The following is a 57,671-nucleotide window of genomic DNA, read 5'->3' as shown; positions in this document are numbered from 1 at the left end:
TTTATTTGTTAAATTTTCTTATTTTTTTGGAAGGAGAGTTAAACAAAGAAAAAGAATTAATAAACCATAAACATTAAAGAGAAGATGTGTTTTTACTGGAGGGGAATGCATGTTAGCTCAAAAACATATAAACAGCAATGTCATACCTCAAAGTATTATTCCATATGATCACAAAATTGCTCCATTTTTGATTAGAAATATTTTATTTCAACATATCCCGAAAGCAACACAACATATTTATGTTGTGGGAATCGGGTCGAATCAAATAAACGGTGACAGTCTCGGTCCTTTTGTTGGTACTCTCCTGCAACATAAATTCCCAAGACATTTAACTGTGTTAGGAAATCTTCAGTCCCCATTAGATTCCTCAAACTTAGTGAGTGAATTTACCAAGATCTGTTTACCACAAAATAGTTTTGTCATAGCTATTGATAGTGTTTTAGGATCTAAAAACATAGTCCAATCAATTGTCATTAGAGATGGACCTATTCTGCCTGGTGAGGGTTTAGGAAAACAGCTTCCGGCAATTGGGGATTGTAGCATTATGGGAGTTGTCCTTGAGAAGGATTTTCAGGATCAGTCAACTCTATTTCATACAAATTTACATCTTATCTACACGATGACAACAAATATTAGCAAAGGAATTTCTCTTGCTGTTCGGCAATTTTTTCAATACCCTCCTAATTATCCGATATTTCTTTAGGAAGCATAAGTAGCCGAATGCAGAATCTAATTACAAAGTTCTCCATTCGGCACTAGTTCCTATCAATAATTTTTACTTTAGATTATTTTATCGAAGGACATTCTCTCTTTCATCAATTTTAGATACGATTGCTTCCGTTAGCTCTTCTGTTATTTCTACTAAATTTTTTTCTAACTTGGCGCTTACCATTTTTGCTAAGGCACCTTCAGGAGTAATATCAAGAAAACCTGACATTAACGTTTTATTTGATTCCAGAGGCTTTGCTTCAAAATATCCCTTTCCACTAATCTTCTCATTGATTCCTGTCAGATTAAACTCCACTTTTGATGGTTCTATCCATGTCAAAATATCTACTTTTAGATGTATTTTTCGTTTTATAACACCTAAGTCTGTTTTGAATTTCCATGTTGACTCTTTTTCACTAATTATTTCATGATTTATATACCCAGGTACAAGTGGTGCCCAATGATCCATTACACTTACAAAGCTCCATATAGAATGTATAGGATGATCAACTTCTACTTTGTATAAATGATTGGCCATTTATCAAACCTACCTTCTTGTTCGATTAATGATTCATAGATGAAAAACCATTTATACAGTACTTATTCTCTTTCATTGTCCAATATGTGTTTAAACTGTATTTTCATAAAAATTATACTGCCGTTACGAATTTCCTTTTCTCAGGGTTTTAAAATAATCTTCAAACAATTTTCCTTATGTGAATTAAAAATTTTATAGGCATGCTCTGCTTCTTCTAAAGGAAGATGGTGGGTGATCACATCCGACAAATTTACTTGTTTCGTTTTGAGGAGATCGTATAAAAAAGGAATTAGATGGATAACAGAAGCAAGTCCCATTTTTAATGTAATGTTTCTCGCAAATAAATCACCTAATGGAAACTGATTATATCTAGTACCATATATTCCTACCAATTGTATTATTCCACCCGAGCGTGCTACCTGACTAGCAAATTCAATGGCACCTAAAGCTCCCCCCTGCAGCCTAAGAGCTGTTTCCAATATTTCTGTCGGTCTCATTTTCCCGCTCATTCCGACACAGTCAATTACTACATCTGCCCCACCTTTTGTTATTTCTTTAAGATGTTGCTTTAATTCTTTATCTTCTTGGAAATTAAAAGCTTCTACACGATTCCACTTTTCTGCATGTTCAAGTCGATAAGGTACATGATCAACCGCTATTACTCTTTTTGCGCCTTTTAACCACGCAAGTTTCTGTGTGATCAATCCGATAGGACCACAACCCAAAACAATCACAGTGTCACCACTCTTTACCTCAGCTTGCTGTACTCCCCAATAGGCTGTTGAATAGGCATCAGTTAATAGTAATAATTCTTCATCTGCCACTTCATTATATTCCGGCACTTTAAAGGTCCCAAAATTAGCATATGGAACACGAACATATTCTGCTTGAGTACCACTATAATCTCCAAACAATCTGGAACAGCCATAACAACCGCCAATCTCACCATCGAGATTTGACCGTAAACATTGACATTCTAGTTTTCTTTTGCAGTTTACACATTCACCACAAGCTATATTATATGGTAATACAACTTTGTCTCCTTTTTTAACATGATGTACATCCGAGCCGATTTCATTAACGATCCCTATTGCTTCATGTCCGATAATATAATCCTTTTCCATACTTGGTATCATACCATGATAAAAATGTCGGTCTGAACCACAAATTGATGTATGAGTTACTTTTACAATGATATCATCCTTATTTTTAATTTGTGGATCAGGCATGTCTTTCACTTTTACATCCATAAACCCTTGATAAGTGACAGCCCTCATTTATTCTTACTCCCATCGTTTTGATCAGTTACTGTTAATAAATACATAATGAGAGCCTGCTGTTCTTCTTTTGTAAAACCAGTAGTATGATCCACCCAAAATTCATGACCTGTTCCACTTACATGTGCTGTATTTAATTTTTCGTTTTCCGCATTTTCTTTTACTACTTTTTGTCTCAATTCGGAATCAATTAACGCTAATAGACTGTTTATTGGATCTGCTTTCTTTCCTTTATATAAAGTTTCATTTACTCCAATTTCTTCATTTAGATTTTGACCTACTGCAACTCCTCCGTCATGCAAATATGGTGCACTCCAGTATAGTCCAACAAGACTTGGAACTTTGTATACTCCATCTGAACCATTATGCCCCCAACTTCTTTTTAATTGTTTTTCTTGTTCAGCTGTTAAAGTTAGTTCTTTGATAATCGGTTTTTCAGGTAGAGGAACAGGTGTTTCAGGGTCATATAGGCCACCCGGGTTAGAGAAAAATTTTTCCGTGTTATTAAGTGCTTTAGCTCTTGAACTTTCTGTTCCAATCTCCTTTGGAGACATTAATTGATTATTTGTTAAATACTGACCTGCATGACACGTGATGCAACCAGCTCGGTTAAAAACTGATTTCCCGTCAATTAGTATTTTATCATCTGTATTTATTGCTGTTTTCGGCGGTTTTAAAGAATTCATAAAGGCAGACATCGAATTTAATTGCTCCCACGCCCGATATCCATCAGAACTTGCAAATAAACCTACACTTGATAAAAATGATACTTTAGGATAAGAGGGAGACTCAATTAACTCTAATACTCCATCTGCATTCGGGGTAGGATCTGCATTTGCTAAAAAATCCGTCGGACTTTCTCCGCTTTCAGGGTCAAATCTATACCTTTTATCTGCAGCATTTTGAAGTAATATTGCCACATATAATTCTTTATCAATACCTAATACTTCTTTACTAATCGCCATTTGGGAAACTGCGTCCATATTTTGAGCATGTGCGTTATTAATAATTGCGCTTAGTCCCTTAAAAGGGCCTAATTGTCCTTGTCCACTCCATCCATACGGATGGTCACCTAATGTAAAGACGTCAGGAGTTTGTACCGGATTATTAATAAGATCAATTGTTGTGTCATTTCCACCTCGGGGCCATTTCATTACTTCTTGATCAACATATTTCTCAAGAATTTGAATGTCTGGTAAATCGAGTTCCTCCCCTTCTGTACTTTTAACAGTACGATCTGTTAAGGTTATAAAGTCTTGTATATTTTTCATTTCAGTATGTGTAAAATACGAAGCAGAATTTGTAGCTAATGCCACGAGTAATCCTATATTTAAATCTGTATTCGGTATTCCATGAACTACCTCTTTTTGATCATCTAATGAAGAGTGACAAACCGCACAACTAATACCCGCTCTTACCTTTCCCTCCTCATACCTAACCTTCACTCCTAGAGGGATTAATGCACCCTTAGGTACATCAAGACCTGTATCAATTAAATCACCTTTATTTATTTTTATATCACCGACTGTTACCGATTTAGCTGCTTTTACTTGAAGATTATCTGTACCCTGTCCGTTTAATTTAATGATTGCCGCCGCTACATTAGGAAGTGTCAACGCACCGTCAAACATTCCCATAACATCAGTAAAAAACACTTCATTTCCAAATGTCTCTTCATAAAAAAGCTTTCTGCCTGTTTGAATAAATTCATGATCAGGTTCTTCCTGTACATTACTTGACATCTGGCGAATTCCTTTAAATGAATTGCTCTCTTTCTTATTTACATTTGAGTCTGGAGGTACATATGCATATTCAATTCCTACCACTGTAAAATAAGCAATTGGCACAATCAAGCACATAAAAAGAATGGATAGTATGATGGATCGTTTTCTCAATTTTATTTCTCCTTTAGACTTGATGATAGTTATTATTTAACCATCCATTCACGTTATGCTTATTTTGTTTATTTTTTCACCCAAATACCTAAAGCCACCGCAATGAGACCGTCAATTGACAGCATTCTGCTCCTCCAATTGAAGATGTAAGGTTCAAATGTATTCCATCTGGATTAAAGGAGGTTTTTACTTTCGATTTAATTCCAGTTGATTTTATTAGTTTATTAACTTCGTTCATATTTGACTGTTGTGCCGCATACATCACCTTAGAAGCAAAATTTTTTGATTGAGCAAGTTTGTTTAACACTAAACTTGCCTCTTTCATTAACACTTGCATAGATTTAGCTGATTGTTCAAAAAGTGTCGGGTCTACTTCAGGAAATTGTCTGTTAGGAGGGAATGACATGCAATAGTCTTGTACTGTACCGACTATTCTTAAACCATTATCATGAGGTATAGGAAAACATATTGGACAATAGTATATTGGCAGCATAGTAACAGCTCCTTTTCAGGTTCTCTTTCCAATATACGGGAATTAGAAAAAGATGTGATGACAACTAGATAGTGAATAATAAACAATGTACTAAATGGCAGGTAAAAGAACAGCTACAACACGTTTTTTATATACCTTTTATCCTAAATAAAAACCCTAAGAAGAAGTCTTAGGGCATTGTGCTTTTATGAATAGGTAAAAGAAGTTCAACTTCAGTCCCTTTATTTCTAGAACTAATAAAAGATATTTTTCCTTTATGGAATTCAACTATACGATAACTTACAGTTAAACCAAGTCCTGTTCCTTTTTCCTTCATTGAATAAAATGGCTCACCTAAATGTTTTAGTCGGTCCTCATCAATTCCAATTCCGTCATCTTTAAACGTAACCTTTACAGTTTTTACATCCATCATCTCGAGTGAAACAAATACATTTTTTGACGAAGCTTCAATAGAGTTTTTCATAATATTAATAAAAAGTTGTTTTAATTGATTTGGTTCACAATCAATAATTGGAAGGTTTTTATTTATTTGAATATGCAATGTCACTCCATATAAATTTGCTTCTGATTCTAGTAAGGACTTTACATCCATTAACAAATTATTAATGTCCTTTTTTTGAAATTGAATTTTTTGAGGTTTTGCAAGTACTAATAATTCACTTGAGATAATATTCATTCTTTCAAGTTCATCAAGCATGATACGGTAGTAAAAATCATTCTCTTTATTACTACTCTGAAGCATCTGTACAAAACCTTTTAATGATGTTAAAGGATTTCGAATTTCGTGAGCTACGCTAGCTGCAAGCTCACCTACAACGGATAATTTCTCTGTTTTTCGAAGCAACCTTTCTGTTTCTTTTTCTTTTGAAATGTCTACTGCATATCCAATGATCCCGACTGTTCTTTCGTTAATAATCATTGGCACTGATGTGCATCTCAATATTTTTGTTGTATGATCTTTCATTACAATTTCAATCTCTTCATTTGTAAACGATTGATTATGGTGAATAATTTGTTTGTACGACTTGTAAATTTTCCAACGGTCTCTTTTGGATATTATCGGTAAAACCGTTTTATTCACAATTTCTTCTTTTGTAAATCCTGTAAAGCGGTAAAAATGTTCATTTACCTCTGTAAGCCTTCCTTCTAAGTCAATCATATACACTAACTCCGGATTAAAATCAAAAAGAGATTTATATCTTTGTTCACTTTCTGCTAACTTTTTCTCAGCTAAAACCTTTTCTGTTACATCTCTACCCATCACTACTAATTCTTTACGTGATCCATCTTCATGAAAGAGCGGGATTTTTATGGTATCAAAGGTCTTTATACTACCATCTGGCATTGGTATTTCTTCAATACATCTGCTTTTTGTTCCAATTAACCATGCCTGCTCATCAGATGTTTCACAATATTTTAATGCTTCAGCATAAAACTCAGTATATTCAGCTAGTTCTGAGTCTTTTTTCCCAACATAATCCACATCTTCTAATTGAAATAATTCAAGTGCAAAATCATTTGCTTTTGTCCATCGACCTTCTCCATCCTTAAAATTAACAAAATCAACCATCGAATTAATTAAAATACTTAATTTGTCTTTTTCTCGCTTCTCATTTTTATATGCTTCTCTTTTTAACACTAAATAAAAAATGAAGATGCTGGTTAAAAGGACAAACAAGAAACCTTTAATATTATGAAATATTAATAAGGTCCCTTTAGGAATATTGAACAGGACCAAAAGATTGTCTGTAGCAAGAATCCATACCGAACTGAAAAGCACATAATATACTAGAATTTTATATTTATTAACCATAAATTTCTCCTTAGTGATTGGTTAAACCTTAGTCACCTGCACTATTATTTCATTCCAAAAGTTAATTCTACTAAAAATGTACTATGTCGTCCAATAGGAATTATTGCTAAGACTTAGACGTTTTTTGAATCAAATGAAAAAGGATCAAAGCAACTAAATGCCTTGATCCTTGGAAAAATATTATGCTAAAACAGTGCTTCCCATTAAATAACGATCTACTTCACGCGCAGCTTCTCTACCTTCATTGATCGCCCAGACAATCAAACTTTGACCACGACGAGCATCGCCTGCTGCGAAAACACCATCAATGTTTGTACGGAAATCTCCGTATTTAGCAGCAACAACATTGCGTGCAGTTTGGTCAACATTAAACTGCTTTAATACTGGTTGTTCTGAACCTTCAAATCCAATCGCTATAAATACTAGTTGAGCAGGCCATACTTTTTCAGAACCCGGGACTTCTTTGAAGTAATATAAGCCTTGTTCATCTTTTAGTTTTTCCATTTGAATTGTGTGAAGTTCTTTTAGGTTTCCTTTTTCATCCGAAATGAGCTTTGTTGTTTGGATACAGTATTGACGCGGATCCTCACCAAACTTAGCTTCTGCTTCCTCATACGCGTATTCCATTGTAAAGACATGTGGAGCCTCCGGCCACATATTTTCAACTGTTCGGGACATTGGCAATTTAGGGTGTTTACCAAATTGAACAACACTATTACAATTTTGGCGAAGTGCGGTTGCTACACAGTCAGCACCTGTATCTCCACCACCGATAACAATCACATCTTTGCCTTCTGCATTAATAAATTGATTATCTTCAAAATTTGTATTTAGATAGCTTTTTGTTACATCTGTTAGATAATCCATTGCAAAGTGAACTCCGTTTGCTTCGCGTCCTTCTATACGTAAATCACGCTGCTTCTGAGCACCTACACATAGGATCACAGCATCGTGTTTAGCACGCAATTCATCTGCTGTAATGTCTTTTCCAACTTCTGTATTTGTAATAAATGTTATACCTTCTTGAGTCAGCAGGTTTACTCGACGTTCTACAATGCCTTTATCAAGCTTCATATTAGGAATACCATATGTTAATAATCCGCCTGCACGGTCTGCACGTTCATAAACAGTCACTGTATGACCTGCTTGGTTAAGTTGATCTGCTGCAGCTAAACCAGCAGGACCAGAGCCAACAATTGCAACCTTTTTACCCGTGCGTTTCTCGGGAATGCGCGGTGTAATCCAACCATTTTCAAAGCCTTTGTCAATAATGGCTTTTTCAATATTTTTAATTGTAACAGCCGGGTCAGAAATGGCTACATTACAAGAACCCTCACAAGGTGCCGGGCAAACCCTTCCAGTGAATTCCGGAAAGTTATTCGTTTTTAGTAAGCGTTCAAGTGCTTCCTTCCATCTACCACGATAGACTAAGTCATTCCACTCAGGAATCAAGTTATGAATTGGACATCCTGACGTGAAACCATTAATCTCAGTTCCAATATGACAGAAAGGAGTCGCGCAATCCATACAGCGCGCTCCTTGTCTGCTTAACTTTTCCTCAGAGAAAGGAGCTGAATACTCTTTCCAGTCATCTAAACGCTTGAGAGGATCACGTTCTGCTGCCTCTTCACGTTTAAACTCCAAAAATCCTGTTGCTTTCCCCATCTTCCTCTCCCCTTTCTACTGTACTACTGCTTTGGAACGTGACAGCTTTGCCACTGAACCTTTTTTTTCAGATTTTGCATTTGCTTCAAACGCACTCATGATCGCTTCTTCATTCGTTAAACCAGCTTCCATTTGCTCAGCAATACGATTCATCATACGCTTGTAGTCCTTTGGAATTACTTTAACAAACTTCGGAAGTATTTCGTTCCAGTTGTCTAATACAAATCGAGCTTTTGGACTGTTAGTATAATGGAAATGATTTTGAACCATTTCGTTTAGGAATTCTATTTCCTTTTCATCTGCTAAACTTTCAAACTCAATCATTTCATCATTACTAATTGCTTTAAATTCTTCCTTATTATCAGCAAGTACGTATGCAATACCGCCTGACATACCTGCACCAAAGTTTTTGCCGACTTCACCGAGGATCACAACACGGCCACCTGTCATATACTCACACCCGTGATCTCCCACACCTTCAACGACTACATTTACTCCACTGTTACGAACACCGAAACGTTCCCCCGCACGACCATTGATATATGCTTCACCACTTGTCGCACCATAGAATGGAACATTTCCGATAATTACATTGTCAGCAGCAACAATGCTTGAATCAACTGAAGGTTTAACGATAATTTTACCGCCTGAAAGTCCTTTACCGATGTAGTCATTTGCATCACCAGTTAAGTGCATAGTGACACCTTTTGGAACGAATGCTCCGAAACTTTGACCTGCCGATCCTGTAAAGCGTAATGTGATTGTATCTTCCGGTAATCCCTCTTCACCGTATCGTTTAGAAATCTCACTACCAACGATTGTTCCAGCCACACGGTTGATGTTCTTAATGTTAAATGAAGCATCAATAGGTGTACCTGCTTCAATTGCTTTTTCAACTTTTGGTAGGATTTCAACCATATCTAAAGACTGATCAATTTTATGATTTTGTTTGATTCTGGCTGTACGTGCACCTTCCGGTTGGAATAGAAGTGTTGATAAATCCAAATTTTTAGCTTTCCAGTGAGCTTTTGCACGTTCACTAACTTCAAGTACATCTGTGCTGCCGACCATTTCTTCCATCGTTCTGAAGCCAAGTTCTGCCATGATTTCGCGAACCTCTTGAGCAACAAAACGCATGTAGTTAACAATATGATCCGGATCCCCAGTAAATTTGTCACGAAGCTCTGGATTTTGTGTAGCTACTCCAACAGGACATGTATCCAGATGACATACACGCATCATAATACAACCCATTACAACTAGAGGAGCTGTTGCAAAGCCATATTCTTCAGCCCCAAGGATAGCAGCTAATGCTACATCACGGCCTGTCATTAATTTACCGTCTGTTTCTAATACAACACGATCACGAAGACCGTTTAGCATCAAGGTTTGATGTGCTTCGGCCAAGCCAAGCTCCCAAGGTAACCCTGTGTGCTTAATACTCGTTTTCGGTGAAGCACCTGTACCGCCATCATAACCGCTAATAACAATGACATCCGCTGCCCCTTTTGCAACACCTGCAGCAATTGTCCCAACTCCAGCTTTGGCAACTAACTTAACACTAATACGTGCATCACGGTTAGAGTTTTTCAAATCGTGGATAAGTTGTGCTAAATCCTCAATAGAATAAATATCATGATGAGGAGGAGGTGAAATTAATCCTACACCAGGTGTTGAACCACGAACATCTGCAACCCATGGATAGACTTTATTTCCAGGTAACTGACCACCTTCACCAGGCTTAGCACCTTGAGCCATTTTTATTTGAAGCTCATCTGCATTTACTAGATAGTGACTTTTTACACCGAAACGACCAGATGCGATTTGTTTTACTGCACTTCGACGTAAATCGCCATTTTCATCAGCAATGAATCTGTTTGAATCTTCTCCACCTTCACCACTGTTGCTTTTACCACCAAGACGATTCATCGCAATTGCTAATGTTTCATGTGCTTCCTTGCTTAATGAACCAAATGACATTGCACCAGTTTTAAAACGTTTTACGATTGAATCTACTGATTCAACTTCATCAATTGAAATGGATGGTCTTTTACCATTGAATGAGAATAGATTACGTAAGAATCCAATTCTTTCTTCATTCGCAGCATCTGAATATTTTTTAAATAGACTATAATCATTTTTACGACAAGCCCATTGTAATGTGTGAATTGTTGAAGGATTGAATGCATGGTGCTCTCCATTTTTTCTCCATTGGAAATCACTTCCTGAATCCAAAACCTTGTCAACTTTCTCAGAATACGCATCTTGATGACGTAATACTGCTTCTTTTGCAATTATGTCAAGATTAATACCGCCAAGTTGTGATGCTGTTCCAGTAAAGAAACGGTCAATCACATCTTGACCAATACCAACAGCCTCAAAAATTTGTGCTCCTCGATAACTTTGAACAGTTGAGATTCCCATCTTAGACATTACTTTAACGACACCTTCAGTAACACCTTTGATATACTTCGCAACAACCTCTTCATAGCTATAAGATAAGCTGCCATCTAAAACTGCCTCTTTGTAAGTTGCAAACGCAAGGTAAGGGTTAATTGCATCTACCCCATATCCAATTAAAGCTGCAAAGTGATGTACTTCTCTTACTTCACCAGATTCAATAACAAGGCTTGCTTTAGTGCGCGTACCTTGACGAATTAAGTGTTGATGAAGTGCGCCAACAGCTAATAAAGCAGGGATTGCAATATTATCTGAATTCATTCCGCGATCGGAAATAATCAGGATGTTCATACCGTTGTCGATTGCTTCATCTGCCTCAGCACATAATTTTTGGATTGACTCGTCTAAATTTTCACTAAACAACGATTGAATCGTTTTGCTCTTAAATCCAGGATTTAGATTTAAGCGTAATTGTGCTAATTGGACATTAGAAAGTACAGGCGAATCTAACTGGATTCTACGTGCATTTTCTTTAGTTGGATGCAGAATATTTCCTTCAGTTCCTAGCAGTGTCATTGTAGATGTTACAATTTGCTCGCGAATTGCATCAATTGGCGGGTTTGTAACTTGTGCAAATAATTGCTTAAAATAATTAAATAATGATTGAGGTCGATCTGATAATACTGCAAGTGGTGTATCATTCCCCATTGATCCTAATGGATCTTTTCCTTCTGTAATAATAGGAAGTAAATATTTTTGAATATCTTCATACGTGTAACCAAAAGCACGGTGACGCTCTGCAATATCAGTTACGACTTCTTCTAAAACATCTGATTGATCATCAAGCTTAATAAGTTGCTCGTTTAACCATTCTTGATATGGCTCTTCTTTAGCCATTTCGTCTTTAATCTCTTCGTCTGAAATAATACGCCCTTCTTCTAAATCAATTAGAAGCATTTTACCTGGGCTTAAACGATCTTTGTATAGAACATCTTTTTCATCTACTTCAATAACGCCTACTTCAGAAGAGAAAATGATGTAATCATCTTTTGTAACATAATAACGAGCTGGACGAAGACCGTTACGGTCAAGAATCGCACCTATTTGTTTACCGTTTGTAAATGAAATAGCAGTTGGTCCATCCCATGGCTCCATTAAGCAGCTATGATATTCATAGAAAGCTCTTTTTTCAGGACTCATATGTGGATTCTCAGTCCAAGGTTCCGGAATCATCATCATCGCAGCGTGTGCCGGCTTCCGACCTGCTAAAACGAAAAACTCAAACGCGTTATCTAGGATAGAAGAGTCACTACCGTCTGCATCAAGGATAGGAAGTACTTTCTCAAGATCTTCACCGAATGCTTCTGATACAAACTGTTGCTCTCTTGCTTTCATCCAGTTCATATTACCGCGGAGAGTATTAATTTCACCGTTATGAATTAAATAGCGGTTTGGATGTGCTCTTTCCCAGCTCGGGAATGTATTTGTACTAAAACGTGAATGTACAAGAGAAAATGCAGAAACAAAATCCTCATCCTGTAAATCCAAGTAGAACGCATCAACTTGTTCAGGTGTTAAAAGTCCTTTATATACAATTGTGCTGCTTGAAAGACTAGTAAAGTAGAAACGCAATTCACGTTCTCTAGCCCAATTTTCTGCTTGTTTACGGATAACATACAATTTACGTTCAAACGTAATATTGTCTTGGATTGATTCATTTGCTCCAATAAATACTTGGCGAACAACCGGACAGCTCATTTTAGCAACTGGTCCAATTTCCTCTGCATTAACTGGTACATCTCTCCAACCTAAAAGTGTTTGACCTTCAGCTTCTATAAAATTGTTTAATTGCTCTTCAATTTGCTGGCGTTCAGAATCGTCATTTGAGAAAAACATCATTCCTACACCATAGCGGCCCTTTTCAGGAAGAGTCATTTCCTTGCAAGCCTTTTTGAAGAACGCATCAGGAATTTGCACCATTAAACCAGCGCCATCTCCTGTCAATGGGTCACTGCCTTGTCCACCCCTGTGATCTAGTTGACAAAGCATATTTAGTCCTTTTTTTACAATATCATGTGTAGCGTGGCCTTTAATATGAGCGTATAAACCGATACCGCATGCATCATGTTCAAATTCAGGACGGTAGAGACCTTGTGCTTTAGGTATTTGATTGTAAGTCATGTATATCTCCCCCCGTTAGATAATCTTACACCCGATAATTTTCAGATAATTACATTATATCTTCCATAATTGATGTTAACAATATATAATTTAGATATAATCAATCTAATATTGATATATATGAACGGAGGCCTATGATGGAGTTAAGACAATTACGATATTTTATGGAGGTAGCAGAGCGTGAACATGTTTCAGAAGCTGCACAATATTTACATGTTGCTCAGTCTGCAATAAGCAGACAGATCGCGAACCTTGAAGCAGAATTAGGTGTTACATTATTTGAAAGAGAAGGGCGAAACGTTAAGCTAACACCAATCGGAAAGGTATTTCTTACACATACAAAAACTGCTATGAAGGCAATTGATTATGCAAAAAAACAAATTGATGAGTATTTAGATCCTGAAAGAGGAACAATCAAAATCGGGTTTCCTACAAGTCTTGCAAGTCACTTATTGCCAACCGTGATTTCAGCATTTAAGGAAAAACACCCGAATGTTGCCTTCCATTTGCGACAGGGTTCGTATAATTTCTTAATTGATTCAGTAATAAACCGTGAAATAGATTTAGCATTTTTAGGGCCTGTACCACAGAACATCCCAGATATAGAAGGGTCTATTTTGTTTACTGAAAGTATTCTGGCCTTGTTGCCATCATCTCATCCGCTCGCATCTAAGAGAAGCATTCTTTTAAATGAATTGAGGAACGATTCATTCGTTTTATTTCCAAAGGGTTATATCTTGCAACATATTGTTGTAGATGCATGCAAGCAAGCTGGTTTTGTACCGAATATCTCCTCAGTTGGTGAGGATTTAGATGCAATAAAAGGGCTAGTATCTGCAGGAATGGGTGTCACACTTTTACCGGAAAGTACTTTTCACGAATCCATCCCTCGCTTTACGGTAAAAGTACCGATAGAACTTCCATTAGTTAGAAGATCTGTTGGTATCATTGTTTCGAAAAAAAGAGATCTTGCACCTTCGGAGAAGGTTTTCTATAAATTTGTAAAAGACTTCTTCTCGATGCTTGAACAATATAAATAAAAAAACATAAGGCTGACAAGGTTATTATTCATTTGTCAGTCCTCTTGTATTATATCATTTATCAATCTTCTGAAATTTTGTAAATTATGGAGATGAAATCTTTATAGACGAGTTTCTACTATTATATAAGGTTTTATAGCGCTTCCATTTCAACCTCTTTATTGTATGAGAAATCATTCTTTGGAAAAGGATATGTATGATAAGAAAAACATAATCTGTGTCTTTTAAGAAGGAGGATTTTTTTATGGAAAACAAAGAAAAGTACTTAACGAACGCTCCAAAAGATGAAAACATTACAATTCAAACAGATAGCACATTTCCAAATCTTAAAAATAGTAATGGTGATTCAGTAAACAAACATAAACAGCAAGAAGTAGCAAATTCAATCATTGCTGAGAAGGAAATTGGCCAACAACAAGAAAATCTTTGACATTCAGGGGTTCCCCTGAATGCCACCTTTATCTAAGTAAAATAATCCGGGAAATCCGTTATGATTCCATCCACATTTGCATCTAATAGGTTTTTAATTGACTTTTTATCTCTCACTGTATATGGCATAACTTTCATATCGTATGAATGAATTCGTTTAACCAAATTCTTTGTAATTAATGCTTTATTTGGATTAATGTATTGTACCAAAGAAGACCAATCTCTTAATTGAACCTTTGATATTCCATGAACTCTATATTTCACTAATAGTCCAAGTGGTATATTCGGCAAGGATTTATGAAATGTCTCCAGCCATTCAAAGTCAAATGACTGTATGATTATTTCATTATTTATCGGACGGTCTACATTACACTTTTTCATTACTTCTCCCAACTTTAAGATTAAGTTCGGATACATGACCGGATTCTTAATTTCGACCAGTAAACCCATTTTATTTTTGTATGTTTCTATTACTTCCTCCAGGGTTGGAATGTATTGACCGGTAAATTTTTTATGAAACCAGCCTCCTGCATCTAAGTGACGGAGCTCTTCATATGTATATTGATGTACCTCACCTGTTCCATTCGTTGTTCGATCTACAGTTGGATCATGAATAACAACCAATTTTTCATCTTTGGTCATTTGTATATCTATTTCAAGATAATCGGATTTCATTTGTAATGCTTTTTCAAAAGCAGCCATCGTGTTCTCTGGAGCATAGCCTGAGGCCCCTCGATGAGCTACAACTAGCTTGTTTCCATTCTCCTTCTTTTCACCTATTGGAAAAGTTTTCATTTTACTGAAATGATTCAGAATAAAGATTTTTTTGCTCATACTTTTCACACCTTTAAAGGATTGTAATTATTATTAACTTAAATCTTTGAAACTCACTTATATTTCAAGTAAAGTTAATAGTAAGATCATTCTCTAGGAGGTATCTTTAGTGAACGAAGTACTGAATACTTTAACAAGTCATCGATCTTTTCGTCAATACCAGGATAAACCTGTAGAAGAAGAACATTTAAAAGACATTCTCAAAGCGGCACAAGCTGCTCCTACTTGGATACATGGACAGCAAGTATCTGTTATTGTGATCAAAAATCAGGATAAGAAAAAACAATTAGCTTCTTATTGTGGAAATCAGGAGCATATCAGGCATGCACCTGTTTTTTTAGTATTTTGTGCTGACTTTTATCGTGCAAAACTGGCAAGTGAACTGGAAGGTATGTCATTTGAAGTAGTAAATGATACTGATGCATTACTTGTTGGGGCAACTGATGTCGGGATTTCCATGAGCAATGCTATAGCTGCTGCAGAATCAATTGGGCTGGGTACAGTTCCAATTGGTGGCATACGAAGAAATCCATTAGGTGTCATTGAGCTGTTGGAAATCCCCAAATATGTTATTCCAATTTCAGGTTTATGTGTTGGTTATCCATCCGAAGGCCCTGGACTAAACCCACGACTTCCAAAAGAAGCATTTCGACATGACGAAAATTACAATTCTAATCAGACTCAATATATTAAATCATATAATGAGATATTCAAACAACATCAACTAAAAAGGACAAATGGAAAACAAGATAATAATTGGACATATAGAATATCTAAATTTTATCAAGAAAAACATTATAACAATCAATATCCAGACGTTCCCAAAATGCTGCATCAACAAGGTTTTACTTGTAAGGATATGAAATGAGTTAGAGACTGCCGGAAAGCTGGCAGTTTTTAATTTATAAACGCCTTGATAGTAACAATAAAATATAAAATTATGTTTTACCTTATATACTTGTGGGTAAAGTATAAAGATTCTTTACTTATTATTACGGGGGTGGAATCACTTGACTGAACAGAAAAAAATGAATAACGATAATAAAATAATTCTCCTTATTAACGAAGCGATGAAATCCGGTGTTAGTAAAGAAGAATTCTCACTATTTATTAAGAGAAAAGCATTGGAGAAAATGTACAGCTAACCATAAACGGGACAATTTCATAAAGAATTTGTCCCGTTTTTTTTCCATTCCTTTACTTCTTTAAATTTTTTCATAAACATTTGGGGATTTATTCTTACAGTATAGGAATACATACCCTTTGTTGTATGAAGATATAAAAGACCAAGTTGCTGTGAAAAATCACGGAACGAAATATCTAATACTTCTGTAAGGGAAAATGTATCACAAGAGGTTTCAATTCCATTTGTTGTTAACGTGATAACATGTTCCTCTTCCTTATGGTTTTGAACATTGTTTTCAATAACCCTTGTTACCTTCATATATCGGATATTTGCAAGAATTTCCATATTCTCTTCATTCAATACTACGACTCCTTTGTGTAAAGATGATTTGGAACATTTTCCACTAATGAAGAAATGTTGCCCCGTGAGAATATAACCAGTTCATGCATAGCTCTTGTACAAGCAGTATAAAAAAGATTTTTCACTTGTTCACTCCCGTAAATCTCATTTGAACCATCATAAATAATAACCACATCAAACTCGATACCTTTTGCCAAATAAGCAGGAATGATTACATTACCTTCATTGTATTCATTACTACGTTTATCTACTAATTGTATCTCTAACTGTGATTGTAATTTCTTATGAACAACCTCTGCTTCCTGAGCCGATTGGCATATAATCGCAACTGTCTTGTATTGTTGAAAAGATTTCACTTTATCAATGATTCCTCTAAGTAAATCTTCCTGATTATCTTTTTCGATCACTATCGGCTTTTTTCCATCGCGGTTAAAGGGAATAATGGATTTTGCACTTTCTAAAAGTTCACGAGTAAATTCAATAATTGGTTTTGTTGAGCGATAGCTTTTCGTTAGGATAATGGTTTCAGCCCGTACATCTGGAAAAAGTTCTTTTAATGCATCTATACCCGAATGAGAGTTATGGGCATAAATTGCCTGATTCATATCCCCTAAAATTGTTAGTCGTGCGTTTGGGAATAAGTGATTAATAAAAGCATATTGAAATGTGGAATAGTCCTGTGCCTCGTCAATAAACACATATTTTACACTCGTATTCACTTGAAATCCAATGATCTTCTCCTTTAAATATAAAAAGGGTGTTGCATCTTCATAAAGCAGTCTATCACGTTTTAATTCTTTTAAAGTAAATGAACTTACTCTCTCCCATATATCCATTGAAAGACTTAAGGTTTCTCCTCCAAGTAAAATCTTTGGGTCAAGTACGAAAATTTGCTCATATATTTTTTTCATATTTAGAAACGCTTGAGACCTGATTTGTTTTCTTACCGGACTTAAATGACGTTTGACAACATATTTTCGAAGCATTTCTTGCTCCCTATTATAATCATCAAAGGTGTCTTGTGTAAAACGCTTTTGTTTACTTAACTTCTCATAGTAAAATTGATATTCTTCTTTACTTAAATACTGTATTTCTTCGTCTACCCAAGCCTTTTTCCGCTCTCTTTTTTCAATCGCCTTTAATTCATCTAGAAGCCAATCCGTCACAAGTTTTATGCGATTTGGTGTGGAAATTGTCTTACTTATTGAATAAAAATGTGATTTGATTTGCTCTGAGGATATTAACAGTTCTTCTCTAAAAATAATGTCATGAAAAACTAGCCCTTCTTCACTTAAATGCTCAAGGTAATGATTAATTAATGTCATATATTGAAAGGATGATTTAAACTTTGCTGAGTGCCGTCTTACATGATAGTTATCATCACTATTAGCTGTCAGCATGTATTCCATTTGTGTAAACGGATCTTCTACCTCGAAGTCCTTTGACAAAAAATGCTCAAGATATTGTTGAAATGTTGTTTGTTGCATATTTTCTTCCCCAAGTTCAGGCAACACATTTCGAATATAACTGTTAAACATAAGGTTTGGGGAAAATAAAAGGATTTCTTCTGCCTCTAGGGATTCACGATATTTATACAATAAATACGCTACTCGTTGCAAAGCTGCAGATGTTTTTCCACTACCTGCAGCACCTTGAACAATAAGTAACTTACCCTTTTCATTACGAATCACTTGATTTTGCTCCTGTTGAATTGTTGCTACAATACTTTTCATTTGAGTATTTGATTGATTCCCTAATACCTCCTGTAGCAATTCATCCCCTATCGTAATACCTGTATCAAACATCCCTTCAATAACAGCGTTTTTTATGATAAATTGTCGTTTCAAAGTAAGCTCACCTTTAACGGTGCCACCTGGTGCTTTAAACTCTGCTTGACCAAGAGAATAGTCGTAATAAAGGCTGGAAATCGGAGCTCGCCAATCATAGATAAGGAATTCATCGGTTTTTCGATCTATATAAGAGGCAATTCCAAGATAAATGCTTTCAATCACTTGCTCACCCTTTTCGAGAAAATCAATTCTTGCAAAATAAGGGGTGTCCATTAATCTCTGCAGGTTTTTTAGATCTCGGTGAAGATGTTTATGACGATGTTCCCGTTCAGATAAAAATTCTGCTTGCTGTTTGATGCTTGCTGCTGTTTCGCTTGCTTCAACTGCATCATCAAGATTTACCGTAACATCTTCCCAAAAGTTTTTGCGCATTGACACTATATCTGTTTTAACAGTAGACGTTTTTTCTGTTAAAGAGATTAAATCAGCTTTTATTTTATGAAATATAAAATCAATTCTTTCTTGTTCCATGTTTTTAGCTTCTTCAAAAGAATCCATATAACCCCGCCCTTCATCACATACCTATTATTAGTTCGATATGTCCTTTAAAAACTCCTACATTCTCTAATGTTTCTATTAACATTATCTTATTGAAACCCAACAATATCCACTATAGGACCAGATAAAACGAAAAAAGATGCTAAAAATGAATAGATTCATTTAAAACATCTTATATTGTTCAACATATTCATTACAGTTCAAATTCAGACAAAGAATCCATATGACTCGCAATCATAGCAATAATTGTGCTTGCCTCTTCTTTACTGAAAATAAAATTCGTTTCATCTTTGATAAGATCATCCTCTTCTGTTTTGATGCGGTTCACGCGTCGAAGCACCCCATCACCGGTTTCTTGAACAATGCCAAACTGATAAGTGACTTCTACCTCATCTTCATAAATAAATGCTGTCACTTCAGGCGTTTCCCACTCTACATCAATTTCTTCAAAAATATCTGTTTCATCCTCATCTATAACATCATCATCAAATTCTTCTTCTACCTCATCATTTATGTACTCATGAAAGCTTTCATGGACTGCTTCAATAATTTCTTCAATATCGGCTAAAATTGTCCTTGTTGTTTGCTCATACTCAAAATCAAATGTTTCAAAATAGAATTCCTCATTATAAGGGTCGAAGAACAAAGTGCAAAAATATTCTCGATCATCATCCTCAGTTTCAATAAAAAATTCAATCCGAGGGTGCTTTGCACCACGATCTATGGACATATTTCCTTCTTGATCGTACTTTTCACATATCGATTCTAAATGATCTTGAAGTTCACTACTAACACGATCAAACCACTCCATACTCATTCTTCATACCACCTTCTACTTAATTTCCTTTGTAGTATGTCCTTCTTTTTGCAATCTCTTTACATTTTTTTGTTCGTTAAAAAAAAACTTATCAAACAGCCCTGCTCACACATATGATATTAACATCATTTTAAAAGAAGTGTGAAAGGAGTGAGTTTCATTGGTCTATATAAAAAATCAACAAAATCCACTTCTATATAAACAACCAACGAAGGTGGAAGCAACATCCAATCAACCGACCTTTAGGAAGAATTATTTACAAGAGTTTATTAAAAATCAACAAACAATGAACGGAGAACTAAAAAATGCTTCTAATTCTTTAGATTCTTTACTTCATCAAACAAAACATGAACAACAAAAGCATTTTCACCAATTAACAAAACAACTTGTTGATCAGGAAAATCGAACAATTCCATTGCTCGAAAACATAAATAAGCAAGAGGAAGCTAACGAATTGTTCTTCCGAAAATTTACAGCGATTGACTCATTTAACAAGGATATATTAAAGAAATATGAAGAGGAAGGATTAATAAATCAAGCAATAATTGATCAACTTACGCTTCAGGATACTGCTATGAATCAGCTCGCAAACAAAATTGATCAATTCAAAGAACAACATTCTAATGTAAATAAACAATTAGTTAGTCAAAAAGAAATTAATGATCAAATTTTAAAGACAATTGAAATTCAAGAAACGTTTCATAAAACAATATTAGATCGAATCGATCAGCAGGAGGCCATCAATTTAAAAACATCTCGTGAACTGGATAGCTTAAGATCTACAATTTTTGAAAGGATTAGTTTTGTTGTAGAAAAGATTGAAGAAAACTACCGGCAAATTACAGGTTATTTTGCCCAGTTCTTTAATAGATCTGTTTCAACAAGAAATAATGACAACCAATCATCTGATAAAAAAGAAAAAGAAACAACAATTAGCAGGTAAATAACCTTTTTTGACATACCGGTTTAGAAATCATTCATCTCCTTCAAAATTTTACAGCTTGAAAATTTGAGTTTATCCATCCAATTAGGTAAAAGCTAAACCTAATGAAGATAAATGGAGGGATTCTCATAACTATTAAAAAACCTGATTTTATGACTAGTAAATTTTTCGTTGATGAGCCCGGAAATTGGCATTTAAAAGAAGGAGCCCCGGCAGATGTACAAAAAGAGTTTGAGGAATATATGGAGTCATTAAACACGATACAGGATGAACCAGGTACAATTGACAGTATTCGTGTTTCATACCCGTATGGGGATTAACTAAAAGACCCCTCGTTTTTTGAGGGGCTTAATTTTTTATGTTAAAACATTAAATTTATACGTTGTGGATGTTTTGTACTCTTCCCCAGTATCTAAAATACATGGTGAGAATTGTGGGTGATTTATTGAATCAGGAAGACCTTGAGTTTCCAAACAAACACCCATGTACCTTCTAGTTTTTGTTCCTCTAATATCAAATGGCTCCTCGAGCATATTGCTTGTGTAGATGACCACACTTTGTTGATCTGTTTCCACGATTAGCTGTCTTCCACTCTTTTCGTCGATTAACACGATTTCTTCATTTTGATGGTCATCTAAAAGAAATGGATGGTCCACACCTTGACCTACGAGTTGAATTTGCTCATGAGTTGAAGATATTGCTTCCTCAATCTTCTTCCCAGTATTGAAGTCAAAAGGTGTATTTGTAACATTTATAAATTTTCCAGTTGGTACCACATTGGCATTTAACTCAAGTATTTCATTACTCTTTACTTGTAATTTATGTGATAAAATATCATCTTTTAGATTTCCACTTAAGTTAAAATAGCTATGATTTGTTAAATTAACTATTGTCTTTTTATCAGTTGTTGCATGATATGTAATAGAAAGCTCATTTTGCTCATTTAAAATGTATGTAATTCTAACGGATAAGTTTCCAGGATACCCGTTCTCACCATCCTTGCTAACATAAGAGAACTCCACACCTACCGCGTCGGTCTCATTTATTTCCTGAGCATCCCAAAGCTTTTTATCAAAGGCTTCTGGCCCGCCATGTAAATGATTATTAGCATCATTTTTTGGCAATTCATATATTTGGCCATCTAATTCAAATTGTCCGTTACTTATTCTTCCTGCTACACGTCCACAAACAGCTCCAAAATAAGGAGAATCTTTTATGTATCTTTCTACATTGTCAAACCCTAGTACTACATTCTCAAATTTACCATTCTTATCTGGTACGATAACGTCTGTGATAATGCATCCGAGCGTGATACATGATACTTTCATTCCATTACGATTTTCTAACGTAAAAGAGTAGACTTTTTCCCCTTTTAACTCTCCAAAAACCTCTTTAAAAACCTCCACAATATCTCTCCTCTTTCTTATCAGTCTTGTCTTTATATCAGATGATATCTAAACCATTATACCACATTATTTGACAGCGTTTTCCTCCAATGAATTCAAAGATGCACTAGCCTATATAATTAAGCATTCATTCTGCTTTCCCTGCATTATTTGTGATTTTCCCACAAAATAATTCGATTTCTTTGTTTGCTATCTTCCATCTTTTTGTGGGAACTTGATGATTTGTTTTGTTAATAATGACAACACGGAGGTGTTTTATCCTTTTTTTATAATAAGTATGATAGGTATTAGTTAATTCTGATTTTGATCCATCAATGATTAAAACCGGGACAGAGATATTCTTAAGTTCATTCATAAGATTACAATTTAAGACATCGAGATAATAGTTATACCATGCTTCCTTTTGAGCTTTCCGCATATGCTCTACAAGCAAATTTCTCACATACTTATTTTTTGTATGACTTCTGGCTAACAATTTACATAGAAAATCACGATGATGTTTAACAAGAAACATTCCCGTTTTATGCTCTAATTGAAATAGCGGATCTACGACAACTGGATATCCTCCAAATAAAATTAGTCCTTTCAATCGTTCCTTGTAATGAATACCCATAAACTGCGCAATCATCCCTCCTGCAGAATATCCACAAACAATTGCACAATCAATTCCTAATCTATCTAAGAGTAAGATTATTTCTTCTGCATAGTACTTCACCAAATGATCAACTGGTTCTACACGTGAACTATCACCATGTCCTGATAAATCAGGTATGATCAATCTCATACGTTGACTTAGTTTTCTTTGAAAATAAAAAACATGTCTCCCCATACCTGGAGGGTGAATAAAAACAACCGGTACTCCCTCTCCAATTTCATCATAGGCTATGCTTTGTCCGTTTTCTAATTCTACGGTAGGCATGAACTTTTCCTCCTAAATATTTTTTACTTGTAGTGTTCCTAGAACAACTACGGATTACCCGTTTTTAATGGAAAAACTTTCATTCATAAACATTGAATAAATAATTTGTAACCGAGTTATATTAAATATCAACAAAAGCAAATGAATTTTTTAAGGGTTAACCTAGATGGTTAATGGATGGTGCAAATCCACCCTAACCCACCACACAATACATTTATTAAAAGGAGATGGATTTATTATGGCAAGCAACAGTAACAACAATTCTAATCAATTAGTAGTACCTGGTGCTTCTCAAGCGATCGACCAAATGAAATACGAAATCGCAAGTGAATTCGGTGTAAATCTTGGTGGCGAAACAACATCTCGTGCAAATGGTTCTGTTGGTGGCGAAATTACAAAACGCTTAGTATCTATGGCTCAGCAACAAATGAGCGGCGGAACTGGTAGATTTTAATTAAATATAACTGGCTAAGAGCATCGCATATAGTGGTGCTCTTTTTATTGGTTTGTCATGAAAAATATTTTGATTGGACACCCTAATAAAGCCTCTATTAATTGAAAAAGGAGTGGAGTTAATGGTTAACGAAAGCTTTGATGAATTTATAAAAGCTGAAGCAAAACATAAATCGCAATATCTCGGCTCTAAACAGCCTTCACATGGAATTTATAAAAATGATGATGAGATTAATTCCCGAACAAATACTGATGACTCAGTAGGAGCAGATGGTCGAGATGTTTTTAATTTTAAGTAAATCATGTTGATTTTTAGGCAGTCAGCTTTATAAGATGGCTGCTTTTTTCATTTTTTGGGTTTTATCTTCGATTTTTGCCTTTTATCTTCGATTCTTAATTTTCATCAACGATTTTAAAGGATTTATCTTCGATTCTGTTTTTTTATCTACCATTAGACATGAATCTTCACAAATCGACAAAACCTCTTCTTATAATAGAAGAGGTTTTTGCTACTTATACTTATCTACCCTTAATAAACATTTGCACCCATGCACCATGATAGAACCCTACTCCGATTGCATCAAATTCAGGTTTTAAGATATTTGCACGATGACCTGATGAGTTCATCCAGGCATTCATTACTTCTTGTGGAGTTTTTTGACCTTTTGCAATATTTTCTCCTGCATAGGAGTAGCTAATTCCAAATGTTTTTAACATATTAAAAGGTGATCCGTAATTTGGACTTGTGTGTGAGAAGTAATTTGAATTAATCATGTCCTCTGCTTTTTTCTGAGCTACATTTTTCACATCCGCTCGATGTGTTAAAGGTCTTAATCCTGCTTTTGCACGCTCTTGATTTACTAGTTGAACAACTTGCTCTTGGAAGCTGCTCACACTTTTTGCTGATGGTTTAAGACGGATTACCTCTCCTACATGCATATTTCTTGGTTCAACGGTAGGGTTTAATTCCATTAACTTCCGATAATCTAACCCATATCGTTGGGCTATGTACCAGAAAGTATCACCTTTTGATACTTTGTAAAATTCAAATGGCGGTTCTTTAAAGGTTTTAATTTGCCCATGTGATACAGAAGGCATTACCATAAATAAGACAAATGTTGCTAAAAATAGCTTTTTTAACATGAAGTTTTCCTCCAATTTTTTATTTTTACCCATTTTAGTTTGGCTAATTTTCTTAAAACCATACAAAAGAGAGATCAGACTATGGTCCAATCTCTCCTGCTTAATCATTTTTTTAGCGATTCTTTGTTATTCATTCTCATCTTTTCCGGCTCTAAAATTCTCCGGTAGTTTATCTAAAGGGATATTAATTCCAAGTTCACGTAGCATCTCGAACACAGCCTTTTGGATTTGGTCACCTGATGCTCCTTGTTTCTTTAACTCTGCGATTTTCTTTGATAAGTTACCAATTGCTTCGTTTGTGAATTGTTGTTTCTCCATAGTTCACCTCATGATTGATTTAAAATAGATCGGATATTTTCACATAATTTCTTTGGATCATCATCTTGAAAAATGTTTCGACCTATTGAGATTCCATTTGCACCAGCATTTACCGCATCGTCAATCATCGTGATTAAATCATCGTTTGATGATAGTCTTTCTCCACCAGCGATTAACACAGGGATTTTCACACCGGAAACGACTTGTTTGAATGTCTCAGATGAGCCACTATAATTGACTTTCACAATATCTGCTCCAAGCTCCTCAGCTACACGTGCAGCATGACGGATTCGCTCCGGGTCAAATTCATGCACTCTGGAACCGTCACGAACATACATCATAGCTAATAAAGGCAAGCCCCACTTATCACATTCTTCGGCAATCAAACCAACATCCTTTATTTGTTCGGATTCAAAAGGTGATCCGAGGTTTACATGTGTTGAAATAGCAGTTGCACCCAATCGAATCGAATGCTCTACTGAAGAAACAAGTTCTTTCCGCATTGATTGAGATTCTGGAGCTAAAGCTGTTGATGCTGATAAATGAATGATAAGTTCACCTTTGTTTGAACCAATTGCATCTGTTAAATATCGAACAAGCCCTTTATGAACGACAACAGCATCTGCACCACCATCGAATACAGCTTCAACTGTTTTGTTAATATCTGTTAACCCTGTAACAGGACCGATCGTAATTCCATGGTCCATCGGGACAATGAGTAGTTTGTCGGAATGATGGTAAAGCTTCTTTAGACGAATTTCTTTTCCGGACATTCTGATTCCTCCAATATTCTATCTTTCGATAATTGTTTCACTTACTTTTACACCAACGTGTCTGCCTGGTTCACAAATATATGATAATAATTCATCACCCGGTTGTATTGTAGAAGCATTACGCGGTTTGCCGTCTGCACTCATAATACGAATATGCCAGTCGTCTTGTACGATTACATTTAATTCACGATCTCCTACTTTTCCTTTGATGAGCAACATTGGACGAACCTCTGTTTTTATACGTCCAACAGTTAACACACGTGTTTCACCTTTTGTATTCACACACAACACCTTATCTCCAGCTTTTAAATCACTTAAATATTCAGCTGCATCCTCAGGCTGCCATACATATGAGTGAACAGCACCAGCGTTTACACGAAATGGTCTTAAATTCATATAAGGAAGGTAATGAGTTTCAGAACAAACGAATACTCCACCACCAGAAGTTGATCCAATGATCATCCCTTCATCCTGGGTCATAATTCCAGTGGTATCGATACAAGCACGGACACCCATCCCTGCATGCATCACCTCGGTTACGACCAATGGGTGCAATTCAAGGTTTGGTAAACTTTGTTTTGACATAAATTCAGTTAATCTTTTCACTTCACTAACATTTGATGTAGCAAATAATACGCCATCACTACCTTTTTCAAGTGTTCCATAAGCGATCTCTGTATCAATTGCTGTATTTACTGCTCTTAAAAGGACAGTATTGCTTTCCTCTAAACGGGCAATAATTAACTCTAATGGAATATTTGTCGGTAAATCAAAGTCAACAGCTGCAAAATCATACTCGCTTGCTTCTCTTGAGCAGCGTTCTAACATTTCTCTATTATCAACAGAATAAAAGATACATGTCTGAAACCCTTGTTTTTTCGCTTCTGCTAATACCTCTTCCTTATTAGAAAAAATAACATCTCCAGCAGGTACTTCCTCTAATTGTTCACTGATTTCGACTTCAGTCATAAACGTCATTTTTTGTGGAAAATAACCTTCTTGACGTTGTTGTAGAGATACCAACACTTTATCAATTGGTGAATGGTTGATTAATTCCCACACATCCATATTTTCTACTGATACTCCTCTTCCGTCATACCATACTTGCCTAGCTTTTTGTTGCATCTATCCTTACTCCTTCCAAACTAATTAGTTTTAATTTTGTTTAATAAATCTGCCGTTTCTTGGTCAGTTAAAAAGTAACGGGGCTTCCCTTTCATCCCAAAGGAAACTTCATCTGTTCTGTCGTACAAGGTTCCTTTATCTAAAAGAATAATAGAAATGTTGACCCCATACATTTTCTTCAACTTTTCAATATCATTCACATGAATCGTATCAGCACTAGACTCCTTTTCAATAAATAGATAGAGTGTATTGGTAATCTTTCCTGCAGACCAAAATCGCCTTGCAGGTAATGGAGCAATCATCTTCTCTAATTCGTACAGGTCAAATGAAACTGACTCAATTGTTATCAAATTTTCTTTTCTGCCTCTAATGACAAATGAACGACCTTTACCACATGAACAAGAGCTGTTTATCTCCTTAACGATATCTCCTGTTGCATACCGAATCATTGGTGTAGCTCTTTTACGGAGAGTTGTAATGACAAGATTTCCACATTCACCAGGTTTTACATCAGTTTCAAAATCATCTTTTAAAATTTCAACATGAAAATAATCTTCAAACATGTGCAATTGCTGTTGAGTACAATCAACCATCGCTGTGCCGACCTCTGTCATACCATAGTTATCAAACACTGGAACACCCCAGATATCTTCAATTAACTTCCTGCGATAAGGTGTTAATGGTTCACCTGCTGTACATATTGCTCTTAAAAAAGGAAAATCTCTTTTAGGATTAAGACCATGCATTTCTGCCATTTCCGCCAGCATTATAGCCTGTAATGAAATACACGCAAGGACTGTTATATTTAATCTTTTCATCAGATCAATCACTTTTGGCATAGGTGTAACAGTTGTACGACTATCTGCTGGAATCACACATCCACCCTGCATTTGAACAGACCGATGCATAAAATGAGATATTGTTGATAGTGCATATGGAAAGCGGATGAGAACTCGGTCATGGTGGTTAAAATTGACTCCACACCTTGTAATACCTCTAGCAATTTCGTCCAGATCATTCTCCGAATACCATACCGAAACAGGTGTTCCTGTTGTTCCGGATGATTCATGGTATTGAGATAACGACATATTAGAATCAGGCAGTAAACCAAAAGGTGATTGTTCTCTAAGATCAGCTTTAGTCGTTAACGGGATTGTTTTTAGATCATTAAGGGAATGCAGTAGTGGGATTTGAATGCGTTTTGAGTAATATGGAGATGTTTTGGCATAGGTTAGGATTTCATTTATAGCATTGATCTTCTTCTGTGTGTTCATCTACAAACACACCTCTATTTCATTTGTAATAAATGTTTAATATTTTGGCTTAAAATTTCTTCTCGCTCCCGGTCATTGATATTGAGCTTTAGTACTTTCTCAAGCTCAATTCCAGGGTGTGATAGTGGATATTCTGATCCGAAAATCACCTTTGATGAACCGATTTTTTTTACTGATTCTTGAATGTGAAGATAATTTCCTGTTGACGTTTCTAAATAAAAGTTCTGCATAACTGCTGCAGCATTAAGTGCTTCTTGATCAGCAGGACCAAACCCCATATGTCCAATAATAAAATTGGTTTTTGGAAATTGTTTTGCTAATTGAACAAATTTTGCTGTCGAAGCTCCCGGACTGTAAACGACGTGCGAATAAACTGGAAACCCATAATTTCCACATAATTCTGCTAAACCTGTTACTCCCTTAGATGCAAAGGAAAACTGATGTGATAATGGAGATAACTTTAAGCCTTTAAAACCCTGTGTTTTACCTCTTTCCAATTGAGAAAGAACATCTTTATCATGCGGATTAAGACAAATAAATCCATGAATTTGTTGATTTGCTTTGGATGCTTTTTCAACATATAAATTGTCGGGAACCGGATTATCCGGTTTTGAACGTCCTGTAATATATTCTGTCATTTTTCGGACATCCAGCATTGCACCTGGTACAGCTACTGCCTCATCAATCCCTGCCTCTTTCATCAATTTCAAATATGTTTCCGTGTTTCCATATTCGGTATTTGAAAGATGTGTATGGGCATCGATAATCATCTTTTTACCCCCTATTCATAAACAACACGAACTGTTTTTCCTTGTGGCCGTGGAAGCTGATCAACAAATTCCAATTCAAATGGAATGCCTGAAGCAAATTCAAGTTTACTAGCTAAAGAATCCGCTAAATGTTCTGACACTTCAACTCCTTCAGCAAGTTCACAGCGCACATGAATGGCGTCATTATCCCCATCGCGAGCTAATACAAATTCAAACCAATTTCCTATCTCAGGCTCGCGCATTAAAAACTCTTCAAGATAAAATGGAGACAGAGAGGTTCCATTGTACTTAATCTGATCTACTACCCTTCCTCGAAGATAGAACTTTGGCATTGTAACTCCACATGGACAGCTTTCCGACTCAATATAGCCAAGATCGCCTGTACGGAAACGAAGAATTGGCGTATCATAACGAAGAGCACTAGTTACAACAATCTCGCCAATTTCTCCTTCGTCGAGTGGTTCACCTGTTTTGGGATCAACAATCTCGACAATAGCATGTGCCTGGGCAAGGTGATATCCATCGTGGTGATCACATTCAATCCCAAGAACTCCGCATTCAAGACTTCCATAAAAGAAGTTAGCGGTAGCTCCCCAAAGGTTTTCTAATCTTTGACGAAATGCAGGAGAACATCCTTCACCTGTAATCCAAAGTTTTTTTAATTGCAAACTTTGCAAATCAAAGTCCTGCTCAGCTGCTTCTTCAGCAAGTAACATAGCCCATGATGGAGTTGTTATAACAACATTTGGCTTAAGATCTTTTATCATTTTTAGCGTCTTCTTCGGTGTAGAATAAGCTCCACCTTTACCAGCAGGGATAACCGTTGCTTCACAGCCTTCCATGAACGTTTTATGAAAAGCTAATCCTGCTGCACTCATTTCATATGGCAGTGCATTTAAACAAACATCTCCGGGGTTGACCTCAAATAATTCCGGATATCTGGGAGCAAGATCGTGTAAATAGTAATCATTCCAGGTGTACATCATATAGATTTCTTCTCCACCTGTTGTGCCTGTTGATACTTGCACAAGGGCGATATCTTTTTTATCACAAGTTAATAAAATATAAGGCTTTCCTCTTAATTCATCTTTTGTTAAAAATGGTAGCTTACTTAAATCACTTAGTTTTTTAATATTACCTGGTTTCACGTTTGCTTCATCTAGTTTCTGACGGTAAAACTCATTTTTTTCATATGCTTTTTTGACAATTTGTTTTAATGATTCAACATGATAGGTCTCAATCTGCTGTTGAGACATCTTATCTGGATGAACCGATCCATTAAAGAAGCGTTTGATCGTTAAAGGCATTCGTATCTTCTTTAACTTTTTTTCAAATAAAGAACTCATATTTCTTCACCTACCTGGCTTGCTACTTGCTGAGCATAATGTGATTGTGGTGCTTCATTTATAAGAGTTTTCCATGTTTTCAACGCTTTATCTACAAAACTAGTTTTTTTGTAGAGATGACCTAAATCATAAAGCAGTTTTACATATTGTTCTTGTGTGATCGGGGGGTTCTCACTGTTTTGTTCATATGCTAATTTAACAGCTTTAAAGTCCCTTACTGCTTTGTCACTTGAATGGAAGAAACCTTCAGGTAAATTGTTATAGATGCATCCACGCAAATACTTCAATTCAGGATTATTGGATTTAATAGATGTTTTTAACATCTTTAATGCCTTTATCGTTTCTCCAAACATTTCCTGGGGATCACTAGCATATTTACCCATTAAAGCTACGGAGGCAGCATAATAGGTGTTCGCAATCTCACAAGTTGGAAATCTCTTTCTCGCTAGTTCCCACACTTCCAAACTTTGCTTTGCAGCTATTCGACTCCCTTTCGCTCCCACCAAATGAATTTCTTTTGCTTTGCTGTACATTTTCTCTTGGGAGTAAACCGAGAAGATACGGATGTCAATTTCTTTATATGAATGAACATCTATTTTTTCTTGTATTCTATTTTTCAGTTCCTCACTTGGTTGCATTTTCAATAATTTATTCCAGATTTCCTGAGCATTTTCCAACATCTCCAGCTTTTCATAAGCGTATCCTAAATCAAATAGCAACTGGTGGTGAACTGCCAGCTCGGCTCCATCAATAAAGGTTGTATCTTTTAATAGCATTTCTATATCGCTAACTGCAATAGCAGCTCTTCTAAAAAATATCTCCGGTAAACGTAAACTATGTCTTGCTCGAATTAATCGAAGTTCACTTAAAGTCGGGTGTTCATTTATGAGAGAATCCATAGCTTTCATAGACTTTATAGCAGAGCCAAACATTTCATAGGTGTTAATAGAATCCCTCCCTATCATTGATTGAAGATCAATATAGATCATTTCTACTTCTGGCGCGGTATTCGTTAACACAAATACTTCAAAAAATGATAGTGCCTCTTTCACTTCTTTTTGCCCACCATTAAGAGCATTTAGATAAATGTTTTTTGCTTCCTCTGTTAATCCTTCTCCAGTTGTCTCATTTACACTACCCATCATTTGAGATTTAGTTTCGGTATTGGTTTTAGTGTTATCAGTTTGTTTGAATGCTTTTAATTTTTCTTGATAGTTTTGAGCATTTTCATGTTGATTAAGCCGTGTAAAAGCTCCAACTAAGTTTTTCAAAATCTCAACATACTCTCTCTCTGATAAAATTGAGTTGTTAGAATCATAAGCGTTTATAAGATACCGAAAATCCTCAATTGCTGTCGCTGTACGTTGAAAATATAATTCCGGTAAACGATAGGATACGTTTCCTCTTAAAATTCTTGCAGTAATAAAGTCAAGATTCTTTTCCACTACTTGATCTAATTGCTTTAAACCCTCTAATGCAAATTTCATTTTATCCGTAACACTGCTTGCATCTCTTGCTAGTAACGTTGTTGCACTTCCGAAGTAGGATTTTATTTTAAGGTCGTTTGGGTGTTTCTCGTGTAAATCTTTTAAGGCAGTATATGCCTTTTTTACAGAGAGTTTATTTCCTTTTATTCCATCATCATGGTTTTTTATTGCTTCTTCAAATGGTGAGAGATTTCTTGATAGATTTGATTCTACTTCTGCAACGTTTTTAATGGTTATTGGTTTGCTTTCAGCTTTTTTTATTACAGGTTTTTTTTCTCTCTTTGAAAATTCATTATAGTTTTGAGGGGTTGTTTTTCCTTTTATATTCTCATTCTTAGGAAGATTCGGTACATATGTTGACTTTTTCCCCCTATCATCATAAGTGTTTTTTAAATTTTGTTTTTGTTCTACTTTATTTTTTTTCTCCTTACTTTGTTTTGAGGGAAGATTTTTTTCTGTTTTTCTAGCTTCCAACAAGTGATTAATTATACTTTCTGTTGTTTTATTAGACATTTCCAAAATACTATGTGGGATAGGTAAATTGTTCAAAAACTGTTTATTAGAATTTGGCAAAAAACCGTTTCCCCTTGCTAGTTTTCTTAGTAGTTCCGCATTTTTTTTATTATAAAGCAATCCTATTCACCTCCGCTCTTCCTTGCTTTTTCAATTATTTTTTTATATTTACTATTGTTCATCTTAAGGAGTTTCCCCCATATATTTTCAGCATTTTGATTGTCCCCTAAGGTTTTATAGGCACTACCTAAATTTAATAGAAACTCACTGTATTGCTCCTTTGAAATGTTGTTCCTTTTATCTTCATATTCCTTAATAAGGAATTGAAAATCCTCAATTGCTGTTTTCGTTCTTTTAAAATACATTTCCGGAAGGCGAAATGCCACATTACCTCTTAACAACCTAATTTCACAATTATTCGGCTCTGCTTTGACTGCTTGATCAAGAGCTTTTAATCCTCTCTTTGCAAGATTCATTTTTTCTATTAAATCTGGATGGTCTCTTGCAATTAGAGCGGATGAACTACCATAATAAGCATCAATAAGGGCATGATTAACAGTTTTTAATTTCACTTTTTTTAATATTTCATAGGCTTTCTTCGCTGCTTGCTTATCACCATCTATGGCTTGTTGATGAAGTTGGATTGCGTCTTGAAACTCTTTTTTCCAATCTCCTTTACTATACGACAAAACCTACCACCTCCTTTGGTTCGTATCCTATTTGCTAGTTGACTCTTTTCTGAGTACATATACAACTTATGTGGCGGTCATCGTAAAGTGATAGACGAAAATGGAAATGAAGATATTTGATGATAGCGACCAATATGGAAGCGTATACAAATGGTGTTTTTGGATTTTATTGATTAAGTAGTCTATTAGTACCTATTTTTTGGTCATTTGAACTTTTACAATATTTACATTATTTGGATATCACAACAAAAAACTACCAATTCTTCAGATTGGTAGTTTTTTCGTGTTAAAATATAGCCAGTACAATGGATATTACTGTAATTCGCGAGGTGGTTGAGGATTATTTTTATTTTTCACAACCTCAGTAAATAATGTCGTTGCCGATTTAGATGGATGTTCTTGTTCTGTATTTGTTGTAGTTCTAAGCGGATAGATTCCCATCATTTGTTTTAGTTGTTGGATTTCTCCCAAGATGAAGGTAATGTCTTCTTTTGTTGCAGGTTTTTTTTGTTCCTTTAATTCAAATCCAACTTGCCCATTTGGTTCCAAAGTTGCATATTTTACATCATTCATATTAGTAACACTTGATTGTCTTAATTTCATTTCCAACAAATCAACAGATAAACGCAACTTTTTTAATTGATCAGTTTGCAATTTACCATTATCTATTAACACTTTAGATTTTCCCGAAATAAATTTTTCAAGCTTATCAGATTTTATCTGACTATATTCACCAATAACTAAGGTAACAACCAAAGTAAATCCTACAATTAATGTAGACCAAACATTTTTTCCGACTAATGGCTGCACAAGCAAAGATCCAATTCCTATCATAATGACAACTTGTGAAAGAGTCATTTGAGAAATAGACTTTCGACCTGCAACTCTTAACAGGATCGTACCACCTATGACAATCACAACACTTTTCCATATCAAGTTCAAATCCATATATTTTGGAGGCCTCCTATACAAAGGGAATTATTATTATCATCTGTGGAAGTTTATTTTTTATGCCAAATTAGGAAAGAAAGGGAAAAATATGAAAACAAAAGATCGAATCGTGTTGATTGATGTGATCCGGGGATTTGCTCTTTTGGGCATTCTTTTTATAAATATGAAAAGCTATTATTCTCCAGAATTTATTCAATCAATATACAGGATCAACCCAAATGTAAAAGGGTTTGATAAAATTATCCATATTTTTTATCAAACATTTATCCAAATGAAGTTTTATCCTATTTTTTCATTGTTATTCGGTTTAAGCTTTTACCTTTTTTTACGGAAGGGATTTCACGTAATTTTATATACCAGAAGAATGATGATCCTATTTTTAATTGGATTGATACACCTTATTTTTGTTTGGTATGGAGATATTCTTCACGTTTACGCTTTAACCAGCATCTTGTTATTGTTATTTTATCAAGTTTCCAGTAAATCGATTTTATATTGGGGATTCGCATTATTAGCGGTCTATCATGTATTTATTAGCTGGAATTCTTTATTATCACCCTTTACATTCATTGAAAAAAATGAGTATTCCAACATGCTTTCAACCTATCTTTCATTTTATAAGCAAGGTTCTTATTTTGAATGGGTTTTATATAGGATAAATATTGAAGTCATTCCTGTTTTGTTGCAATTTCCGTTCATTTTTGTTCCAGTGCTTGCATGGTTTTTACTAGGGTTATACATAGGGAAAGAAGGCATATACGAAAGAACCCCATCAAATTTAATTAGGGTTAAATTATGGTGGAAAATCAGTTTAATTGTTGCTCCTGCTTTTCTTAGCTTGAGTTTATTGGCACATATTTTTTTGCATGACACTTTTTATTTGTTGTCAAGTTTAAGTGGAATAGGGTTGACTATATTGTATTTAACAAGTATTTACATCTTTTTTGATCACCGATTTGTTAAGAAATTTCTATATCCTCTCCGTTATGTTGGAAGGATGTCTTTATCTAATTACCTTTTTCAATCTATATTTCTAATCAGCTTTTTTCGTATTTTTGATCTTTATAACAATATAAGTTTGAGTGAAGGGTTTATAATAACTATCCTTTTTTTTCTATTCCAACTAATTGTTAGTAAATATTGGCTGTCTTATTTCCACCAAGGTCCGATCGAATGGATTTGGCGATCCTTTACAGTAAAAAAGTTCAGCCCTTTTTTAAAAAATACTGAGATGTAAATACACAAATTCACTAATTTATGGAAGGAATGATTATATTTACCTCTATGTGTATAAAAATGAATCATACAGTTAAAAATAAAACGATTATTTTTAGGAGGTAATTGAATTGGATATTAATCGTGTAAAGCAGATTTTATCATCTTCTGCAGATATAAAAGTCATGTATAACGGCACTTCTGTCTGGATTGACGAATTGCATGAAGATCAGGAGATGGTAACTTGTCATCTTAGAGGACCACTTGAAGAGAGAACTCAAGTAAGTGTTGCAGAACTGAAAGAAATGGATTAATGCCTTATCTGTCTGACTTCTTTATCATTTTTTGTAGAGCTCGTCAGACATATCTTATTTTATTTTTTTAAAAATCACCAGCGAAATAAAAGGAATTAGTTAACAGTTATACATATTGTTAGAGAAAATGTGTATAATGTATGTAGTACTAAATCTCCTTACTAAAGGATGTGTTGATATGAGATTTCAACAACAAGTCGAAAAGCCACCAGAGGTTAACTTAAAAATATGGACTTGTGGTTCAGATGATTGTAACGGGTGGATGCGTGATAATTTTAAATCGAACGAAAACCCAGACTGTCCTTTATGTGGACACGCAATGGTTGAAGACGAGCGTACATTGCCTGTATTGGAAAACTTTTCAGCAGTAAGCCAGAAAAAGGAATAATTTCATTATCAACAATATTTTAAAGCAGAATCCCATGTTCATTACATGGGATTTTTCTTTTTAGTTCTCACCTTTTGCCTTCTTATTAGTTGCAATAACAGCTTGTTGAAGTAAGTCAACAAAGTTACCGTTTCTTAATACGTTTATTCCTTCTGCTGTTGCTCCACCAGGTGTTGTTACCTGCTCCCTCAATTCCTTTGGAGAGTATTCTCCTTTTAACATCTCTACAGAGCCATTTACCATTTCTTTCACCAATTTTTCCGCTGTATCTTTTGAAACATTGTAACTTTTTGTTTGGTCAATTAAAGCTTCAACTAATAAGTAAAAAAAAGCTGGTGCACTACCCGTAATTGCTGTTAAATTGTGAATCTCTTCTTCTGAGCAATATTGTGATGTTCCAATTGAGTCGACCAATAACTCCATTTGAACATGATTCTTTTCACTTGCAAATGTTCCATATGTATATAAAGAAATAGAGTGTCCAACCATAGCAGCAGTATTGGGCATAATCCAACCAACAGCCGTTCTCTCAGGAAGAAATTTCTCCATAAATGAGGGACTTATTCCCGCTGCTACCGTTACAATAAATTGCGAAGTAATGTAAGGGCTTAATTTTTTAAGAACTGCTTCATGTTCTGAAGGCGGAATCGCTAGTACGATCAGGTCCACTTTATCAATGATATCATTGAATGTCTCAATTGGTTGGATTTGATATCTTATTGCCAATTCTTTCAGCCTTTCAACACTCTTATGATTCGAAACATAAATTGAATTTATCTTTTCTCGGCTGCTTGTCGTTAAACCTGCAATGATTGCTTCTGCCATTCTGCCTGCCCCAATAAACAAAATAGAATTTTTCAAAAAAACTGCCTCACTTTCTTTTTATATCACTTGATATTATTAGCCTAATATCATCATTTGAAAGTTACAAGTTGCCAAAAATTTAAAAAATAAAAAGACGTCTATAAATAGACGTCTTGCGTATTGAGGCGAAAAACTGCACTCCACATCGTGCATTTAGCCTTCCGGCATGTTATTCGACTTACACAATTCAGCTCATCGCTCAATTAATATACCACAAAATAAAAAAAATAGGAAGAGAATTCTTCTAATAATGATAATTTTTTTAATAGGAGAAAAAGACTATTTCACACTATACGTGTTTAATGAACTCCAATTTGTGATATTGAATACTATAAAATTAAAAATTCAAGGAGGAAATAAACTTATGAAACCTTATATAGAAGAATTTCAAAATGAAGAAAATTTAGAGCAAGCTGTGAATATGTTAAAAAGTAAAGGTGTACAAGCTACTGATCTCTATGTTTTAACACATGACGATGATCGGACTGAAAGAATCTCAGATAAAGCAGATACGAATTTAATTGGTGTAGAAGAAACCGGCTTGACAAAAACATTAGAAAATCTATTCGTTAAAAAAGGTGATGAAATACGAAACAAACTTCATGAATTAGGTTTTTCAACAGCTGAAGCCGAAATGTATGAGGAAAAACTTGATCAAGGGAAAGCCCTTTTAATTATAAAGAATCCCGAGCAATACCAACTTGTATAAGATAAATTGCGAGGATGGCCGATGAGGCACATCCTTTTTTAATTATGAAAAATTAGACAAGTTTCATCCTACCCTCTCATATAAATAAGGTAGACATGCTATTAGGAGGGTAAATATGAGGTTTGTTTTTATACGGAAGAAATGGATATTTTTTGTTGTAGCCGCAATCTTAATGGGAAGTTTATATTTTTTAACAAGCAAAACAGTTCCAACGTCCCAAAGTACCCAAGCATCTAACGAAGAAATTACAATTAATATGGTCACTGGTGAATTTTCTACAACAACAGCTGAAGGTAAAAAACTGGAGGCTTATCGTTGGGATCCGGGTACCGTTATGATTCCAAAAGGTAAAGATGTTACCTTAAAGATTTTTGGTGTAAATGGAGAGGAGCATCCTTTTTATATTGAAGGAACAGATATAAAAGGCACAGTTAAAAAGGGTGAAGAAACGGTGATTCCTCTTAACTTTACGAAAGAAGGAACTTATCGTCTAATTTGCGACACACACACACACGTTGGTCATAATGAGGTTCCTCCAATGATTGCTTATCTTGTCGTTGATTAATTAATAGGTACATTCGCTTTTTTACATTTAAATATGTTTATTATCCTGGTTCATTGTTCAGAAAAAACTTATATAGTATCATGCATATTGTAACAACTCGTTTAATTTAGAAGCAAAGCGGAAATCACGCTTTGCTTTTTGTCTGTTTTTTTTGTTTTGAATCACTGGAGTCGATTAAATACTGAATCAGCATGTCGTCTTTTGAAAGATATGCAGAGTAAGTTCTTTTTATAAATCTTTCAGCCTCTTCAAAAGTTAAAAAGTCATCTGGTAGTAAATGATGATCTTTTTCTACCTTCCATTTATTTTCTTTATTTTTATATAATAAAAAATGTTTCTTCTCAAGATTTTCATAATGAGCACATCGCTGTTTCAAATTCATTTGATTATGATAATGATCCATTCTTAAGGGCTTTAAAGAGAATGGTTTATCAATAAACTCTTTATATGCTTCTGGCGTTAATGAACAACCTGATGCTTTTGCATGTCCTCCCCCACCGTATTGTGCGGCAATTTCAGATACGTCAATATGATCATGAATGGTTCGAAATCCCAATTTTTTATTTCCCATGTTAACAATGGCAATACAATCAAGATGCGGATGTTCCTTTCCAAGCTCATTTCCTAATTCTGAGTGGTATGATTCTGCGTGAACGACTCCTATACATTTGTCACCAATAAAAGTTTGTACCAATTCCCTTTTCTTTCTTTTTATGTATCGCTCTGTTTTCTTATCTTCAATATTTAACATTTTTTCTTCAAACTCATTAAAGGAAAAAGACTCTTCTATAGAAAGACGCTCAACCATACTTTGTTCAAACTCTTCAATAGATTGTAAAAATAAAAGGTCATTTAAATGCTTTGCATGAATATTTTTATTTCTCTCCCATTCCCAGGTATCATACTGTCTGACCAGTTCAACATATTCACTGAGAGAAGAACGTTCTTTAAGGAGATTCTGTTTTTGAAGGTGTGAATAAAATAATGAAGTTGCACATGCAAACTTACCTTTTGATTCTTCTACCTTGACATCTCCCCACTCATATTCGTTAAAATGCAAGGCTGTCTTATGATGATCTATTAATTGAACAAGTCCTCCTCTTTGAGCATATTTTTTTAATCTCATCTCATTGTCCTTATTAACCGACAAATCCGTTATATATAGTTTACATGAATGATTTTTGTCCCTTTGATCTTTCATTAATTGCTCTATATGATAATCTAGGCTATTTACTGAATGGTAATGGACATCTACAAATTCACCAAAAGCCAGTTTCGCAAGAATCCCACAACTGACGCCATCCAAATCATTATGTGTTAATAAAATATATCTCATGAGTCCACCTTCTCTATCCTTTGACATTTTCTTTCCTATATGAAGTATGTGTCTTAACGGCTTAACTATTCAAATACAAATACACTTGTTTTTATTGATTTATTAGTCCTCCTACTATTCAGATAAGTTTTCCTTTGTTAACGAACAAAAGAGCAAACGCCTTGATCAGCCTCGGGCAAATAAGAAGCAAATGAATAGAAGACGTCCTTTGTCTTCAATTCATTTGTGGCTATACCCTTAGGGGCTAGGCGTTGGCAGTTTAAAAGCGCGACGTCCTGTCGCAAAAACTGCACTTGCACATCCTGTGCTTCGGAGCTGGATGCAGCGCACTTATTCACAGTTCAAAGAATTTTATAGTTTCCTAAGCAAGTACGAAAAGGATACAAAATATGATTTGTATCCTTTCTGAGATATTTTATATTTTTAGTGTTATTCAATAATTCTTTTTCCTAAAATAACTAAGTCTCTCTCCACACCTTCCATATTAGCGATTTTCGGAAGATGTGCCCATCTCTCAAATGAATAATGTTCAAAAAGCTTAATACTTGGTGCATTATGACCAAATACAAATGCTAACAATGTTTTTATCCCTAGGTTAGGACATTCTGAAATTGCTTTATCCATTAAAATACGGGCATAGCCCTTACCATGTATGACAGGATCTAGATAAATACTAACCTCTGCTGTCGCATTATAAGCTGGTCTACCATAAAAGGATTGAAAACTTAACCAACCAACAATACCTTGATCTTCTTCTATAACCCATAAAGGCCTTTGGTGAGGGTTATGTTCATGAAACCAAGCTAATCGGCTTTCAACCGTTACCTCTTCTAGATCAGCTGTTGCAAGTTTACCGGGTATGGATGTATTATAAATTTCAACTATTCGCGGAAGATCTTCAATGTTTGCATCTCTGATTATATATGTTTGATCACACATTTTTTCATTTCCCTTTCTATGTAGCCTTACAAATGTTCTCCATGAATATTTTATTATCTTATTATAATTGAAAACCTTAATTAGATCCTACTATTTTTTTGCATCAGGGATGAAAATTGTAGAAATATTCCTTGCCTTTCTTTCATTAGATGGTTCATTATTAATAACTCTCAAAAAGACTTCTGACAATTCAGCGATAAATTCTTGAAATTCTTGATCGGATAAATAAATCATTGCTTGCCTAAAACTAACCCCATCTTTAACTAAATCAATTTCATCTTGTTGTAAATAGGCTTCATATTGACCTAATAAATAGGTCATAAAAGTTAAAAATAAATGCAAATGTTCATCACGGTTTAATTTTTGAATATCTCCTGTTGCTGATTGTTCTTGTTCATTTAATGCGTAAAATTTTTCAACCGTTCCTCGAATTTGATTTTCCTTAACAACCTGAATTACATTTCCTTCTAAAAGTTTATTTAGATGGCGATATAAAGTGGCCTGTGGAACTTCTGTTAATCTTGATTGGATTTGCTGGACATTCAACTCTTTTCTTCCAATTAATGTTTGTACGATTTTCATTCTCACTGGATGAAGAATTAGCTTTGCTTTTGAATTCAATACTTCAACCTCTCCCCACTTCAATCATTATTATCAATTATAATAATAATGAGAGGGATGTCAAACTTAGGTGGAAAAACATAAAAGGAATGGACTGTTTTTCCATTCCTTTCTCAACGTTAAGCATTTTCAAAATAATCTTTATAGTAGCCGCCAACCTTGCCAGTATTGTCAATAACAAAGTAAAATTCCTCTGTTTCATTTTGAACATCATACTCTTTCCCTGCAGTAAGTGCACGGTCAACCATGTATTTTGCTGCGTTTGTATGAACGCATTTTACTTTTTTTAGTGCCTTTGATTCTTGCCATGTTTTATGTATCAAAGCAAATCCACCTTTCACATTCATATGTTATATTCTATCTGATTCTTTCTAAAATGCCAATCAATGCAAGAAAACTAATTTTTTAAAAGTATGCAGAACGTATTATTATTTAAACATAGAATCCGAGTGTGTTAAACATAATAGAAATGGTTTCACTCTATAGTAACACATTGATACATAGCATCATTTCATCACACATATACAACTAACCCCCTGCATAGCCTATGGTGAGGTGAAGAATAGATATGCTTACAAACAACAAACTTGATCAATCCATTTTTTCTTTTGTAGACAAGTTAAAACACACACAAAATAGTGACGGGTCTTGGAAATATTGCTTCGAAGGTGGATTAATGACTGATGCGTTTATGGTTATTACACTTAGGGCATTAGACAGCAAAAATGAGGAAATGTTAATAAAGAATTTGACAGACCGATTACTTTCAACCCAATCAAAAGAAGGGACCTGGAAAGCTTATCCTGACGAAGAGGATGGTAATTTATCTGCCACGATACAGGCTTATTGTGCATTATTGTTCTCCGGCTTTCTATCTCAGGATCATCCTGCTTTAAAAAAGGCTGAACAATTTATAAAAGAAAAAGGTGGTTTAAACAATGCACATTTTATGACCAAATGGATGCTAGCTGTCAACGGACTTTACCCATGGCCAACACTCTTCTATGTACCTATGACATTTCTACTTACTCCAACATCGTTCCCTTTAAACTTCTACCAATTTAGTGCTTATGCAAGAATTCACTTTATCCCTATGATGGTGGCTGCAAACAAAAAGTTCACATTAAAATCTGCCTATACTCCTGTATTAAGCCACCTGTACAGACAACCTTCTCCACAGCACCTACTAAATCATTTTCGCTCTCACTCATTATTTATGAATGAAATGAAAAAACTATTAACACTACCAAAATATTTGCATCGTCTAGGCTATCAGCTTGCTGAGAGATATATGTTAAAAAGAATAGAGGAAGATGGTACTTTATACAGTTATGCTAGCGCAACTTTTTTTATGATTTTTGCCCTTCTTTCACTTGGGTATAGTAAAAACTCTCCTACGATTCTCAATGCTATAAACGGTTTAAAACAATTAGTTTCTACTTCATGTAATGGAATTCATTTAGAAAACTCAACTTCCACTGTATGGGATACCGCTTTAATAAGTTATGCATTACAAGAAGCAAACGTTTCTAACCAAGAAAAGACAATTCAACAAGCTACTTCTTTTCTTCTTTCTAAACAACATACAAAAAAAGGAGATTGGAAGATTCATAATCCCAATGTTACACCAGGAGGTTGGGGGTTTTCTCATAATAACACAATGGTCCCAGATAATGATGATACATCTGCAGTTTTGCGCGCTATAACCCGTACAGCTATATTAAACGATAGAGTCCGAACTGCTTGGTACAGAGGTGTAACCTATCTTCTATCTATGCAAAATGCAGACGGAGGTTGGGGAGCTTTTGAAAAAAACACTGATCTGGCGTTACTTACTCTTATCCCCCTAGAGAATGCGAAGGACGCAGCTATCGATCCATCAACACCTGACTTAACCGGCAGAACACTTGAGTTTTTAGGTACTTATGCGGGACTATCTAAACAACATCCAAGCATTAAAGCTGCAATTCAATGGTTGGAAAACAATCAAGAAAGAAATGGCTCCTGGTATGGCAGGTGGGGTGTTTGTTATATATACGGTACATGGGCTGCAGTTACTGGAATGATATCTGTAGGAGTATCAGCTAATTCCCCTGTTATACAAAAGGCTATTCAATGGTTGGAATCCGTTCAGCTTGATACTGGTGGATGGGGAGAATCCTGTATAAGCAGTATCAAAAAAAAATATACACCGCTTCTTTATAGTACACCTTCTCAAACTTCTTGGGCTCTAGATACTTTGATACAAAGTAACGCATACAAAAAGGAATCTGTACAAAAAGGAATCGCTCATTTACTCAATCCTTCTTCCTTTTCACATACTGCGCTAACTTATCCCACCGGTATAGGGCTACCAGGGCAATTTTATATCCATTATCACAGCTATAATGATATTTTCCCCCTTTTAGCCTTAGCACATTATAAGAAAAAAATATTTACTCATTCTATTGTAAGTTCCTAACCACAATGTTAATGACAAAGAAAAGAATCAACTCTTTCAATTTTTTTGCATATATTGTCTAGGACTGCTGTCTAGGAGGCGATTTAACATGTCAGAGCCATACATGACATCAATGAAAAAATGGTGTGATGATATTTTAAAGAGTTACGAAGATTCAATTAAGGATTTAAGACGCAATCATGATATAACGAGTTTAGAATCATGGAAAAATGAACTTATACACCTGCAAGATGAACTTAATGAAACATCAGACTTGGACCCTAAAGATGTTTATCAACGTGCAGACGAATTATTTACCAGATTTGAAGCTTATTTTGATTCTGAAGAGCGTCAGGAGAATGAGCGAATACAAAATCAGAAGAAAACTGTGCCTATAGGAGGTCATACACTCCCTCCGTTGCCATACGCCTATAATGCATTGGAGCCGTATATTCACCAGGAGATTATGCGCTTACATCATGATAAACATCATCAAAGCTATGTCGACGGATTAAATAAAGCCGAAAAAGAAATGCAAAAGGCAAGAAAGACTGGTAATTATGAATTAATTAAACATTGGGAGCGTGAAGCAGCATTCCATGGAGCGGGACATTACTTACACACAATATTTTGGTCAATCATGACACCTAATGGCGGAGGAAAGCCTTCGGGTATGCTGATGAGGGAAATCAACTTATCGTTTGGAAGCTTTGAACAATTCAAACAACATTTTTCAGAAGCAGCTAAAAACGTAGAAGCTGTTGGCTGGGCTATTTTGGTTTGGTCACCGCGAGCACATCGATTAGAAATACTTCAAGCAGAAAAACACCAAAACCTGAGTCAATGGGATGTTATCCCGCTTCTAACGCTTGACGTGTGGGAACATGCTTATTATCTTCAATATAAAAACGACCGAAAGAAATATGTTGATAATTGGTGGAATGTTGTTAATTGGAAGGAAGTTGAAAGACGTTTCCATGAAGCACAACAAATAAAATGGAATCCCTATTAATGACCATTTACTTAATATAGAAAACAAGGGTAACTTTAAAACATTCTCAAAGTTACCCTTTTCGTACATCAAATTATCCCTAGTACATCTAAAAATACAACAATAATAACAATCGGAGAAACGTATTTTAAAAGAAGATACCAACAAGTAAATATTTTTTTACTTATTGTTGAACCATTCTGAAGCTCTTCAAACAAGTCTTCTTTAGTAATCTTCAACGGAACAAATACCGCAATTAATAACGCCCCTAATGGCATAAGCATATTACTAACCAAAAAATCAGCAGCATCAAAAATAGACTTTCCAAATATAGTTATATTTGAAAGCACACCATACGATAATGCTGACGGAATTCCTACAGCAAAGATACATAAGCCTACAACCCATGAAAATAGATTTCTTTTCTTTTCATTCCCTTTTGATATAGGCGCAACAATAATTTCAAGCATTGAAAAGGCAGATGTTAAAGTTGCAAATAAAAATAATAATAAAAAGGCAACTAAGAAAATAGTCCCGAATGGCATTTGATTAAAAACCGTTGGAAGTACATTAAATAATAAAACAGGACCCGCATCCGGTGCTAATCCGAATGAAAATACAGCAGGAAAAATTGCTAACCCTGCTAATAAAGCTACTAATAGATTAAGCCCTACTATTGATATTGCGGATTGGGGGAGGTTTTCATTCTTAGATAAATAAGAACTATATGTGACCATAACCGAAACACCAACACTTAATGCAAAGAAGGATTGTCCCATTGCATATAAAACTGTTTCAGATGTCACCTTTGCAAAATCAGGCTTTAAGAAAAAGATAATCCCTTCCATAGCACCATCTAGTGTAACTGATCGAATAATGATAAAAATAAATAAGATAAAAAGGGCAGGCATCATAAATTTACTTGCTTTTTCAATTCCGTTTGAAACGCCTTTAGACACTACATAGCTCGTAATAAGCAGAAAAATCAACTGAGCTACTACTGTTAAAATAGGATCTGAAATACTCGCTCCAAATAATTCTCCATACTCCTGCTCAGTTAGTCCGCTTAATTGACCTGTTAGAGCTTTTACCAAATAAATGAGAATCCATCCCCCTACAACACTATAAAAAGACAGCAAAATAAAGCATGTGATAACACCCAATCTACCAATTAGATGCCAAGATGAATTTGGGGCAATTTGTTTATAAGCTAATATCGCATCACTTTTTGTACTCCTACCAATAATAAATTCACCAAGTAAGAGCGGCAATCCGACTAATAAGGTAAATAATATAAATATTAGGAAAAAAACGCCCCCACCACTTGTTCCAGCAACATATGGAAATTTCCATATTGCCCCAAGCCCAATTGCTGAACCTGCCGCGGCAAGGATAAACGTGATTTTTGACGACCATTGTTCGACTGATTTACTCACTTCATCACCTCTAATGCAAACTTTGTTTGTTACTAATGAATATATTTATTAAAAGGAATATTCTTATGACTTTTAGTATCAATCCATCACAAACATTATATAAGTCTACATTTTAACATTTTACTAGCATAATTTAAATTATATTTTAAAAATATTCTTTCAGTTTTCAAGTTGACATAATACTTTTATAAAAGCATTTGAAAGATGACATTACATGTAAAATCCATTATAGTAAAATGTTTTCAATGAAAAAAGGCTGGCACCCTTCAATAAGTGCCAACCTTCCTATTGTAATAGCTTAGCCTTCTAGTAATAATGATTCTGGATCTTCCAGCAATTCTTTAACTGTTGCTAGGAAGCTAACCGCTTCTTTACCGTCAACAATACGATGATCATATGAAAGCGCAATGTACATCATAGGACGGTTTTCCATTCTTTCTTCATCAATTGCAACAGGTCGCAATTGAATTTTATGCATACCTAGAATCCCTACTTGTGGACCATTTAAAATTGGGGTAGATAATAGTGATCCGAATACTCCCCCATTTGTAATTGTAAAGGTACCGCCTTGAAGATCACTTAAACTTAGTTTATTGTCACGTGCTTTCTTTGCCAGGTTTAGAATTTCGCCTTCAATTCCAGCAAAGTTTAATCGATCTGCATCACGAACTACAGGTACAACCAAGCCTTCAGGTGCTGATACTGCAATCCCTATGTCATAGAACTTTTTCATTAAAATCTCGTTCCCTTGAATTTCAGCATTTAGTAATGGGAATTGTTTTAACGCCGCTACTACTGCCTTTGTAAAGAACGACATGAATCCTAAACGAACATCGTGCTGTTCATAGAATTTATCTTTTCTACGTTTGCGAACCTCCATAACAGCGGACATATCAACTTCATTAAAGGTTGTTAGCATTGCAGCAGTTTGTTGTACCTCCACTAAGCGATTAGCAATTGTTTGACGTCTTCTAGACATCTTAATTCGCTCAACCGGTTTACCAGGTACATCTTCCTGAGCAGAAACAGCTGGTTTTGGTGCAGCAGTTTTCGGAGTTGCAGCCTGTTGTTGCTGATTTGGTACATCTTTACCTGAGAAGGACTCAACATCCTGTTTTCTTACTCGACCAAGAGGATCAACTGTTTGCACATGTTGTAAATCTATTCCACGCTCTCTTGCAAGTTTACGTGCTGAAGGTGAAGCAATTGGTCTTTGTTTTTTCTCCTCTTTACCTTCTGCTTCATTTTGTTGTACAGCTTCTGGTGCCTTGCCTTCTTGCTTCACGTCCTGCGGTTGTGAGCTAGAAGTTTCTCCACTCTCATCAATTACCCCGATTGTCTCTCCAACTTGAACAGTATCACCTGATTCTTTGTGCAGCTCTTTTAAAACTCCAGAAAATTCAGCAGTTAATTCAACGTTTACCTTGTCTGTCTCAACTTCTAATAGGTATTCGCCTTTCTCAACAGCATCCCCAGGTTGTTTAAGCCATTGTGCAATTGTTCCTTCAGTAATAGATTCTGCTAGTTCTGGTACTTTAATTTCAGCCATGTGTTGGTTCCCCCTTGAGCACTTGCTTTTATAAGAGTTTCGCTCATACAGTAGATACACAATAGAAGCGAATTATTGATCATCAGCAAGTTCCGCATTTTTCAATTTAGTCAATACATAAATGGTCAATATTATTTATTCCAAGTCAATGCTTCTGTTACAATACGTTCTTGATCCTTCTTATGAATATTAGGATCACCTTCTGCAGGACTTTGTCTTCTTCTTCTGCCAATATATTTCACTGGAATTCCGTCCGGTGCAATTTCTCTCAGCTTAGCGTCGATGAAGCTCCAAGCCCCCATATTTTGCGGCTCCTCCTGAACCCAAACGATTTCTTCAAGAGAAGATAAATTTTCTAGTATTGAAAGGATTATTTTCTTAGGGAATGGATATAATTCTTCCACTCTCAACATATGCACCCAGTCTTGATTTCCATCTAAGGAATTTAATTTATCCGTTAAATCAGTAGCGATTTTTCCTGAACATAGAACAAGTCTTTTCACTTTTTCCGGTGAATGACCAAGACCAGGTTGTTCAATAACTGGCTTGAATTCACCTTCACATAATTCATTCAGATCTGAAACAGTTTGTGGATTTCTTAACAAGCTCTTCGGCGTCATGATAACTAGCGGTCTGACCTCTTCACGTTTTAGCAAATCAGCCTGTCTGCGTAATATATGAAAATATTGTGCAGCACTTGTTAAATTTGCTACTTGCCAGCTATCTTCTGCAGCAAGCTGTAAAAACCTTTCAAGTCTTCCACTGGAATGCTCTGGTCCTTGACCTTCAAAACCGTGAGGTAACAGCATGATTAGTCCGGATTTTTGACCCCATTTTGCACGACCTGCTGCAATAAACTGATCAAAAAATACTTGAGCAGCATTTGCAAAATCTCCATATTGGGCTTCCCATAAAACCAATGTTTCTGGAGCGTACACATTGTAGCCATATTCAAAGCCAATAACCGAACCTTCAGATAATGGACTGTTATGAATAGCAAATGATGCTTTAGCATCTGACAGTTTGTGTAAAGGTGAGTAAAACTCTCCAGTATTGACATCGTGTAAAACAATATGTCTTTGAGCAAATGTTCCGCGTTGTGAATCTTGTCCAGTTAAACGAATTGGTGTTCCATCCGTAAGGATAGATGCAAATGCTAACGCCTCACCAAGTGCCCACTCTACTTTACCTTCTTCTTTAAGACCTTTTGCTCTTTTTTCTAAGATTCTTTGCAGTTTAGAAAAAACATTGAAATTTTCCGGCCATTTTACCAATTCGTCATTTAATTTAAGTAGCTTGTCTTTGTTAACAGCTGTTTGTAACGCAGGAAGTCCACTGTTAACAAACTTCGGTAATTTAATTTCGTGAGTTTCAGCAGCTTTTTTATCTGGAACCTTTTGATATGCTCTATCAAGAGTTCCCTGCACTTCATCATTGATCTTTTGAATATCGTCTGACCCGAGCACATTCTCATTTTCTAGTGATTCCGCATACAATTTACGTACAGTAGGATGTTTGCGTACTTTTTCATATAGCTGAGGCTGTGTCATTGACGGTTCATCCATTTCATTATGTCCGAATCGACGATAACCAATGAGATCAATTAAGAAATCACTTTTGAATTTTTTACGGTACTCCATTGCAATATAAACAGCTGCAATACATGCTTCAGGATCATCAGCATTCACATGGACAATTGGAATTTCGTACCCTTTTGCTAAATCACTTGCATATTTTGTCGAGCGAGAATCACGACTTTCTGTCGTAAACCCAATCATATTATTTGCAATAATATGGATTGTTCCACCTGTTTGATAGCCAGTTAGTTTATTTAAATTAAGAGTTTCTGCAACAATTCCTTCACCTGGAAAGGCAGCATCTCCATGAATCAAGATAGCCATCGCATCATTTACACTTTGTTTAGGATAGCCTTTCTCTGTGCGAACTTCTTGTGCAGCACGTGTGTATCCTTCAACAATAGGATCGATGAATTCTAAATGACTTGGGTTATTAGCCAATGTAACTTTAGCTCGACCAGTGCTTTCATCCATGAATTGCTTGTTTGCACCCAGATGATATTTTACATCCCCACTCCAGCCATAGTTAATGCCAATAGATCCTTCTGAAGGTACTAATTCCTTATTTGGTGCATGTTGAAACTCTGAAAAGATAATTTCATATGGTTTTCCAAGGACATGGGCTAAAACATTTAAACGTCCACGGTGTGCCATTCCAATGTTAATAGTATCCGTACCTGCTTCAACTGCATTTGAAATCAATTCATCAAGAACAGGAACAAGCATATCCAGTCCTTCAATAGAGAAACGCTTCTGCCCTACAAATGTACGATGCAAAAATTGCTCAAATCCTTCTACTTCTGTTAATCTCTTTAAAATCGAAATTCGCTTTTCTTTCGACAGATTTTTAAAGATTGTACCGGACTCAACCATTTTAAGAAGCCACGTCTTTTCCTCGTAATTATGTACATGGCTAAACTCAAAAGCAATAGAACCTTTGTAAACTTCTTTTAAGTACTGGTATGCCTCTAGTCCATTTGTAACATGTGCTGGAACATCCTCACATAGAAGGTTTACAGGAATATACTTTAAATCTTCTTCAGTTAAATCATATTCTTCAAGTTGTAAAAATTCATTTTTCTCAGCAGTATCCCCAAAAGGATACACAGCAGCATATAAGTGACCATATCTACGGATATTAGTTACAAGTTTTACTGCTTCTGCTACTTTTTTCATTTTATCAGCTGAAATTGTTTCACCTTCAGCTAATGTTTGTTGATTATTAGATTTCATTTGTATTGAAGGAGAACCCCAGTTATCAAATATTTCTTTTAATTCTATATCAATAGAATTTGGATCAATTTTATATTGATCATATTGTTCCATGATATAGCCGAGGTTTGGACCATGGAAGTCTTCCCAAGGGAAATTTTGCTTACTTGTGCCTACTGCCATCTTACATTACCCCCAAAGATTCATAAGTGATCAGAAAAAATATTTCTGATACGCAGGTGGAAAAATTATTATCCTACGATATTAACCACTCTTACAAGTATAGTAGTATGATATTAAAACGCTTCCAATGCTATTTTAACATTGGTGTCTACACATTCCAAGATAGATGATTGAAAAATTTAAAAAAATTTGGTCCTTTTTTCAATAACTATTCTTAGCGCTCTCAATTATTTAAATAATTAGAATTATCAAATAATACCCCCTCTTCCTTACCTCTATCATACTACAAATCCTTGGAAGAAAAGTACAATTTTTATTATTTTAGAGTAAATTTTGATAAATTTTTCTATGTCAAAGCGTCCCTAAAAACAGACAAATTATCGATCTATTTTTTAGATTAATTCAATAGTATCTATCTCAAAACATAAGGACAAAATCATACTTCAGATTTTGTCCTACTATCAAATAATCATTGCTTTTCTATAAGAACAACTAGATTGTTTTTAATAACAATCTTTTTAGTAATGGGTATAATTGTTCTGGAAGCTCTTCAATTTTTTCAACAAAAACACTGTACCTTCCATAAATATTTTGGATGGTTTTTTTGGTCGCTTCATCGACTTCATTTGTTGATAAAAAGACATTCATTACTTCTATCCCAAACTTCCTGCCATCTAATACAGCTTCATGTGTATCAATTATCCCATTTCTTTCATACCCGGTTGCGGCTGGTTCACCATCGGAAAACACGAGCAGAAATTTTTGCTTTTCATTTCTTTTCATTAATTGTTCGGTCATATGTCTTATTGCATACCCATCTCGATTATCTTCTTCTGGAGATAATTGCATAATCTCTGGTCCTGATTGACTCTGCAATGAATCCTTAAAGGAAATAACTGTATGAAAATGGTTCGGCTGTCGGGATTTGGAAGCTTCATTTGTATCTTCCCAAAAACCTACTATCTGATGCGGAACTCTGACAGACTTTAATGTTTCATGAAAGAGTATAATTCCCAGCTTTGTTTGGTCCATTTTATCAAACATGGAGGCAGAACAATCAACTAAAAGAGTAAAAACAGCATCAATATCCGGTGATCTTTCCTGCTTTTTATAAAACAGCTTAGGATTTTCTTCTGTCAATAATCTTAGAAGCTTTTTGTTTAACCTCCCTATATGAAGATCTGTTCTTGGCAATGTTCTTTTATGTTCCAAGGTTTTTTGTATCATTAATTTTAATTTTTTCTGAAATAGAAGAATATCATGTTGATCATGTTTGTATTTATCTATATCATCTGCTGATGGGAGCTTTGATTGAACAAATATTGGTACAGCATATTTATTTTCCTTCCCATATACATGCTCCCCAACACTAGATCTTTCTTCTTTTTGCGACTCCATAGCTTCTAGCTTTGAATAATCATTTTTTTTAGCTTTTCCGGATGTCCCTTGTACCATTGCAAGTGCTTGATCTGTATCTTCGCCTTCACGAACAGTCCCATCACCATTAAGTGTTGTGTTTGTTCCTTGTTCTAAATCAAATTGTAAAAAACTTTTGGTTGGCTTACTTGTTTCACTATGCCAGGTTGGAAGTTTGTCACTATGAACATCTTCATCACCCTTTTTAGCATCTTCGATTTGATCTTTATTTTTTAATTTTGATTTTCTCTTTAACTCATCAAAAAGACTTGAAGCTTTTATCGATTCGTACGGAAGATCAGCTAAATAAAAATAAGTATTAAGCATGTCTTGATCCATAAGCTCTTCTAAAATAACAACTACATTTAAAACAATCTTAATAATGTGTGAGGTTGAAGAAGCTTCAAAAACTTGAAAGATTTGAGTTTGAATATAAGGTAATGTCCGATCTATGTTTTCTGACAATGCAGGGACTTGTTCCAATGTAGATTCAGCCGTCAGGATTAGATAGAGTGCGTTAAATAGAGCGTCTGTTAAAATACTACGTTCCTTATGAATAATAAGTTGGCTTTGAAAATGTCTACGGTATAACCTTTTTCTCAAGTAAAACGCCGGTTTTGTACCTGGTCTTTCTTTTATACATACCTCTTCTATCCGAAGATCTTCCAGCAGCATACAAAGTTGTTTGGCAAAGCTATTGAGCTTTAACGGTCTTACTTTTTGTATAAATAAGCCAAGCTCTCGAAAATCTGTATGAAAATAATTTCCAATACTCCGTAGATATACATCACTTTTTAATGCTAATTCTGTCTCGATTTTTTCACGATGATCCCAAAAATGACTAACATATATCTTTTTTTCAAATGGATCTAAATAAGATTGGACACTATAATCCACTTCCATATCACGATTCTTTGTAAGTCCTTTTGAAAGATCAGCTAGTTCCATAAAAAGAAATGAATCAACTTGTTGATCGTTAAACTTAATAAATCTCAAAACCAAAACCTCACTCAAATAGAGTTTCAGCCACATTTCGAATGGCTGCTTTTTCTCTTTCATCCTCCAGCTTTTCAACAATTCCTCTTTCGACAGCACGTTTAGGAGGGAGATAGCAAGCTAAATCACATGTATCAATTAGTGCCCGTATTGATGCAGCTTCTTCTGAAACCTGTCCATTTTGAACAAGACTTAACAAATCAGCTGACAACTTTGTAAATGTTTTAATTAACGTTGGATCTTTAAGCTTGGATTGTTTTTCAAGAACCGATTTTAATTCATCGTCTTGAATATATGGAACTTCAATGACAATAAAACGGTTTTTTAATGCTTCATTTAAGGGTACTGTACCAACATATCCTTCATTTATCGCAGCAATAACACCAAAGTGCTCATGAGATCTCACAACTTCACCTGTAAATGGATTTGTAATCATTCTTCGATAATCCAGTACTCCATTTAATATAGGTAATGTTTCCGGTTTAGCCATATTAATTTCATCGATATATAGAAGATGTCCTTTTTTCATCGCTTTCACAACAGGTCCTGCAATAAATTCAATCGAAGTTCCACTTTGATTGTTTTCAATTGTTTTAAAGCCTAATAATGCTTCTGCGTCTAAATCAACAGAACAGTTAATACTATGCATCGGCTGCTGAAATAGATTTGATAAAGTTTCAGCAAGTTTGGTTTTTCCAGATCCTGTTGGACCTTTTAATAAAACATTTTTTCCGAGAGCTAATGCAATCATTGCATCATAAATAATAGAATCATCAGTTGGAGTATATCCGCTCTCACCGATTAATAATTCATCGTCCTCATGTACTTCTCTTGTTGATCTATCCTTTATTAATTTTTGAATGTCCATTGGTAATTGATAAGCTTCTATGTTTTTCATATTTGTCCTTCCTTTTATACCTTTTTCAAACGTTCATACCAAACATGAGTATACTAAAAAGATTGTAAGTATTCAAAGTTTACGATAGTACTTTAGGTGGTAATTAATCACTAAATCCAACCCTATTTTTTATCTCAAAAAAAATAGAATCCTAAAGGATTCTATAAATAGCGCTTAGCACCAAGATAGCGCTGCTTCCAATATGAATTATCCAGTTTACTTATCGTAACTCCTGAGCTGCTAGCATGAATAAATTCATTATTTCCTAAATAAATTCCCATATGTGATGGACCTGCCTTATATGTAGTAAAGAAGACAAAATCTCCTACTGCAGGATTGCTTACAGATTTCATCGTATCCCAATAACCCGCTGTACTTAAGCGAGACACAGATGTAACTTTATTTAGAACATAATAAATAAATCCACTGCAATCAAAACCACTTGGTGTATTTCCAGCCCAACGGTATGGAGTTCCCATTAGTGATTTCGCTTCACTTATCATTGTGTCAATTTTTGAGGATTGATTTTGTGATTGCGAAGGTTTTGACACCGTGTTATTTGTATCTTGACTAATTGTCTTATCACCATTCAATTTTAAAACCTGACCAACTCGAATAACATCTGATTTAAGATTATTTGCTACTTTTATTTCTGCAATCGTTAAGTCAAATTTATTGGCTATTTTCCATAACGAATCACCTGGTAAAACCTTGTATGTAGAAACGACATTTGATGAATCTTGCTCAGGTTTATTGTTGCTAACCGTTTCTTCATTTTTCTGATTAGTTTGACCGGCTTGTTTTCTAACCGATAATTTTTGACCAACACGGATAAGATCACTTGTTAAATTGTTTAGTTTCTTTAGCTCAGCAACTGATGTATTATGAGCTCTAGCAATCACCCATAATGAATCTCCGCTTTTCACAGTGTATGTTACACTTTCAGCTGAAGTTGATGAAGAAGAACTCGATGTTGTACTATTACTTGATTGATTATTCGTAGTAGTAGATGTTTTTACCTTTAGAACTTGTCCAACCTGAAGAAAGTCACTATGTAATGAATTCCATTGCTTAAGGTTGTTAACTGTTGTATCATACTGCCTTGACAAATCCCAAAGTGTATCACCACTTTTAACTTTAATTTTCTCATCTGCTGCAGCGACTGAAGCAAATAATGATGACCCAACAACTGCTGTTGCTGTCAATCCTAATATTTTTTGTTTCATTTCTACTATTACCTCCTACTCATCATAAGCTTAGTTTAATAGATTATCAGACATAAAACTACATATTTATAAATAAATTTAATAAAAACAGGTAAAATGATACAAATCCTTCCTTTTTACTATACAAAATTTTACATAGACAGACATTCACTCTATTTCAGCTTACCCCACTCACTTCTTAATCTAGTATCCTTCGAATTTCTATATAATAAAAAAAGTCAGAAACTATGTTCTGACTTTTACATAATTATTTTTTTATTGGAGACTAGATTCAGGTGAGATAATAGGATAAAGGGTTCCCGCTAGTGCAAACGACATTTTTCCTGTTTCCTCTGAAATGATGAGTACTAAAGAATCAGTCATCTCCGTAAGGCCGATACCTGCCCTATGTCTTGTTCCTACTTTCTCTGATCCAAAATCCTGGTTTGTTAAAGGCAATACATTTGCAGCGGAAATAATATAATCTCCCTTCACTAATATTGCCCCATCATGGAGAGGATTTCCCGGATAGAAAATACTTTCGATTAAGCGATTGGAGATCGTAGCATTTAATGGAATACCTCCCTGTATATGGTCAGAAACCGGGTTTTCTCTTTCTACAACAATTAGTGCCCCGTGCCTTTTTTCAGCCAGATTTTGAATCGCCTTAGCGATCTCTATGTATTGAGTTGTAAATTTTTCTATATAAGCCTTTAAATAAAAGAAAGACGCGGAAGATTGTATTTCATTAAAGAGATCTCTTATATGAGCAAGCTCGCATAATAGACAATATTCTTTCTCATCCAGTGAATTTCTCATTGTTTGTGATTCATCAATTATTTGACTTAGGTGAACAGCAATGTGATGTTTGATAGATGTAAATGTTTGATTTTGTTCCAATATGCTCAATCCTCCCTTTTGATTAGTCTTTTTCATTCATTCTATTTTTGATTTTTTTACTTTGTGTATTTTTTCCATTTATCGAACCATACTACTTATAGGAGGTGTACGTATGATTACTCAAAAGATTCTTCAATATACGTTTAGTATTTTAGGTGTCATATCCTTAGGTTTTTTTTATTATCAAATGTTTAAAGGTGAGTCACGTAAATCTGATAACAATCAGCCGAAATAAACTACTATTTTTCTTTTTCATGTTATAATGCAACAGGTATCTTTTTGAAATGAGGATGTAACATGAAAATAAACGTATTAAACAAGAAAAAAATAATTTATCTTACAAGTATTTTATTCCCGATTCTCATCACTCAACTAGGTCTATTTTCGATGAATTTTTTTGACACAACTATGTCAGGCAAAGTACATCCAAATGACTTAGCGGGTGTTGCGATTGGATCCAGTTTATGGGTACCCGTTTATACCGGTTTAAGTGGGATTTTATTATCCGTAACCCCTATTGTTGCCCAGCTAGTCGGGGCAAAAAAAACAAAAGATGTTCCGTTTATGGTAGTACAGGGTCTGTATGTTAGCATTTTTATTTCCGTTCTTATTTTTATTTTAGGTTTTTTTGTATTGGATCCCATCTTATTAAATATGGGTCTTGAAAATGAGGTTCGCTATATAGCCAAATGGTATTTAATTTCATTATCACTGGGGATTTTCCCTTTATTTTTATACGCAGTCATAAGATGTTTTATTGATGCGTTGGGGTTTACCAGAGTAACTATGATTATCACACTTACTTCCTTACCAATAAACTTTGTATTCAACTACTTGTTTATCTTCGGGAAATTTGGATTTCCTGCTCTTGGGGGAATAGGTGCAGGTATTGCATCTGCCATAACTTATTGGTGTATTACGGCAATTGCTATCTTTATCGTTAACAAACGATCTCCTTTTAAGGAGTACTATATTTTTAAGACGTTCTATCCTATTTCTTTAAAGGCATGGGGAGAAATTTTAAAAATTGGTGTACCTATTGGACTTTCCATATTCTTTGAAACTAGTATTTTTGCTGCTGTTACACTACTTATGAGTCAATATCATACCGTTACAATTGCCTCACATCAGGCAGCCATTAATTTTGCTTCTTTTCTTTACATGCTTCCGTTAAGCATTTCTTTAGCTCTCACTATTGTCATCGGACAAGAAGTTGGGGCAAAAAGAATAAGGGATGCAAGACAATACAGCTATATAGGTATAGGATTAGCGCTCATGCTATCTCTCATTTCTGCTGCACTGATTTATTTCTTTAGACCGGAAGTTGCGTCACTTTATACTTCTGATAATGCCGTACTTAAGCTGACACAGGATTTCTTAATTTATGCGATTTTCTTTCAATTATCAGATGCAATAGCTGCACCAATTCAAGGTATCCTAAGAGGATATAAAGATGTGAATGTAACATTTATTATGGCTCTCATCTCTTATTGGGTAATTGGACTTCCAGTTGGATATCTTGTTGCTACGTATACTTCTTTGGGTGCTTTTGGATATTGGATTGGTCTTATTTCTGGGCTTGCCGCTGGAGCAATTGGATTATCTTTTCGACTTTATAAAATCCAACGAAAATATGAAGTGTTAACTGCAGAAAATAATTAGAAAAACCCGGATTATCGCCAAATTCCAATCACAAAATCCCTATTTTCACCGTATCCAACCATAAAAAAGAGTGTCTTATCTTCAGATGAAGTAAGACACTCTCAGACTGTAGACAAACTCATTAAAATTGAGTTTTCCTACAGTCTTTTTTGATTTAAACTTGTATTAAGAAAATCTTGAGGTGATAAATATGCTTTCGAAACATAATTCCATTCAACGAG

53 protein-coding genes are annotated in these 57,671 nt (G+C 35.0%); 18 read left to right on the top strand and 35 right to left on the bottom strand.

Going from position 1 to position 57,671, the window contains the following annotated elements:
• Nucleotides 1–109 precede the first annotated feature (109 nt).
• The gene (gene yyaC, locus LC095_RS06510) at nucleotides 110–703 is read left to right on the top strand and encodes a spore protease YyaC (protein WP_226527402.1); all 594 of its coding nucleotides are present in this window, start codon (nucleotides 110–112) and stop codon (nucleotides 701–703) included.
• A gap of 87 nt (nucleotides 704–790) precedes the next feature.
• On the opposite strand, the gene LC095_RS06505 is transcribed toward yyaC, so the two are convergent.
• From LC095_RS06505 to gltB, 7 genes are all read right to left on the bottom strand, one after another.
• Entirely contained in the window at nucleotides 791–1,246 is a 456-nt protein-coding gene (locus tag LC095_RS06505; RefSeq protein ID WP_226527401.1) for a CoxG family protein, read from the bottom strand.
• Between the two features lie 140 nt (nucleotides 1,247–1,386).
• Nucleotides 1,387–2,523 (bottom strand): alcohol dehydrogenase catalytic domain-containing protein, encoded by a 1,137-nt coding sequence (locus tag LC095_RS06500; protein ID WP_226527400.1) that lies wholly within the window; start codon nucleotides 2,521–2,523, stop codon nucleotides 1,387–1,389.
• Complete coding sequence (locus LC095_RS06495; RefSeq protein WP_226527399.1) at nucleotides 2,520–4,418, bottom strand: electron transport protein; 1,899 nt, start codon at nucleotides 4,416–4,418, stop codon at nucleotides 2,520–2,522. Before LC095_RS06495 ends, LC095_RS06500 begins: the two co-directional genes overlap by 4 nt.
• A gap of 88 nt (nucleotides 4,419–4,506) precedes the next feature.
• On the bottom strand, nucleotides 4,507–4,911 hold the full coding sequence (locus LC095_RS06490; RefSeq protein WP_226527398.1) for a hypothetical protein: 405 nt from the start codon (nucleotides 4,909–4,911) through the stop codon (nucleotides 4,507–4,509).
• A 169-nt stretch (nucleotides 4,912–5,080) separates the two neighbouring features.
• Nucleotides 5,081–6,724, bottom strand: a complete 1,644-nt coding sequence (locus tag LC095_RS06485) for a PAS domain-containing sensor histidine kinase (protein ID WP_226527397.1) — start codon at nucleotides 6,722–6,724, stop codon at nucleotides 5,081–5,083.
• Nucleotides 6,725–6,904: 180 nt separating this feature from the next.
• Entirely contained in the window at nucleotides 6,905–8,389 is a 1,485-nt protein-coding gene (gene gltD / locus LC095_RS06480) for a glutamate synthase small subunit (protein WP_226527396.1), read from the bottom strand.
• 15 nt (nucleotides 8,390–8,404) lie between these two features.
• Entirely contained in the window at nucleotides 8,405–12,970 is a 4,566-nt protein-coding gene (gene gltB / locus LC095_RS06475) for a glutamate synthase large subunit (protein WP_226527395.1), read from the bottom strand.
• A 137-nt stretch (nucleotides 12,971–13,107) separates the two neighbouring features.
• Here gltB and LC095_RS06470 point away from each other — a divergent pair, with 137 nt between their 5' ends.
• A complete protein-coding gene (locus LC095_RS06470) occupies nucleotides 13,108–14,010 on the top strand; it encodes a LysR family transcriptional regulator (protein ID WP_226527394.1) in 903 nt (300 codons plus the stop codon).
• 244 nt (nucleotides 14,011–14,254) lie between these two features.
• On the top strand, nucleotides 14,255–14,440 hold the full coding sequence (locus tag LC095_RS06465; RefSeq protein WP_078431224.1) for a hypothetical protein: 186 nt from the start codon (nucleotides 14,255–14,257) through the stop codon (nucleotides 14,438–14,440).
• Between the two features lie 32 nt (nucleotides 14,441–14,472).
• On the opposite strand, the gene LC095_RS06460 is transcribed toward LC095_RS06465, so the two are convergent.
• Complete coding sequence (locus LC095_RS06460; RefSeq protein ID WP_226527393.1) at nucleotides 14,473–15,273, bottom strand: glycerophosphodiester phosphodiesterase; 801 nt, start codon at nucleotides 15,271–15,273, stop codon at nucleotides 14,473–14,475.
• A 109-nt stretch (nucleotides 15,274–15,382) separates the two neighbouring features.
• Here LC095_RS06460 and LC095_RS06455 point away from each other — a divergent pair, with 109 nt between their 5' ends.
• A complete protein-coding gene (locus LC095_RS06455) occupies nucleotides 15,383–16,141 on the top strand; it encodes an NADPH-dependent oxidoreductase (protein ID WP_226527392.1) in 759 nt (252 codons plus the stop codon).
• Nucleotides 16,142–16,283: 142 nt separating this feature from the next.
• On the top strand, nucleotides 16,284–16,418 hold the full coding sequence (locus LC095_RS06450; protein ID WP_226527391.1) for an anti-repressor SinI family protein: 135 nt from the start codon (nucleotides 16,284–16,286) through the stop codon (nucleotides 16,416–16,418).
• A 17-nt stretch (nucleotides 16,419–16,435) separates the two neighbouring features.
• Here the strand turns inward: LC095_RS06450 and LC095_RS06445 are convergent, their stop codons facing one another.
• The 3 genes from LC095_RS06445 to LC095_RS06435 form a co-directional block, all read right to left on the bottom strand.
• On the bottom strand, nucleotides 16,436–16,759 hold the full coding sequence (locus LC095_RS06445) for a hypothetical protein (RefSeq protein ID WP_226527390.1): 324 nt from the start codon (nucleotides 16,757–16,759) through the stop codon (nucleotides 16,436–16,438).
• Nucleotides 16,760–16,761: 2 nt separating this feature from the next.
• The gene (gene helD, locus LC095_RS06440) at nucleotides 16,762–19,107 is read right to left on the bottom strand and encodes an RNA polymerase recycling motor HelD (RefSeq protein ID WP_226527389.1); all 2,346 of its coding nucleotides are present in this window, start codon (nucleotides 19,105–19,107) and stop codon (nucleotides 16,762–16,764) included.
• A 193-nt stretch (nucleotides 19,108–19,300) separates the two neighbouring features.
• Nucleotides 19,301–19,924, bottom strand: coding sequence for a hypothetical protein (locus tag LC095_RS06435; protein WP_226527388.1), 624 nt, complete (start codon nucleotides 19,922–19,924; stop codon nucleotides 19,301–19,303).
• A 160-nt stretch (nucleotides 19,925–20,084) separates the two neighbouring features.
• Here LC095_RS06435 and LC095_RS06430 point away from each other — a divergent pair, with 160 nt between their 5' ends.
• Together LC095_RS06430 and LC095_RS06425 are read left to right on the top strand one after the other, a co-directional pair.
• A complete protein-coding gene (locus LC095_RS06430) occupies nucleotides 20,085–20,867 on the top strand; it encodes a hypothetical protein (RefSeq protein WP_226527387.1) in 783 nt (260 codons plus the stop codon).
• Between the two features lie 152 nt (nucleotides 20,868–21,019).
• Complete coding sequence (locus tag LC095_RS06425) at nucleotides 21,020–21,187, top strand: hypothetical protein (RefSeq protein WP_226527386.1); 168 nt, start codon at nucleotides 21,020–21,022, stop codon at nucleotides 21,185–21,187.
• Nucleotides 21,188–21,223: 36 nt separating this feature from the next.
• Here LC095_RS06425 and LC095_RS06420 read toward each other — a convergent pair whose 3' ends face one another.
• Nucleotides 21,224–22,273 (bottom strand): aldose epimerase family protein, encoded by a 1,050-nt coding sequence (locus tag LC095_RS06420; RefSeq protein WP_226527385.1) that lies wholly within the window; start codon nucleotides 22,271–22,273, stop codon nucleotides 21,224–21,226.
• A 127-nt stretch (nucleotides 22,274–22,400) separates the two neighbouring features.
• Nucleotides 22,401–23,192 (bottom strand): alpha/beta fold hydrolase, encoded by a 792-nt coding sequence (locus LC095_RS06415; protein ID WP_226527384.1) that lies wholly within the window; start codon nucleotides 23,190–23,192, stop codon nucleotides 22,401–22,403.
• 238 nt (nucleotides 23,193–23,430) lie between these two features.
• On the opposite strand from LC095_RS06415, the gene LC095_RS06410 reads away from it, so the two are divergent.
• Nucleotides 23,431–23,646 (top strand): alpha/beta-type small acid-soluble spore protein, encoded by a 216-nt coding sequence (locus LC095_RS06410; protein WP_026560765.1) that lies wholly within the window; start codon nucleotides 23,431–23,433, stop codon nucleotides 23,644–23,646.
• A 121-nt stretch (nucleotides 23,647–23,767) separates the two neighbouring features.
• Nucleotides 23,768–23,944 (top strand): hypothetical protein, encoded by a 177-nt coding sequence (locus tag LC095_RS06405; protein ID WP_226527383.1) that lies wholly within the window; start codon nucleotides 23,768–23,770, stop codon nucleotides 23,942–23,944.
• Nucleotides 23,945–24,164: 220 nt separating this feature from the next.
• Here the strand turns inward: LC095_RS06405 and LC095_RS06400 are convergent, their stop codons facing one another.
• The 10 genes from LC095_RS06400 to LC095_RS06355 form a co-directional block, all read right to left on the bottom strand.
• Entirely contained in the window at nucleotides 24,165–24,788 is a 624-nt protein-coding gene (locus LC095_RS06400; protein WP_226527382.1) for a CAP domain-containing protein, read from the bottom strand.
• Between the two features lie 126 nt (nucleotides 24,789–24,914).
• On the bottom strand, nucleotides 24,915–25,106 hold the full coding sequence (locus tag LC095_RS06395; protein WP_226527381.1) for a hypothetical protein: 192 nt from the start codon (nucleotides 25,104–25,106) through the stop codon (nucleotides 24,915–24,917).
• An 8-nt stretch (nucleotides 25,107–25,114) separates the two neighbouring features.
• Entirely contained in the window at nucleotides 25,115–25,879 is a 765-nt protein-coding gene (locus tag LC095_RS06390; RefSeq protein WP_226527380.1) for a 2-amino-3,7-dideoxy-D-threo-hept-6-ulosonate synthase, read from the bottom strand.
• Between the two features lie 18 nt (nucleotides 25,880–25,897).
• Entirely contained in the window at nucleotides 25,898–27,004 is a 1,107-nt protein-coding gene (locus LC095_RS06385; protein ID WP_226527379.1) for a 3-dehydroquinate synthase II, read from the bottom strand.
• A 20-nt stretch (nucleotides 27,005–27,024) separates the two neighbouring features.
• Nucleotides 27,025–28,278: a phenylacetate--CoA ligase family protein gene (locus LC095_RS06380; RefSeq protein WP_226527378.1), complete on the bottom strand. Its 1,254-nt coding sequence runs from the start codon at nucleotides 28,276–28,278 to the stop codon at nucleotides 27,025–27,027.
• A gap of 14 nt (nucleotides 28,279–28,292) precedes the next feature.
• Nucleotides 28,293–29,048, bottom strand: a complete 756-nt coding sequence (locus tag LC095_RS06375; protein ID WP_226527377.1) for an amidohydrolase family protein — start codon at nucleotides 29,046–29,048, stop codon at nucleotides 28,293–28,295.
• 11 nt (nucleotides 29,049–29,059) lie between these two features.
• Nucleotides 29,060–30,394 carry a phenylacetate--CoA ligase family protein gene (locus tag LC095_RS06370; RefSeq protein WP_226527376.1) on the bottom strand — a complete coding sequence of 445 codons (1,335 nt, stop codon included), beginning with the start codon at nucleotides 30,392–30,394 and terminating at the stop codon, nucleotides 29,060–29,062.
• Nucleotides 30,391–32,514 carry a tetratricopeptide repeat protein gene (locus tag LC095_RS06365; RefSeq protein WP_226527375.1) on the bottom strand — a complete coding sequence of 708 codons (2,124 nt, stop codon included), beginning with the start codon at nucleotides 32,512–32,514 and terminating at the stop codon, nucleotides 30,391–30,393. Before LC095_RS06365 ends, LC095_RS06370 begins: the two co-directional genes overlap by 4 nt.
• Nucleotides 32,515–32,516: 2 nt before the next feature.
• Nucleotides 32,517–33,083, bottom strand: a complete 567-nt coding sequence (locus LC095_RS06360; protein ID WP_226527374.1) for a hypothetical protein — start codon at nucleotides 33,081–33,083, stop codon at nucleotides 32,517–32,519.
• A 312-nt stretch (nucleotides 33,084–33,395) separates the two neighbouring features.
• The gene (locus LC095_RS06355; RefSeq protein WP_226527373.1) at nucleotides 33,396–34,031 is read right to left on the bottom strand and encodes a DUF421 domain-containing protein; all 636 of its coding nucleotides are present in this window, start codon (nucleotides 34,029–34,031) and stop codon (nucleotides 33,396–33,398) included.
• Nucleotides 34,032–34,122: 91 nt separating this feature from the next.
• Here LC095_RS06355 and LC095_RS06350 point away from each other — a divergent pair, with 91 nt between their 5' ends.
• From LC095_RS06350 to LC095_RS06340, 3 genes are all read left to right on the top strand, one after another.
• The gene (locus tag LC095_RS06350) at nucleotides 34,123–35,271 is read left to right on the top strand and encodes a DUF418 domain-containing protein (protein ID WP_226527372.1); all 1,149 of its coding nucleotides are present in this window, start codon (nucleotides 34,123–34,125) and stop codon (nucleotides 35,269–35,271) included.
• Between the two features lie 109 nt (nucleotides 35,272–35,380).
• A complete protein-coding gene (locus tag LC095_RS06345) occupies nucleotides 35,381–35,563 on the top strand; it encodes an H-type small acid-soluble spore protein (RefSeq protein WP_026560755.1) in 183 nt (60 codons plus the stop codon).
• 178 nt (nucleotides 35,564–35,741) lie between these two features.
• Complete coding sequence (locus LC095_RS06340; protein WP_026560754.1) at nucleotides 35,742–35,951, top strand: cold-inducible protein YdjO-related protein; 210 nt, start codon at nucleotides 35,742–35,744, stop codon at nucleotides 35,949–35,951.
• Between the two features lie 60 nt (nucleotides 35,952–36,011).
• On the opposite strand, the gene proC is transcribed toward LC095_RS06340, so the two are convergent.
• Complete coding sequence (gene proC, locus LC095_RS06335) at nucleotides 36,012–36,812, bottom strand: pyrroline-5-carboxylate reductase (RefSeq protein ID WP_226527371.1); 801 nt, start codon at nucleotides 36,810–36,812, stop codon at nucleotides 36,012–36,014.
• A gap of 367 nt (nucleotides 36,813–37,179) precedes the next feature.
• On the opposite strand from proC, the gene LC095_RS06330 reads away from it, so the two are divergent.
• Nucleotides 37,180–37,524: a general stress protein gene (locus tag LC095_RS06330; RefSeq protein ID WP_026560752.1), complete on the top strand. Its 345-nt coding sequence runs from the start codon at nucleotides 37,180–37,182 to the stop codon at nucleotides 37,522–37,524.
• Nucleotides 37,525–37,639: 115 nt separating this feature from the next.
• Nucleotides 37,640–38,089 (top strand): cupredoxin domain-containing protein, encoded by a 450-nt coding sequence (locus tag LC095_RS06325; protein ID WP_226527370.1) that lies wholly within the window; start codon nucleotides 37,640–37,642, stop codon nucleotides 38,087–38,089.
• Nucleotides 38,090–38,213: 124 nt separating this feature from the next.
• On the opposite strand, the gene LC095_RS06320 is transcribed toward LC095_RS06325, so the two are convergent.
• From LC095_RS06320 to LC095_RS06305, 4 genes are all read right to left on the bottom strand, one after another.
• Entirely contained in the window at nucleotides 38,214–39,425 is a 1,212-nt protein-coding gene (locus tag LC095_RS06320; RefSeq protein ID WP_226527369.1) for a DHH family phosphoesterase, read from the bottom strand.
• A gap of 429 nt (nucleotides 39,426–39,854) precedes the next feature.
• Nucleotides 39,855–40,364: a GNAT family N-acetyltransferase gene (locus tag LC095_RS06315; protein ID WP_226527368.1), complete on the bottom strand. Its 510-nt coding sequence runs from the start codon at nucleotides 40,362–40,364 to the stop codon at nucleotides 39,855–39,857.
• A gap of 90 nt (nucleotides 40,365–40,454) precedes the next feature.
• On the bottom strand, nucleotides 40,455–40,985 hold the full coding sequence (locus LC095_RS06310; protein ID WP_226527367.1) for a helix-turn-helix domain-containing protein: 531 nt from the start codon (nucleotides 40,983–40,985) through the stop codon (nucleotides 40,455–40,457).
• A 119-nt stretch (nucleotides 40,986–41,104) separates the two neighbouring features.
• Nucleotides 41,105–41,308, bottom strand: a complete 204-nt coding sequence (locus LC095_RS06305; RefSeq protein WP_026560748.1) for a DUF6501 family protein — start codon at nucleotides 41,306–41,308, stop codon at nucleotides 41,105–41,107.
• Nucleotides 41,309–41,553: 245 nt separating this feature from the next.
• Between LC095_RS06305 and shc the strand changes: the two genes are divergently transcribed.
• Nucleotides 41,554–43,446, top strand: a complete 1,893-nt coding sequence (shc, locus tag LC095_RS06300; RefSeq protein WP_226527366.1) for a squalene--hopene cyclase — start codon at nucleotides 41,554–41,556, stop codon at nucleotides 43,444–43,446.
• An 88-nt stretch (nucleotides 43,447–43,534) separates the two neighbouring features.
• Nucleotides 43,535–44,437, top strand: coding sequence for a superoxide dismutase (locus LC095_RS06295; RefSeq protein ID WP_226527365.1), 903 nt, complete (start codon nucleotides 43,535–43,537; stop codon nucleotides 44,435–44,437).
• A gap of 68 nt (nucleotides 44,438–44,505) precedes the next feature.
• Here LC095_RS06295 and LC095_RS06290 read toward each other — a convergent pair whose 3' ends face one another.
• The 7 genes from LC095_RS06290 to cdaS all read right to left on the bottom strand — a co-directional run bounded on the left by LC095_RS06290 (nucleotide 44,506) and on the right by cdaS (nucleotide 55,791).
• Complete coding sequence (locus LC095_RS06290; RefSeq protein ID WP_226527364.1) at nucleotides 44,506–45,852, bottom strand: sodium-dependent transporter; 1,347 nt, start codon at nucleotides 45,850–45,852, stop codon at nucleotides 44,506–44,508.
• A gap of 298 nt (nucleotides 45,853–46,150) precedes the next feature.
• Nucleotides 46,151–47,401 carry a 2-oxoglutarate dehydrogenase complex dihydrolipoyllysine-residue succinyltransferase gene (gene odhB / locus LC095_RS06285; protein WP_226527363.1) on the bottom strand — a complete coding sequence of 417 codons (1,251 nt, stop codon included), beginning with the start codon at nucleotides 47,399–47,401 and terminating at the stop codon, nucleotides 46,151–46,153.
• A 131-nt stretch (nucleotides 47,402–47,532) separates the two neighbouring features.
• A complete protein-coding gene (sucA, locus tag LC095_RS06280) occupies nucleotides 47,533–50,373 on the bottom strand; it encodes a 2-oxoglutarate dehydrogenase E1 component (protein WP_226527362.1) in 2,841 nt (946 codons plus the stop codon).
• A 492-nt stretch (nucleotides 50,374–50,865) separates the two neighbouring features.
• Nucleotides 50,866–52,785 (bottom strand): vWA domain-containing protein, encoded by a 1,920-nt coding sequence (locus LC095_RS06275; RefSeq protein WP_226527592.1) that lies wholly within the window; start codon nucleotides 52,783–52,785, stop codon nucleotides 50,866–50,868.
• A 10-nt stretch (nucleotides 52,786–52,795) separates the two neighbouring features.
• Nucleotides 52,796–53,653, bottom strand: a complete 858-nt coding sequence (locus LC095_RS06270) for an ATP-binding protein (RefSeq protein ID WP_226527591.1) — start codon at nucleotides 53,651–53,653, stop codon at nucleotides 52,796–52,798.
• Between the two features lie 191 nt (nucleotides 53,654–53,844).
• The gene (locus LC095_RS06265) at nucleotides 53,845–54,909 is read right to left on the bottom strand and encodes a LysM peptidoglycan-binding domain-containing protein (protein ID WP_226527361.1); all 1,065 of its coding nucleotides are present in this window, start codon (nucleotides 54,907–54,909) and stop codon (nucleotides 53,845–53,847) included.
• Nucleotides 54,910–55,164: 255 nt separating this feature from the next.
• Nucleotides 55,165–55,791, bottom strand: a complete 627-nt coding sequence (gene cdaS, locus LC095_RS06260) for a sporulation-specific diadenylate cyclase CdaS (RefSeq protein WP_413467468.1) — start codon at nucleotides 55,789–55,791, stop codon at nucleotides 55,165–55,167.
• A 109-nt stretch (nucleotides 55,792–55,900) separates the two neighbouring features.
• Between cdaS and LC095_RS26760 the strand changes: the two genes are divergently transcribed.
• Both LC095_RS26760 and LC095_RS06255 read left to right on the top strand, forming a co-directional pair.
• Nucleotides 55,901–56,023, top strand: coding sequence for a hypothetical protein (locus LC095_RS26760; RefSeq protein ID WP_264195943.1), 123 nt, complete (start codon nucleotides 55,901–55,903; stop codon nucleotides 56,021–56,023).
• Nucleotides 56,024–56,085: 62 nt separating this feature from the next.
• Nucleotides 56,086–57,450, top strand: coding sequence for an MATE family efflux transporter (locus LC095_RS06255; RefSeq protein WP_226527360.1), 1,365 nt, complete (start codon nucleotides 56,086–56,088; stop codon nucleotides 57,448–57,450).
• The last annotated feature ends 221 nt before the right edge of the window (nucleotides 57,451–57,671 follow it).

Source organism: Metabacillus niabensis (assembly GCF_020524345.1).
GTDB lineage: Bacteria > Bacillota > Bacilli > Bacillales > Bacillaceae > Metabacillus > Metabacillus niabensis_B.
The sequence above is the reverse complement of the archived record's forward strand: the minus strand, read 5'-3'. Positions and strand labels throughout refer to the sequence as shown.

What these genes read in the sequence shown, in the direction of transcription:
- yyaC (WP_226527402.1), top strand. Translation starts at nt 110, where the DNA reads ATGTTAGCTCAAAAACATATAAACAGCAATGTCATACCTCAAAGTATT.
- LC095_RS06505 (WP_226527401.1), bottom strand. Translation starts at nt 1,246, where the DNA reads ATGGCCAATCATTTATACAAAGTAGAAGTTGATCATCCTATACATTCT.
- LC095_RS06500 (WP_226527400.1), bottom strand. Translation starts at nt 2,523, where the DNA reads ATGAGGGCTGTCACTTATCAAGGGTTTATGGATGTAAAAGTGAAAGAC.
- LC095_RS06490 (WP_226527398.1), bottom strand. Translation starts at nt 4,911, where the DNA reads ATGCTGCCAATATACTATTGTCCAATATGTTTTCCTATACCTCATGAT.
- LC095_RS06485 (WP_226527397.1), bottom strand. Translation starts at nt 6,724, where the DNA reads ATGGTTAATAAATATAAAATTCTAGTATATTATGTGCTTTTCAGTTCG.
- gltD (WP_226527396.1), bottom strand. Translation starts at nt 8,389, where the DNA reads ATGGGGAAAGCAACAGGATTTTTGGAGTTTAAACGTGAAGAGGCAGCA.
- gltB (WP_226527395.1), bottom strand. Translation starts at nt 12,970, where the DNA reads ATGACTTACAATCAAATACCTAAAGCACAAGGTCTCTACCGTCCTGAA.
- LC095_RS06470 (WP_226527394.1), top strand. Translation starts at nt 13,108, where the DNA reads ATGGAGTTAAGACAATTACGATATTTTATGGAGGTAGCAGAGCGTGAA.
- LC095_RS06465 (WP_078431224.1), top strand. Translation starts at nt 14,255, where the DNA reads ATGGAAAACAAAGAAAAGTACTTAACGAACGCTCCAAAAGATGAAAAC.
- LC095_RS06460 (WP_226527393.1), bottom strand. Translation starts at nt 15,273, where the DNA reads ATGAGCAAAAAAATCTTTATTCTGAATCATTTCAGTAAAATGAAAACT.
- helD (WP_226527389.1), bottom strand. Translation starts at nt 19,107, where the DNA reads ATGGATTCTTTTGAAGAAGCTAAAAACATGGAACAAGAAAGAATTGAT.
- LC095_RS06435 (WP_226527388.1), bottom strand. Translation starts at nt 19,924, where the DNA reads ATGAGTATGGAGTGGTTTGATCGTGTTAGTAGTGAACTTCAAGATCAT.
- LC095_RS06425 (WP_226527386.1), top strand. Translation starts at nt 21,020, where the DNA reads ATGACTAGTAAATTTTTCGTTGATGAGCCCGGAAATTGGCATTTAAAA.
- LC095_RS06415 (WP_226527384.1), bottom strand. Translation starts at nt 23,192, where the DNA reads ATGCCTACCGTAGAATTAGAAAACGGACAAAGCATAGCCTATGATGAA.
- LC095_RS06410 (WP_026560765.1), top strand. Translation starts at nt 23,431, where the DNA reads ATGGCAAGCAACAGTAACAACAATTCTAATCAATTAGTAGTACCTGGT.
- LC095_RS06405 (WP_226527383.1), top strand. Translation starts at nt 23,768, where the DNA reads ATGGTTAACGAAAGCTTTGATGAATTTATAAAAGCTGAAGCAAAACAT.
- LC095_RS06400 (WP_226527382.1), bottom strand. Translation starts at nt 24,788, where the DNA reads ATGTTAAAAAAGCTATTTTTAGCAACATTTGTCTTATTTATGGTAATG.
- LC095_RS06395 (WP_226527381.1), bottom strand. Translation starts at nt 25,106, where the DNA reads ATGGAGAAACAACAATTCACAAACGAAGCAATTGGTAACTTATCAAAG.
- LC095_RS06390 (WP_226527380.1), bottom strand. Translation starts at nt 25,879, where the DNA reads ATGTCCGGAAAAGAAATTCGTCTAAAGAAGCTTTACCATCATTCCGAC.
- LC095_RS06385 (WP_226527379.1), bottom strand. Translation starts at nt 27,004, where the DNA reads ATGCAACAAAAAGCTAGGCAAGTATGGTATGACGGAAGAGGAGTATCA.
- LC095_RS06380 (WP_226527378.1), bottom strand. Translation starts at nt 28,278, where the DNA reads ATGAACACACAGAAGAAGATCAATGCTATAAATGAAATCCTAACCTAT.
- LC095_RS06375 (WP_226527377.1), bottom strand. Translation starts at nt 29,048, where the DNA reads ATGATTATCGATGCCCATACACATCTTTCAAATACCGAATATGGAAAC.
- LC095_RS06370 (WP_226527376.1), bottom strand. Translation starts at nt 30,394, where the DNA reads ATGAGTTCTTTATTTGAAAAAAAGTTAAAGAAGATACGAATGCCTTTA.
- LC095_RS06355 (WP_226527373.1), bottom strand. Translation starts at nt 34,031, where the DNA reads ATGGATTTGAACTTGATATGGAAAAGTGTTGTGATTGTCATAGGTGGT.
- LC095_RS06350 (WP_226527372.1), top strand. Translation starts at nt 34,123, where the DNA reads ATGAAAACAAAAGATCGAATCGTGTTGATTGATGTGATCCGGGGATTT.
- LC095_RS06340 (WP_026560754.1), top strand. Translation starts at nt 35,742, where the DNA reads ATGAGATTTCAACAACAAGTCGAAAAGCCACCAGAGGTTAACTTAAAA.
- LC095_RS06330 (WP_026560752.1), top strand. Translation starts at nt 37,180, where the DNA reads ATGAAACCTTATATAGAAGAATTTCAAAATGAAGAAAATTTAGAGCAA.
- LC095_RS06325 (WP_226527370.1), top strand. Translation starts at nt 37,640, where the DNA reads ATGAGGTTTGTTTTTATACGGAAGAAATGGATATTTTTTGTTGTAGCC.
- LC095_RS06320 (WP_226527369.1), bottom strand. Translation starts at nt 39,425, where the DNA reads ATGAGATATATTTTATTAACACATAATGATTTGGATGGCGTCAGTTGT.
- LC095_RS06315 (WP_226527368.1), bottom strand. Translation starts at nt 40,364, where the DNA reads ATGTGTGATCAAACATATATAATCAGAGATGCAAACATTGAAGATCTT.
- shc (WP_226527366.1), top strand. Translation starts at nt 41,554, where the DNA reads ATGCTTACAAACAACAAACTTGATCAATCCATTTTTTCTTTTGTAGAC.
- LC095_RS06295 (WP_226527365.1), top strand. Translation starts at nt 43,535, where the DNA reads ATGTCAGAGCCATACATGACATCAATGAAAAAATGGTGTGATGATATT.
- odhB (WP_226527363.1), bottom strand. Translation starts at nt 47,401, where the DNA reads ATGGCTGAAATTAAAGTACCAGAACTAGCAGAATCTATTACTGAAGGA.
- sucA (WP_226527362.1), bottom strand. Translation starts at nt 50,373, where the DNA reads ATGGCAGTAGGCACAAGTAAGCAAAATTTCCCTTGGGAAGACTTCCAT.
- LC095_RS06270 (WP_226527591.1), bottom strand. Translation starts at nt 53,653, where the DNA reads ATGGACATTCAAAAATTAATAAAGGATAGATCAACAAGAGAAGTACAT.
- LC095_RS06265 (WP_226527361.1), bottom strand. Translation starts at nt 54,909, where the DNA reads ATGAAACAAAAAATATTAGGATTGACAGCAACAGCAGTTGTTGGGTCA.
- LC095_RS26760 (WP_264195943.1), top strand. Translation starts at nt 55,901, where the DNA reads ATGATTACTCAAAAGATTCTTCAATATACGTTTAGTATTTTAGGTGTC.
- LC095_RS06255 (WP_226527360.1), top strand. Translation starts at nt 56,086, where the DNA reads ATGAAAATAAACGTATTAAACAAGAAAAAAATAATTTATCTTACAAGT.